Here is a 56,344-nt window from a genome sequence, read left to right as displayed (position 1 = left end):
AAAAAATTTCATGAAACCCCACCCACAAAAAATCCTCCCTCCGGAACGGGGGGAGGATAGTGAAGGTTGGCGGCGCTCAGCCGCCTACCGAAACTTGGAGGGGGCAGCCCCCTTCCAAAACCCTAGGGATTGTGCGCCAGAACCCGATCGCAGGCCGAATTCGTCCCCTCGCTCTTCCCGATCACGCGCCCGGCCACGGCCCCCGCCGCACCGGCCAGCAGGGACTCGCCCAAACTCCCCCCGGCCAGGGCCCCGACGCCAGCGCCGCCAGCGGCCCCGATCACCGTCCCCTTGTCCCGCCCCTTCTTCGCCTGGAGCAGACAATAACGCACATCGTCCCGATCCCGCGGCGCAGCGCGAGCCACCCGCGCCCGCTCCTTGCTGCTCAGCGAAGCCGCCATCACCGGCCCACTCACCATAGCCAACCCGCCCGCAGCCATCATCCATCCGGCCCATTTCATGACCCAATCTCCTCAAAAATCACACGGACAGACTACGCAGAACCCCAAACCCTTGTTCCCTCATTTCACTCCCGCAATAATTCGCAACGTCAGGGGAGCCGAGGCCTCTCCAATTCCTCCCCATGCGAAGCATGGGGAGGGGGACCGCTCGCGAAGCGAGTGGTGGAGGGGAAATACGCAGGTCGTGCCCCTTCCCCTCCATCACGCTTCCCACGGTCCATCTCCCCCAAAACCCCCTAAAACCCCCTGACCCGCGCCTCCCCACGCTTCCCCAACATCAACTCCGTCAACCCCCAGACCAGCGCATCCGCCCGATCCGGCGACCGCCCCGGCCCCACATAGCCGCCCCCCAGCATCAACCCGCACAACTGGTCCTCCAGTTCCGCAAAGCCGCCGCGATGCACGACCCGCCCGGCCTCATACAGGGCCGCCACCGGCTCCGCCCGCGCCACCTTGCCCCGGCTCGCATGCACCAGCCGCACCGGCAGCGCGGCCTCCGCCGCCCGCAACACGCTCCCGACCATGGCCCCGCCATTATTGGCCTCCGCCACCACCCGGTCCGCGCCATGCACCAGCGCCGTCGCCGCCACCGCCCGCGCCCAGCCCTCCGGCGTCGCGCCCTCCACGGTCGCATCGGCGATCACATAGGCCCGCCGGTCCTCCCCCAGGCCGACCACGACAATTCCGCAGGCATCCCCATGCGCCGAAGCAGGCGGATCGACCGCCACCACCACCCGCGTCAGCCCGCCGCGCACATGCGCCACCCGGCACCGCTCCAGCAGATCGCGGCTCCACAATGCGCCCTCGACCTCCTCAATCAGCTCGCCATCCAATTCCTGCCGCCCCAGCCGCGTGCCGCCATAGCTCCGCTCCATCGCCGCCAGAAAACCGTCCGCCAGATGCGCGACATTGTCCGCCGTCCGCCCCCGCGTCACGACCACGTCGCCGCCGTCCCGCGCCACCAGCCCCCGCACGAGGGGGACGGGCCGGGGCGTGGTCGTCGCCAGCACGCGCGGCGCGCCACCCAGCCGCATCCCCATCATCAGATTGTCCCACGCCGCCTGCCCGCCCGCCCATTTGGCGATCTCGTCAGCCCAGCCATGGCTGAACTGCGGCCCACGCAGGCTCTCCGTCTCCGCCGCGCCATAAAGAGTCGCGACCGCGCCATTGGGCCAGACCAGCTTGCGCAGCGCCGGCGCGAAGACCGGCCGGTTCCACCAGGGCGCGACGGCCAATAGGCCCGACGCTCCCTCCACCATCACGGCCCGCGCCTCGCCCAGCGTCGCGCCGACCAGCGCAATCCGCGCCTTGGGATCGCTCTCCGCGACCGAGCGCACCCACTCCGCCCCGGCCCGCGTCTTGCCGAACCCGCGCCCCGCCAGCATCAGCCAGATGCGCCAGTCCCCTTCGGGCGCCAGTTGCTCCGGCCGCGCCAGCCAGCGCCAGTCATGCGCCAGCGCATCGGCCGCCGCCGCGCCCAGCCCAGCCAGCACCCGCTCGCGCGCCGCCTCCGGCAGATGCGCCAGCCGCTCGAAATCCGAAAGAGCCATGCGCCCGCCTCCATTCATCGATTTTCCAAGGACGTCGATTTGGCCGATCCGGCCCACGCCCCTATATGCCCGCCATGAGTTCGATCCGCCCCGCCCGCGCCGCCGACGGCGCCCGCATGCTCGACATCTGGCGCAAGGCCGTCGACGCGACCCATGATTTCCTGACGCCGGCAGACCGCACCGCGATAGAGGCGGAGGTCGCCGCCTTCCTCCCCCAGGCGCCCGCCTGGCTCGCCACCGACCCGGACGATCAAGCCATCGGCTTCATGCTGATCGACGGCGCGCATATGGAGGCGCTGTTCATCGACCCCGCATGGCGCGGCAAGGGCGTCGGCCGCCAACTGGTCGACCACGCCCTGTCGCTCCACCCCACGCTCACCACCGACGTCAACGAACAGAATGCGCAGGCGATCGGCTTCTACGAAGCCATGCGCTTCGCCCGCACCGGCCGCTCCGACCAGGACGGCCAAGGCCGCCCCTACCCCCTGATCCACCTCCGCTACGCCCCCTGAAGAGATGACCTGAAATGGCCAATTGCGGTCATTAGTTTCCCGTCACCCCGGACTTGATCCGGGGTCCCGCTACCTTGGGCTGGGCGCGGACCCAGGAAAGCGGGACCCCGGGTCAAGCCCGGGGTGACGAAATGGGGTACGTCCGCGCCCCACCCAAAATCCCCTACCCCCCACTCCGCTTCCGCACCTCATCCAGCGCCGCCCGCAACCGCTCCACCGCATCCTCGCCATCGGGCCGCTCCACGCTCTCCAGCCGCTGCATCTCCTCCACCTCCTTCTCATGCGCTCGGAACAGCAGCGCCTGGATCATATGCGGATGCCCCCGCTTGATCTTCCGGCTCTTGACCGCCCCGTCGCCGTCCAGCACGATCTCCTCATCCTCCGTGCCGAACAGCGCCTGCCGCAGCATCAGCGCCCGCAACTCCTCATGCCCGATGCTCAGCGCCTGCTTCCACGCCCGCGCAAAGGCCGGGTCGCGCCGCTTCAGATAATAGACGGTCGACAAATTCCGCCCGACGACCCGCGCCGCCTCGCTGACGTTGCAGGTCTGCGCCAGCGTCTCCAGGAACTTCTGCCGCAGCGCCGGCGTCCAGCCATTCTTGCGCACCGCACGCATCTGCGGCGCGACGCCCAGCGCGCCCTGCGGCCCATTCTCCAGCGCCAGCACCCGATCGGGCGCGTCGGCCCGCCCGCCGAACCGGCTCCTCTTCCGCTCTCCGTCCGCCACAGCCAATCCCCCGCATGCAAAGCAAAAGGGCCGACCCCGCCAAGGACCAGCCCTTCACCGCCTCAACGGCGACTCACATTTTCCCAATGTCGACCTATGTGCCAGAACAGCGTGACGATGTCAACAAAAATGTTCCATATGGGTTAAAATACCCCCTCCGGTTCACCGCCCCACATCGTCCGCCCCGGCCACGCTGCGCGTATAGTCGATCCTGATCCTAACCCAGCTCCCGACCATCACCTTGCCGTTGACCCGCGGCGGCAGCACCAGAAATTGCCAGGCCGCCAGCCGAACCGCCTTGGCAAAGCCGGACCCCATCGGCGATTCCCCCAGCGCCTGGCAGTTCTCGACATGATAATGATCCACCGTCTTGCACGCCACCAGGCCCCAGCCGCTGCCGGGCGCATTGGCGGGCAGATAGCCGGCCAGTTCCGCATGGCTCGGCCGCCTGTACCATTCCGCATCGAACAACTGCACGCCGCCCGGCCCCTCGCCCGGCCCCGCCACCGCCGCGCTGGTGCCCTGCCCCGTCGCGCCGTCGGCCGCGCCCTTCTTCGCCATCCTGCCGATGTCGGCGGACGCCATCTGCTGGCTGTCCAGCACCAGGAAGGGCAGCGGCGAAGGCTGCTGCTCGGTCGGCTTCACCACGGGACGGTCGCGCTTGACCACCGGCTGCTGCACCTGCCGCTGCGCCGATTTCTCCTGCTTCTTCTTCTCGCTCTTTTCCGCCTTGCTGCGCGCCTTCTCCGCCTTGGGCGCGGGCGCCATCTCGAACGTCACCGGATTGCGCAGGTCCGGCAGCCGGATCACCGGCTCCGGCGCCAGCGTCAGCAACGCCAGCAGCAGCAACCCGTTGAACAGCAGCGCCAGCAGCAATCCGCCGCCGCGCTCGCGCCATTGGGAGGGAAAGGATAAGGTCAAATTCACTCGGATGCGCCGGGCCGGACTCATAAGGGGTCATGCCCAGACGCCGCCGCGCCGTCAACGCCGTGGCGTCAACAGACGTCCTCCTCCCGGACGACAGGACGGCTTTCCCGGGTCGCCCGCATCCGGCTCGCCTTGTCGTCGGGGTCGGACGTCAGCACCACATGGTCCTCATGCACCTCCAGCAGCACGCCGGCAAAGGGCATGCCCTCCAGGCTGCCCGTCACCCGGTAGCTGACCTGATCCCCAACCTTGAACGTCGCCGGATCGGTATTGAACTCAAAGGGGCAGGCGCCCTCTCCCATGCCAAGCATATGCGTCTCCTACAGGACGAAGCTAGCGCCGCGACCCCGCACCGATCAAGGCCCTGTCGCTTCCATCGCAAGGGGCCACGCGCCCGCCCATGGACTTGCGCCCCGCCTCTTCATCGGACCTGCCCCCCTCCATCCCCTCCACCCGCCGCAGCAGACGATCGTCCCGGTGATCCGACACCATTCTCTGGACCACCTGGGGCTAGAGTTTCCCGGTCTTGGTCACGGTGACGGGCTGGGTGCGTCACCGGGATTCATCAGCGTGATCGGGGGCTTGTTGCCAATGGCACCGTGCGGCCGATCCTCGTTGTAGTATCTGCGCCAATCCTCCAACTTTTCGCGGGCATCTGCAAGTGTCAAGAACCAGTGGGTGTTCAGACACTCCGCCCGGAAGCGCCCATTGAACGCTTCGATGTAGGCATTGTCCGTAGGCTTGCCGGGCCGTGAGAAGTCCAGCGTAACGCCGTTGGTGTAGGCCCACAGATCCAGGTCCCGGCTGATGAACTCGGAGCCCTGGTCGACCCGGATTGTCCTTGGGTAGCCGACGACGGCGCAGGTCGTCTCGAGCGTTTGGACGACATCCTCACCCCGGTAGCTGAACCTCGGATCCAGCACCGGCGAGAAACGCGAGAACGTGTCGACGACGGTCAGCACGCGGATCTTTCGACCCGTCGCCAACTGGTCATGGACGAAGTCCATGGCCCAAACATCATTCACGCGGGAGGCCGCGCAGCGGTCTTCCCTCAGCTTCGCCTTCACCCTGCGCTTGGGCGTCTTGTTGCGGAGCTGGAGGCCCAACTCGTTGTAAATCCTGTGTGTTCGCTTCATGTTGATCTCCCAGCCTTCGCGGCGAAGAAGAACGTGGACGCGGCGATACCCGTAGCGGACGCGGGTCTCGCAGATCTCACGGATGCGGGCTTCGATGCCGGCCTGCTCGCGGCGGCGGGATTTGTAGTGGTACGTCGAGGTGTCCATTTCCAGAACCCGGCAAGCCCGGCGGATCGACACACCCCAATCACTGCGAACCCCGTTCACCAGCTCGCGTTTACGAGCAGGCCTCACAGCTTTCGGCGGATGACGTCCTGCAGCATCTCCTTGTCCAAGGAGAGGTCCGCCACGAGCTTGCGCAGCTTCGAATTCTCGTCCTCGAGCTGCTTCAAGCGCCGCATGTCGGGCGGCAGCATGCCGTCGTATTTCTTCGTCCAGTTGAAGTAGGTCGCCTGGCTGATCCCCGCCTTGCGGCAGATGTCCGCGACGGGCACGCCGTCCGCGCCCTGCTTCAGAATGAACGCCTTCTGGGCGTCTGAAAATCTCGATGCCTTCATCGTCTTTCGCTCCTCCCAGCCAGGGAGATTACGGCGAAAAACTCTAACTCCAAGCGATCCAGTTTTCCGGGATCAGATCATAGGCAAAAGCACTGGCGGCCTGAAGGCAGTTCGGCTAGGGCCTCAACCCGATGCTCACAAAGCTCTACCAATGGACGCTGGCGAAAGCCGCCCACGCCCACGCCGAACGCTGGCTCTTCGCCATCAGCTTTATGGAAAGCAGCTTCTTCCCCATCCCGCCGCACCCGCTGCTGGGCCTGATGTGCCTCGCCCGCCCGGAACGCGCGATCCGCTTCGGGCTGATCTGCACCATCGCCTCTGTCCTGGGCGGGCTGTTCGGCTACGCCATCGGCCATTTCCTCTATGAAACGGTCGGCCAGCAGATATTGCACGCCCTCGGCCTCGCCGCCAAATTCCCCGTCGCCGCCTGCTATCTGCGCGATTACGGGGCGGAGATCATCCTGATCAAGGGCGCGACGCCCATCCCCTTCAAGCTGATCACGATCACGGCGGGCTTCATCGGCCTGTCGCTGTTCACCTTCCTCTGGACCAGCATCCTCAGCCGCGCCTTCCAGTTCATGCTGGTCGGCTTCCTGTTCTGGAAATTCGGCCGCCCGATCAAGGCGTTCATAGAGAAATATCTCGGCCTGCTCTCCGCCGCCTTCCTCGTGCTGCTGGTCGGCGGCTTCATCGCGGCCTCGGCCCTGTCGGGCGGCGGGGACAAGAGCGACAAGTGCAGCAACGCCACCATGGCCACGCTGCACTGACCGGCTACGCCATGAAGGACATATTGTCCCGCTTCCCGAATCTTGCCGCCCTGCTCGCCGGATTCCTCGCGGCAACGGGCTTCGAGCCGCTGAGACTCTGGCCGATCACCTTGGCCTGCTTCGCGCTCCTCATTCTCCTGATCGAACGCGCGCCCGACCGCCGCGGCGCTTTCCTGCGCGGCTGGCTGTTCGGCGTCGGCCATTTCACCCTGGGCCTCAACTGGATCGCCCACGCCTTCACCTTCCAGGACGCGATGCCCCACTGGTTCGGCTATGGCGCGGTGATCCTCCTGTCCCTCTACCTGGCCGTCTATCCCGGCCTGGCCACGCTGGCCGCCTGGTGGCTGAAAACCGCACGCTGGCGCCCGCAAAACACCGTGTTCCTGCGAAGGCAGGAACCCAGTCCCAACGTCAGAACTGGACTCCTGCCTGCGCAGGAGCATGGCGCACTCCCCCTCACCCTCCTCTTCGCCGCCACCTGGCTCGCCTCCGAATATCTCCGCGCCACCCTCTTCACCGGCTTCGCGTGGAACCCGCTGGGCGTCACCCTCCTCCCCACCGGCATGGCGATCGCATCCACCCTGATCGGCACCTACGGCCTCGGCGCGCTCGCCATCCTCGCATCCGGCGCGCTGCTCCTCGCCCTCCGCCGCCAGTTCCGCCCAGCCGCCGCCCTCACCGCCCCCCTCATCGCCCTGGCCCTGTGGGGCAACCTCTCCCCCGCCCCGCCCACCCCCTCAGGCGCGCCCAGAATCCGCGTGGTCCAACCCAATATCGGCCAGGACGAGAAATATTCCCCCGAACTGGAACAGGCCCATTTCCAGACCCTCGCCACCCTTTCCGGCACCCCGCGCCCGGCCACACGCCTGATCTTCTGGCCCGAAGCCGCCATCCCCGCCTATCTCGACCTGGAACCCGACTGGCGCGCCCGCCTCGCGGCCCTTCTCGGCCCCGGCGACCTTCTCATGACCGGCGCGACCAAAGTCTATTTCCAGCCGGTCGAAAAGGACGGCATCACGGAAAACGCCCTTTCCGGCGCGAACAACAGCCTGTTCATCGTGGACGCGAAGGCCCGATTGCGCGGCCGCTACGACAAGTCCCACCTCGTCCCCTATGGCGAATATCTGCCGATGCGGAACATTCTCCAGCCGCTCGGCCTGTCCCGCCTGGTCCCCGGCGCCGTCGATTTCTGGCCCGGCCCCGGCCCGCAAAGCCTGACCCTGCCCGCAACGCTCGGCCGCCCCCCGCTCAAGATGGGCGTGCAGATCTGCTATGAGATCATCTTCTCCGGCCAGGTGGTCGACGAAGCCAACCGCCCCGACTTCCTCTTCAACCCCTCCAACGACGCCTGGTTCGGCAGTTGGGGCCCGGTCCAGCATCTCGCCCAAGCCCGCCTCCGCGCCCTGGAAGAGGGGATTCCCATCATCCGCTCCACCCCCACCGGAGTCTCGGCAGTGATTGACGCGCGCGGCCAGATCCTCGGCCGCATCGCCCACCACCGCGCCGGTTTCCTCGACAGCGCGCTCCCCTCCCCCCTGCCGCCGACGCTCTTCTCCCGCCTCGGCAATTGGGCGTCCTTCGCCTTCATGGCTGCGCTCGTCCTGCTGGCCATTGCCACCCGCAGATCGACCCGCTAATAGCCACATAAACTTTTCTTTATGTCGCTTGCTCGAACAGCCTGCTAACGGGAGTCCCATGCGCAACAACTATCTCTTCACCTCGGAATCGGTTTCCGAAGGCCATCCCGACAAGGTCGCGGACCAGATTTCCGACGCCATCGTCGACCTGTTCCTGTCGAAAGACCCCGAAGCCCGCATCGCCTGCGAAACGCTGACCACGACCCAGCTTGTCGTCCTCGCCGGCGAAATCCGCTGCAAGGGCGTCTATGAGGACGGCGCCTGGGCCCCCGGCGCGCAGGAAGAGATCGAACGCACCGTCCGCGAAACGGTGAAGCGCATCGGCTATGAACAGGACGGCTTCCACTGGGAAAGCTTCCGCTTCGAAAACAACCTCCACGGCCAGTCCGCCCACATCGCGCAGGGCGTCGACGCGGCGGGCAACAAGGATGAAGGCGCGGGCGACCAGGGCATCATGTTCGGCTTCGCCTGCGACGAGACGCCCGACCTCATGCCCGCCACGCTGGACTATAGCCACAAGATACTGGCGAAGATGGCCGCCGACCGGCACAGCGGCCGCGCGCCCTTCCTGGAGCCGGACGCCAAGAGCCAGGTGACGCTCCGCTTCGAAAACGGCAAGCCCGCCGCCGCCACCGCCATCGTCGTCTCGACCCAGCACGCGCCGGGCTATGACGAGGGCGCGAAGGAAGCCGAACTCAAAAATTACGTGAAGGGCGTGGTCGCGGAAGTCATGCCCGCCAACCTGCTCAGCGACGAGACCGTCTATCACATCAACCCGACCGGCAGCTTCGAAATCGGCGGCCCGGACGGCGACGCAGGCCTCACCGGCCGCAAGATCATCGTCGACACCTATGGCGGCGCGTCGCCCCATGGCGGCGGCGCGTTCAGCGGCAAGGATCCGACCAAGGTCGACCGCTCGGCCGCCTATATCACCCGCTATCTCGCGAAGAACATCGTCGCCGCCGGTCTCGCGAAGCGCTGCACCATCCAGCTCGCCTACGCCATCGGCGTTTCCGAGCCGCTGTCGCTCTATGTCGACACGCACGGCACCGGCACGGTCGGCGACGACCGGATCGAACAGGCGATCAAGGGCATCAAGGAACTGGGCGGCCTCACCCCGCGCGGCATCCGCACCCATCTCGGCCTCAACAAGCCGATCTACCAGCCCTCCGCCGCCTACGGCCATTTCGGCCGCAAGCCGGAAGGGGACTTCTTCCCCTGGGAACGCACCGATCTGGTGGAGAAACTCAGGGCCGCGCTTTAGCCTTGGTTAGAAAATAAAGGTATATCAAGGGGTTGCTGGTCATTCGACGACCCCTTTTCCTTCATCCTCACCGTTCCTTAACCATGGCTCGTTTAGCGTAGCGTGGATCAAGGAGACATGGTTTGGCCTCTTCCCTTTCTTACGGCACCAACGGCGCCGAAGCCGCATGGGCCGCCCTCAACCGCAGCCAGGCGGTGATCGAATTCGCGCTGGACGGCACGATCCTGACCGCCAACGCCAATTTCCTGGGCCTGATGGGCTATCGCCTGGAAGAGATCGCCGGCAAGCACCACCGGATATTCTGCACGCCCGACCATGCCCAATCGCAGGATTATGCCGATTTCTGGCAGAAACTCGGTTCCGGCGCGTTCGACGCGGGCGCCTATGAACGCCGCGACCGCGACGGCCGCGAAATCTGGTTGCAGGCCACCTACAATCCCGTCTTCGCAGCCGACGGCACCCCGCGCAAGGTCGTGAAGATCGCCACCGACATCACCCGCCAGGTCCGGCAGGAGCGGGAGGCGCGCCACCGCCTGGCCGACAGCCACCGCCTCCAGCACGACCTGGAGCGGCAGAAGAACGCGCTGGAAAAGACGATGAACCAATTGGCCGACATCGTGTCGACCATCCGGGGCATCGCCGCCCAGACCAACATGCTCGCCCTCAACGCCCGGATAGAGGCCGCCCGCGCCGGGGAGGCCGGTCGCGGCTTCGCGGTGGTCGCGGGCGAGGTCAAGAAACTGGCCGACGACACCCGCTTCGCCACGGAACGCGCCGCGGCCATGATGCAGCAGAACAGCGGCATGGCCGAACGGCTGCCCGCTGCCTGACAGGCCCGCGCATGGCGGCAACATGACCAAAAGTTCATTGGCGCGCCGCCCGCGAAACGCCCATAAGCAGGCCGTCGGACCCGCACCCCTGTCGGGTCCGGCAACCCTCTTTCCAAAGGGGAATGCGATGACCGGGCCGTTATGACCTTTCGCCTTTGTCGCCCTTGCCCTCCCGGTCGGCGGCGCAGCCCCGCGCTGGCCGGGCCATGCAAGGACGCCAAGGGCCGCTTCGCCAAAGGCAAGTGACCTGACGGGTCCGCATCGGCCCTCACCCATCGCCCCCCAATGGAACAAGCCCGGCGCCCGCCCACGGCGCCGGGCCTCAGCCTCCTGTCCCCGGCGCCATCTCCTCAACACCGGGGACAGGAGGCGCCCCCACGACGCCGCGCCCCTTCTCGCCCGTCCCTCATTTTTCGATCTGGCAGGTGATTTCACTCGCCTCGAAAATGCTCTATCCGCCCGCGCATGACAGCGCATAAATCCGGCGATCCCACCACGCTCAACCGCCTCTACGGCCGCCAGTCCGGGCACAAGCTCCGCAAGGGGCAGCAGGAGCTGGTCGACGCCCTGCTCCCCGCCCTCTCCGTCCCGGAAGAGGGAGAGGTCACCGCCGCCGGCCTGTTCGGCTACGACCGCCCCCTGCATTTCGAGATCGGCTTCGGCGGCGGGGAGCATCTCGCCTATCGCGCCGACCTGTTGCCCGACCATGGCTTCATCGGCTGCGAGCCTTTCCTGAACGGCGTCGTCACCGCGCTCGGCCATGTCCGCGACCAGGCGCTGGGCAACGTCCGGCTCCACATGGGCGACGCGCTGTCGGTGCTCGCCCGCATCCCCGACGGCGCGCTCAGCTTCGTCTACCTGCTCCACCCCGATCCCTGGCCCAAGGCGCGCCATGCCAAGCGCCGCATGATGAACCCCGGCCCGGTCGCGATGATCGCGCGCAAGCTCAAGCCGGGCGGCGAATTCCGCTTCGGCACGGATCACCCGGTCTATCTGCGCTGGGCGCTGATGGTGATGAACGGCCATCCCGATTTCGAATGGCTGGCCAGCACCCCCCAGGATTTCCAGAACCGCCCCGGCGGCTGGCCGGAAACCCGCTACGAAGCCAAGGCCCGCAAGCTCGGCCATGAGGTCTGGTACTTTCGCTACCGGCGGCGTTAGGCTGCGACAGTCCGGCGGAATCGCCCGGCCATTCGGAAAATGTTTACGGCCCCGACAGGATCGGTCATTGCTGATCCTTCCACTGTCCAGCCGGAGGTTCAATATCCATGATGACGCTGTATGACGCCTTCGTGCCCGGCTGCCTCCAGATCCTGGAATCGGTCTCGCGGCTGCTGGCGAAGGCGAAGACTTATTGCGATCAGCACGCCCTTCCTCACGAACATTTGCTTCAGGCGAAACTCGCGCCCGACATGCTGGACTTCGCCTATCAGGTGAAAAGCTGCGCCGTGCATTCGATCGGGGCGATCCGCGGCGTCCAGAGCGGAAATTTCTCGCCCGACGAAACGATGCCGCCCGACAGTTTCGAAGGATTGGCCGCCCGGATGGCCGAAACCATCGACGCGCTCCGGGCGCTAGAGATTGCCGATGTGGAGGGCCTCAGCGAAAGGCAGATGACCTTCACCATCGGCGACAAGTTGCGCTGGAACCTGCTGGGCAAGGATTTCCTGCTGAGCTTTTCCCAGCCCAACTTCTATTTCCATGCCGCCACGGCCTATGACATCCTGCGGGCGAGCGGAGTGCCCCTGGGCAAGAGGGACTATCTCGGCGCCGTCAGGAAGCTGCCCTAAGGCTTGTTGAGATTCATCGAGAGTTGATGACGGCACTGGCGAGATAGATCATGGCTGAGAAGCTCTGATCGGTCTTGTCGGAACGCATGGCGATTCGTTTGAACTCCTTGAGTTTGCAGAAGAAGTTCTCGATGAGGTGACGCCATTTGTAGAGTTCTGCGTCGATCCGGCGCTTGCTGGCCCGTCCGGGATGCTGTGAGATCACGACCCTTGCGCCCCGCGCGTCGAGTTCAGCAATGATGGCGTTGGTGTCGAACGCCTTGTCGGCCATGAAGCCAGCGAAGGCGAGGTTCTCGATGAGGGGCGGGACACCTATGATGTCGCAGCGCTGACCCGGTAGCAGCACGAAGCGAACGAGATTGCCCAAGGCATCCGTGAGTGCGACGATCTTGGTGGTCATGCCGCCCTTCGACCGCCCTATGGCCTGGCTTTGAGTCCCCCTTTTGCGCCCTGGCCGTGGCGGTGGACCTTGACGATCGTGCCATCGACCATTGCAAACTCCATGTCTGGATCATCCGACGCGGCGTCGAAAAGCCGTTGGAAAACATCGGCTTTCACCCAATCCCGATAGCGCTTGAAGATCGTGTTCCACTTCCCGAATGCAGCCGGAAGATCACGCCATGGACTGCCCGTGCGCGCAATCCACAACACCGCCTCCAGAAATAGCCGATTGTCGTGGCCGCTCCGACCCGGATCGCTTGCCTTGCCAAGACAATATGGCGCCATCTTTGCCCACTGATCGTCCCGAAGGACAAGTCGTTCAGCTTCCATCACAAACTCCTTCAAGGAGCTTGAATCAGATCAAAGCCTAAAGGGGAATCCTGAATCTCAACAAGCCTTAGGGCTGTATCGACATCCGGCCGTGGCGGCCCCGCCGGTCAGGCGCTTCCCGGCCGGCCTCCCCCTCGGCGCGGCTCCCCGTTTCCGACTATCTCGCGAAAGAACAATGCCAGGCGGTCGCGCATGCCCTGGTCGAGCGACTGGGACAGGAACAGCCGCCTTTCCCAGGTGCCGACCTTGACGATGGGCACCAGCCGGTGCCCGCAATCCAGCCGCTGCACCGTGGAATGCAGCATGATGACCGCGCCCGCGCCCTGCGTGGCCAGTTCCACCGCGACCTCATGATGCTGCACCTCGCTGTGCAGCGTCGGCTGCATGATGCCGACCGAGGCCAGCATGCGCAGTTGGTCGCAGCTTCGCAGCGGCGGAATGTTCCAACTGATGAAGGGCAGCGACTGCAATCCCTGCGCCTGCGCCCGGTCGCGCAGCTCGCGCGTCGCGAACACGAAGGCCGGCTCAGCGAAGATCGGTTCGAACGCGCCCGGCGGATCGGATTGCGGGCGGGAGAATATCGCGCAGTCCAGCATGCCCCGCGCCACCTGGTCGTCGACGTCCGCGCCCGACTCGTTGTGCACGAAGTCGAGCGCGATGTCGCTATTCTCCATCAGGAATCGAGGCAGCGCCGGGCGCACATATTCGTTGAGCAGGAAGGTGCCGATGAAGATGCGCACCTTCTGCGGGGCCGCTCCCCGGAACAGCCGTCCCAGTTCATGCCCCTTCTGGGCGAAGGCCATGACTCCTTCCCGGAACCGTTCGCCTTCGGGCGTCAGGCTCATGCTGCGCCCCGCCCTGCGGTGGAACAGGGTGGCGCCGACCTGCTGTTCCAACGCCCGCATCTGCTCGCTGACGGCGGCTTGCGATATGCGCAGGTTTTCCGACGCCTGGCGGAAGGATTGCGCCCGGCCGACCGCCAGGAAGATTTCCAACTGGCGCGGCGTGAAACGGAACATGGCCGACCTCTCCCCCTGCTGCTGCCGCGCCTCTGGGGGCGCCGCATCAGGGTATAGGCTGTACCTTGTCACCGGACAAGGTCGAGCCCCATTGTCCTCCCGCCCCCTTGTGGCGACAGTGCATGGGACAAGCCGGGCCGACGGACGATCGGCCAGACCATGGAGGGGAGAATATGAACGGGAAACGACGTCTGGCGCACCGCGTGCCGAAGCTGACGCTGCTCGCCGGCCTCTGCCTGCCGGCGATGGCCGCCGCGCAGGACGATGCCGGATCGGGCGGCATCCAGGACATCGTCGTCACCGCGCAGAAGCGCGCCGAAAACGTCCAGGACATACCGATCGCGATCAACGCCCTGGGCGGGGAGGCGCTGGCCGAACGGCGCATCGCCGATCCGACCGACCTGGTCCGGCAATTCCCTAACCTCAGCTTCAAGCAAAGCTCGGCCGTCAATGCCGGCATTTCCATTCGCGGCGTCGGCACCCAGAATTTCCACCTTACCGCGCAGCAGGCGGTGGGCCAGTATCTGGACGAGGTGTCGCTGGTGACGCCCTTCTCCAGCACCTTCGGCCTGTTCGACCTGGAACGGGTGGAGATATTGCGCGGGCCGCAGAACACCCTGTTCGGCCGCAACACCACCGGCGGCGCAATCAACTATGTGTCGCGCCGGCCGGACGCTGGGGAGGGCTTCAACGGCTATGCCCGCATCAATGCCGGGCGCTTCGACCGCGTCGATGTGGAGGGGGCGATCGGCCTGCCGCTGACCGACACGCTCGCCATCCGCGTCGCGGGGCAGGTGCAGACCCGCGACGGCGTGTTCCGCGACGTTTCGACCGGGGCGAAGATCGGATCGACCAAGCGCTATTCCGGCCGCTTCGGCATCGGCTGGCAACCCGATGAGGACACCGAACTGCTGCTGTCGGGCCATGTCGGCTATAATCGCGGATCGCGCCTGCCGCGCAAGGCGGTCGGCCGCTTCCTGCCCGACGGCGTCACCCCCTGCCCCGCCAACGATCTGGGCGTGGAGCAGTTCGAACGCGTCAACAATTGCGTGTCGACCGGCAAGGGCGGCCTGACCTTCAATCCCTCGCTGTCGCGCTGGCGCGACGCCTATGACGCGGGCAGCAACCTGGCCGATGTCGATTTCGAGGGCGGATCGCTGCGCCTGCGCCATGATTTCGGCGGCTTCTCCCTGACCGCCATCTCCGCCTTCGACCGCACCAAGATTCTCTATGCGGAGGAAGGCGGCGGCCTGCCCTATGCCCAGTTCCAGGTGTTCCAGGACGCGGTCTACGACGTCTATTCGCAGGAGGTGCGGCTGGCGTCGGACACGGCCGGGCCGCTGAAATGGATCGTCGGGGCCTATTGGTCCCATGAAAAGGACAGCCTGGCCACCATCGTGCGCAACAATTTCGCCGGGCCGCCGACGCTGGCGGTGGTGCCGATGGTCGCCATCGACCAGAAGGCGGAGATCGCCTCCTTCTACGGCCAGATCGACTATGCGCTGACCGACCGGCTGGACGTCAGCGCCGGCCTGCGCTGGACCAATGACCGGCGGCAGGGCCTGCGCGACGTCATCACCGCCCTCGACAGCGTGACCGGCCTGCCCGGCGCGGCCCGCCTGCCCGCCGACTTCTTCTTCTCGCGCGGCTTCCTGACCGGCCTCGCCGCCAATTTCACGCTGCCCTGCGCGGCGGGCGTGGTCGGCTGCCGCGGCCCGCTCACCCCCTTGAAGCAGGACGTCAGCAAGCTGGCGGGCAAGATCTCCGCCCATTACGAACTGGCGACCGACGTCATGGCCTATCTCAGCTATTCGCGCGGCTTCAAATCGGGTTCCTTCGACATCCGCGCCCAGGGCGTGTTCAACGGCACCGGCAACACGCCGGTCCGCCCGGAAACGCTCGACGCCTATGAACTCGGCCTCAAGTCGCGCCTGTTCGACCGGCGGGTGCAGCTCAACGTCGCGGCGTTCCGCTACGACTGGAAGGATCTTCAGACCTTCGGCCAGGTGCCGGTGCTCGGCCCGGCCTTCATCAACCTGCCCAAGGCGCGGCTGACCGGCGTCGAGGCGGAGGCGAAGATCGCGCCCGGCGGCGGCTTCGAACTGGACCTGGCCGGCGCCTTCCTCGACACCGAGGTGATCGACGTCGGCGCGCTCACCCCGCAGACCGCGCTCAAGGGCGCGCCGCTCCAGCAATCGCCGCGCTGGTCGTTCAACGGCGCCGCCAGCCAGACCGTGGAACTGGGCGACAATCGCCTGACCGGCCGGATCAGCGGCCGCTATGTCGGCACGCAATATAATGAACTGACCAAGGCGCGCAGCGGCTATATCGATCCCAGCTTCTTCGTCGACGCCTCCATCGGCTTCGATTTCGGGCGGGACCGGCGGCACCAGATTTCCTTCTACGCGGACAATCTGACCTCGGAAAAGACCTGCCTGCGCAAGGAGCCGTTCGACGGCCTCAGCAACACCAACACCTGCGTGCCCAACGAAGGAACGGTCCTCTATGGCGTGACGCTCTCGACCCGCTGGTGACCGGACAGGAGGTTTGACGACATGAAGACATGCATGACCGGCGCGATGACGCGCCGGACGGCGCTCGCCGCCCTCGGTTCAGCGGTGGCGGCCCCCGCCGTCGCCCGCGGCGGGCGATCCGGCCCGCGCCGGCCCAACATCCTCTACATCATGGCAGACGACATGGGCCATGCCGACCTGGGCTGCTATGGCAGCCGCGACATCCGGACCCCGGCGATCGACGCCATCGCCGCGCGCGGCGTGAAGTTCGGCAACGCCTATGCCAATAGCTGCGTCTGCTCGCCCACCCGCATCGCCCTGCTGACCGGCCGTTACCAGGGGCGGTTCCGCATCGGGCTGGAGGAGCCGATCGCCTTCAACGGCGACGAACTGTCCCTGCCCCGCGGCACCCGGACCCTGCCCGGCCTGCTGCGCGATCTTGGCTACGCGACCTCGCTGGTCGGGAAATGGCATGTCGGGGAACTGCCGGCCTCCAGCCCGCTCGATCACGGCTATGACTATTTCTTCGGCATAGCGTCGGGCGGCACCGACTATTTCGCCCATGCGACCACCATCAACGGGCATGAGATGGGCAAGCTGTTCGAGAACCGAACGGAAATCCAGCGCCCCGGCTACCTGACGGACCTGCTCGGCGCGAAGGCGATCGATCGGATGCGGCTGGCGGCGCGGCAGGACCGCCCCTTCTTCATCAGCCTGCACTTCACCGCCCCCCATTGGCCCTGGCAGGGTCCGGGCGACGCCGCCCAGGGCAGCGCCACAGCCGATCCGCGCCAGATGGACGGCGGCAATGTCCGCGCCTATGCCGCGATGATGGAGGGCATGGACGCCAATGTCGGCCGCGTGCTGGCCGAACTGGCGGCGTTGGGGCTGGAGGAGGACACGATCGTCATCTTCACCAGCGACAATGGCGGAGAGCGCTTTTCCGACAGTTGGCCGCTGACCGGGATGAAGGGCGAATTGCTGGAGGGCGGCATCCGCGTGCCCCTGATCGTCAGTTGGCCCGCCCATCTGCCCAAGGGGCGGGACAGCGCGCAGGTGACCATGTCGATGGACGCCCTGCCCACGCTGCTGTCGGCGGCGGGCGGCGACCCCGGTCGGGTGGAGGGGCTGGACGGCATCGACCTCATGCCCTTCCTGCGCGACGTCGACAGCAGGACCGACCGCATGCTGTTCTGGCGCCACCGCGCCGGCGACCAGATCGCGGTGCGCAGCGGCCAATGGAAATATCTGCGGTCCTACGGGCGGGACTATCTGTTCGACCTGTCGCAGGACGAGCGCGAACGCGCCGACCGCAAGGAGGCCATGCCCGGCAAGGTCGCCGAACTCAAGGCCGCCCATGCCGGCTGGCTGGCGCAGATGCTGCCCTATCCGGAGCATAGCTATAGCGAGGACATGCTGGGCAAGTTCGCCGACCGCCCCAGGGAATGAAGCGCGTTCGCGGCGTTCAGCCCCCGCCCTGCTTCAATCGATAGTCCAGCTGCCGCCGGGACATGCCGAGCATGCGCGCCGCATCCGCGACATTGCCCCCGGCGCGGCGCAGCGCCTCCCCCACCAGCGCGGCCTCATAATCCGCCAGCAGCAGCGGCGCCCGTTCGATGTCGGGTATCAGCGGCGCGCCGGTGACCGCCAGCCTGCCGTCCGGCCGCACATGCGCCTGTTCGCGGCTGTCCGGCTCCAGCATGATCGACAGGGTGTCGACGTCGATCCGCCCGCCCGGTTCGGCCAGCAGCACGCCGCGCTCCAGCACATTTTCCAGCTCGCGCACATTGCCCGGCCAATGATAGGCGATCAGCGCGCGCATCGCCTGGTCCGACACGCCGCGCACCGGCTTGCCGTGCCGCCGGGCGAGCCGCTCCACCAGCGCCTCGACGAACAGCGGAATGTCGGCCGCCCGCTCGCGCAGCGGCGGGATGGCGACGGGAAAGGGGTTGAGCCGGTAGAAGAGGTCGGCGCGGAACGTCCTGGCCGCCACCGCCGATGTCAGGTCGACATTGGTCGCCGCGACGATGCGGACGTCGACATGCACCGGCCTGTCGCCGCCCAGCCGCTCCACCTCCCCGGTCTGGAGCACGCGCAGCAGCTTGACCTGCGCGGGCAAAGGCAGGTCGCCCACCTCGTCCAGGAACAGCGTGCCGCCGTCCGCCCGCTCGAACCGGCCCAGCCGCTGCCGCTGCGCGCCGGTATAGGCGCCCGGCTCGACGCCGAACAACTCGCTTTCGATCAGGTCATGGGGGATGGCGCCGCAATTGATCGCGACGAAGGGCCTGTCGCGGCGCGGCCCGTTGTCGTGCAGCCAATGGGCGAACACTTCCTTGCCGACGCCCGTCTCCCCGGTCAGCAGGACGGTGATGTTGCTGTCGGCGGCGCGGCGCAGCAGGTTCACCGACTTCAAGAAAGCGGGCGACTGGCCGATCAACGATCCGGTCTGCTTTTCCCGCCGCAGGGATGCGCGCAGCTCCCCGATCTCCTCCGCCATGGCGCGCAACTGCCCGGCTATGTCCTCCGGGCGCATGGCCTTCAGATAGGGGTCGTCCGCCGGTAGGTCGGACGCGATCTCGCCCACGATGGTGCAATGCGGGTCGCCCTTCGCCTTGCACATCGTCTCGCGGAAGATGACCGGCCGGCCCATGAAGGCGCTGACATAGCCGGAGGCATAGCCCAACTGGTTCCAGCAGGTGGCATGTTCGCCGATGCCGAAATGGGCGATCTGGCTTTCCGCCTCCCAGCTTTCGGTCCAGCGGAACTCGCCGTGGAAGCGCCCGGCGTCCAGGTCCAGCTCGCACTGGATGGTCTCCACCTGCACCAGCCCCTCCAGCTTGTGAAGCCGGGGGCCCAGCAGGAAGACCTCCTCATAATCGCGGTCGCCCACCATCTTGCGGGCGATCTCGGCGTCCTGCATGCCGGATTGATAGCCCATGCGCATCAGCAGCGCGCCGGCCCGGCCTTCGCCCAGCGTGCGCACCATTTCCGCCCGCAGCGCGCCCAGCGACCCGGCGTGCAGCAGCAGCATCCGCTGTTCGTCCAGCCAGACGGTCCCGGTGCCGGGGTCGAACCGCAATTTCGACCACAGGTCGATCCGGCCCGATCGGTCGTCGAGCGCCTTGCTCGCCATCTTCGCCCTTCTCCCCTCGCCGGTCCGGCCGTTTCGCCGCTTGCTGCCCGATCCTAGCGCAATATCCGGTCAGATGCGCCTGAAAAGCGGACTTCGAACCTGCTGCGCGTCGGCGGCGGAGAAGAATTTTTCGGTGTAGATGTCCTTTTCGAACAGCCGCCCCTGCATCAGCGCGGCAAGGCAGGCCTCGATCATCACCGGCGGACCGCAAAGATAGGCCTTGTGCCCGCGGAAATCATTGTCGAACGTCGCCCGTGCGGCTTCGTGGACATAGCCGCGAAAACCCGTCCAGCCGCTGTCCGCCGGCTCATCCGAAAGCGCGGGGATATAGCGGAAATTGGCATGAGCCGCGGCCAGCGCCTCGAACTCCTCATGATAATAAAGCTCCTCCCGGCTGCGCGCGCCATAGACCAGCGTGATCGGCAGCGTCTCGTTGCGGGCGATCAGGTCGAGGATCATCGACCGGGGCGAGGACAGGCCCGAACCGCCGGCCAGGAAAAGCAGGGGCGCCTTCGCCGAATGGCGCACGAAGAAGCGGCCATAGGGGCCGGACAGCTTCACCCGGTCGCCCTCCTTCAGATGCTCATGTATCCATGTCGTGCCGACGCCGCCGGGCACGATGCGGATATTGAGTTCGACGGCGTCGGGCGCATGGGGATCGCTGGCAAGGGAGAAGGCGCGAGTCAGAACCCCCTCCTCCCCCACCGTCAGGTTCACATATTGCCCCGCCTGGAACCGGATCGGTCGGTCCAGCGCGACATGGATGCCCCTGATGGTCGGGGTCAGCGGATCGATGCGGGTGACGACGCCCTCGAAATCCTCGACCGGGATTCCCAGCGCGTCGGGGTCTTCCTCTATATCCGCCTCTATGCTGGCGTCGCTTTCAAGGCGCGCGCAACAGGCCAGCGCCTTGCCCTCGTCGCGCTCGAAATCCATCAGCGCGAAGCTGGACGCCTCCCCATGGTCGATTTCCCCGTCCGTCACCTGGATCTTGCAGGTCGCGCACAGGCCATGACAACAGGCATGCGGCAACCAGATGCCTGCGCGCAGGCAGGCGTCGAGGATGGTTTGCCCCTCCGCCACTTCCACCTCGTCGCCGGTGGTCTCGATGGTCAGGGTATAGCTCATCAGATGCCGGCTCCGTTCAGGCCATCCAGGCCCGGCGTGCGGAATCGCAACGCATCCTTGTGCCTGAGGCCGTTGGCAGCGATGCCGGCCTGCATGTCGGGGACGAAGGCTTCGCCGTTGCGGGTCCAGACGGCGCTGTTCCAGTCGATCCCCGCCCAGTCGGGGTGCTGGCCGAAAATCTCCGCCATGGGTCCGGCGATGAAGTGCGCGAAGGGCAGGTCCGGCGGCAACGGCCAGGCATAGGGGCTGGAAAAGAGCAGATGCCCGTCCCAACCGGCATAGATGACGCAGGCGCCGTGGAAATTTTCGGCCTTGTCCGCCGGTTCGAATTCATAGGTGTCGATGGCTTTGACGGCCATGATGTCTCTCCTGGAATATTATCCCTTCCGTGAAGGCGGTGTGGCCGGCTGTCAGTCGTTGGCCTTTGCAAGGCCGCGCCACATGGCGAAATTCGCTTCGTCCCTGGACCCGTTGTGCAGGCCGTTGTCCCGCCCATGCTCGATGCGGAAGAAGGCGAGCGCCTCGGCGGCGGGATTGAAGCCCTCGGCCGTCGGGTCCGCGCCGGGGCGGAAGGCGTTGCCCTTGAAGACCTCGTGCCCGGCGATCTTCGACTGGATGAATTTTTCCGGCTCGTCCTCGAAAATGTCGCGGCAATGGTCGGAGCAGAAATGATATTGCTCGCCCTTGTATTCGGCATGGCGCTGGCACAGCGTCAGCGGGTCGCCCGGCTCGGTGAACATCATCGGAATCTGGCAGACCTGGCATTGCATCGGCACGGCCGTCGCCTCGAACGGCTTTCCTTCCGCTTCGCACTTCGCCCAATATTCATAGCGCGGACGGTAATAGCGGTCGAACGTGTCCGGATATTTGGCGGACAGCCAGTCCATGTCCTCCTTCGACGGCAGCCAGACATGGAAGTCGCTGGTGCCGCGCGCCTGGTAGAAATGGCACCATGCGATATGGGACAGGTGGTCGCGCTCCAGCCTGATCTGCTCGACGCAGGGCGGCATGACGATGCCGTAGCGGGCGAGATCGCGGAACAGCGCCCCGCAATTCTCCTCGAAATAGATTTCCCACGCCTCCGCCCAGCTCATCACCCGCTTGGGCAGCATGTAATCCTGCATCATCGCGACCAGCGTCAGCAGCCGCACGCCGCGCCAGGTCCATTTGTTCAGCCATTTCTGGACGATCGGGACATTGGCCGGGTCCTGCTCCAGCACGAACTTGATGACCTCCAGCCCCAGGGTCATGTGCCGCGCCTCGTCCGACTGGGCGGAAAAGCCGAAGGTCATCGCGCCCATGTCGCCATTATAGGCCGCGCCCGAAATGAAGGGTACGAAGACGAGGTTGGTCAGCACATATTCGAAGGCGAAGCCGATGGCGACGATGAATTCGAACGGGCCGCCGGTCGCCGCATCCTCGAAGAAGCTCTTGGGCACCTGAAGATAGGGCAGATAGTCGTGATGATGGCGGAACTCCGCCATGCCGCTATAATAGCGGTTATAGTTGCTGATGGCGTGGATCTGCGTCTGCGAATGGCGCATCTCGTCCAGCGACTGCATCATGCAGGCGACGCGCGGGCCGACGCCGCGGAATTGCCGTCCGATATGGGCGAAGCCCCGGTGCGACATATATTCCAGCGGGGCGAAGCCGTTGACGAACAGCTTGACCGTATTGATGTAGCGCGCATCGGACAGGGTGAGATGGCCGTTGCTCTGTGCGAAGGCGTCGACGATGGCGTAGAGCTTCCGCTCCTTTTCCGCCTGATATTTCCAATAGGCGTCCATGGTCAGGCGGAACGGGTCTTCCCACGCGTCCCAGTCGTGGATCCTGATCCCCTCGAACTGGTCCATGGGGAAGATGTCGTCGATCGGCTGATAGCTCGGTTCCCAGCCAAGGCCCCGCGTCATCAGCGCATAGCGTTCCTTGAGGCCGAGTTTCTTCTTCTTCGTGACGGGCATGTCCATGGCTCAGCGGTCCCAGCTCAGAGTGAATATGTCGTCGGTCTCGTCCACGCGGCCCGACAGGGAGATCATGTTGACGTGCAGTTCCTGAAGGTCGAAATCGCGGCCGATCAGCTCCTCGATCGTTTCGCGGCGCACGACCAGCGTGCCCGGCGCGGTGATGCGCACCATCGCCGGCTGCGGGTCCAGGCTGGCGGCGGGATTGTCCGCCATGATCGCGTCGATGACATGGCGGGTGTCGTCATTGGCCTGGAGCGCGAGGAAGACGGTGCTGCTCATGCGCGGACCCCCGCCCTGGCGGCGCGGGCGTCGAGCGCGGCGCACAGTTCGTCCATGACGGCGGCGGATCGGTCGCCCAGCCCCATTTCGGCCAGCGGGCAGAGCGCGGCGGCCGCCCGCGGCGTCCATTTGGCGATCCACCAGCCGATCAGCGCGGCATTGCCCGCATCGTCGGCGCAGGCGGCCTTGATCTGCGCGTCGACCCATTTGCGTGTCTCTGCCGCCCATTCGTTCTGGAACTGGGTCATCATCGCCACCGCCGCGCCGCCGCGCTGCGCCAGGTCGCCGTCGACGATCGTCTGGAAGACCAGGGGATAGAGCAGGCCGTCGAGCAGGAAATCCTGCGCCACGAACAGTTCGAACCAGTCCTGCTCGACGAACATATCCTCGACCAGGCGACGCAGCGACTGCCAGCGCACGTCGCGCAGCCACGCCTCCTTCGCCGCGTCCAACGCTTCGGGTTCGGCGAGCAGCAGGCCAAGGCGCGTGTCGAACTGCGCGATGCCCAGCTGGTCCATCGCATAATAGAGCGCCGGCTGGGTGATGCCCGTGCCATAGCCATAGGCGGCGATGAAGTCATTGTTCATCGAAGCGCCCCAGGCGACATGGCGCAGCGGCAGGATCAGGTCGAGCGCCAGGGCGCGGATGTCGTCGGGCAAAGCGTCGGCCAGCCCCCGCGTCTCGACGAAGTCGAAGGCGGCCTCTGCCGCCTCCTGCTGCCTGGCGCGGGCCAGGACGTAGCTGCCGTAATAATATTGGCGCGGATCGCGGAAGGCGTACCAGTCCGCCATCTTCAGCTTCGTGCGGCTCTCGTCGAAATAGTCGTGGGCCGGGTCCCAGAGCGGACGATAATGCTGGTTGCCCGTGGTCTGGAGGCCGATCGTGCCCTCCTGATAGCGGGACGCCGGCTTGTCGCCGCCGATATGGCGCGCGACATGGCCATAGGTCTGTCGCTGCGGCGCGATGGTGACGGTGCGCAGGTCCATCTGCATGGGGTCGGTCTCTCCTCTCTTGCCTATCGGGCTTCGCCGGCGATCACCCGCGCCAGCCGGACGTCGAAATCGTCCTGCTCCAGCGGCTGGCCGGTTACGTCGATCACGCGGTTGACGGCGCAGAATTCCTCGAACGCCGCGGTCGGCATCAGCAGTTCCACGAAGATTTCCGGCGCGCCGATGGCGAAGTCGAATTCGACCAGCCCGTTTTCGCGGCGGTTGCGGACGCGCACGAACTTCGCGTCCAATATGTCGGATTGCGGCTGTTCCGCCATCTTCCTCTCCCGGCTGTTGCCTTGTCCTTTTGGTTTAGCAAGGGCCATGCCAGTTCGACTTTCCCCGAAAATCCAGGGTTTTCGCGCAAGCCGCATCGACAATTTCGTCAATTGCGGTCCGCCGTCGACAATTTTGTCGAAACCGCGCCCGCCTTCCTCCCCCCCAGGAAAAAAGGACCGCCCGGACCGGCCTGCCTGGGCAGCGGATCCGGACGGTCATGGCAGGCCGGCGCGCGGGAACCGTCCCTTGCGCCCCGTATCCCGCAGCCCGAACCGCTGCGGGAACCCCCTTGTCCTCAGTTGCGCACGCGCAGGGTCAGGAACCATTCGCGCGGGCGGCTGAACACGCCGGAATAGATCGCCTCCGCATTGGTGTAGCCCGACACGACGGCGCGCCGATCGGCGATGTTGGTGACCCCGGCCTGAAGCTCGTAGCGTTCGCCGGGCGCGCGCCAGGTGACGGAACCGTTGAAGAAGCTGCCTGCCGGCGTGGCCAGCAAGGGCGTATTCGCCTCGTCATTGTAGGTCTTGCTGGCATAGGTCCAGTCGACCCGCGGCGTGAAGCTGCCGATGCCGCCCGTCTCGAAGGTGTAGGCGGTGCCCGCCTGCGCCTGCCATTTGGGCGTGTTCACGAACTTCTCCTTCCCCGTCAGCGGCACGCCGGGCAGGATGCTCTGATATTCCGCGTCCAGATAGCCAAGGCTGGCGTCCAGCGTCCAGTTGCGCGCCGGGGCCAGGTTCAGTTCGGCCTCCACGCCCCGGATGCGCCCGTCCCCGCCATTGGCGGTGACCGGGGACGATCCGTTCTGGAAGGTGAGCTGGATGCTGTTATATTCCGTGTTGAACGCCGCGACGTTCAGCCGGACGCGGCGGTCGAACAGTTCGGACTTGATGCCGATTTCGGTCGTATAGGCCTTTTCGGGGCCAAATGTCGGCGCGGGCAGCTTGACCGGCACGCCGTTGACGACGGTGAAATTGGGCAGCGTCAGGCGCGTGGTCCAGCCGCCGCCCTTGTACCCCGTGGCGTAGGAGGCATAGGCCATCACCCGCCGGTTGATATGATATTCCGCGCCGATCCGGTAGGAGACGTTTTCGAACGACATGCTGTTTTCGCCCAGCGGATAGACGCGGTAGATGTCGTTGGGATCGGGCAGGACGAGCGCGGGCGGCGCCTGCGTCAGGCGCAGGCCGAAGGCGTTTTCGTCCCGCTGCGTGCCCGTGAAGCGCTTGTCGTCGCGGGTATAGCGGATGCCGAGCGTCAGCCCCAGCCTGTCGGGAATGACATCGATATTGTTGTGCATGAAGGCGGCGTAGGATTTTGTGTCGTAACGGTCGTTCGACACGATCTGGATCATGCCGCCGATGAAGGGCACCCGGTCCGCATGACGGCCATATTCGTGGAAATAATAGCCGCCCAGCACGAATTTCCAGCGATTGTCCCAGATGTTGCCGACCAGTTGCACTTCCTGCGAAAGCTGGTTTTCCCAATCCGCGAAGGTGGGCGCCAGCGCGGAGAAGGGCGCCCCGCCGATGTCGGCGCCGAATTTGGACTTCAACCGGCGATAGGCGGTGATCGACTTGATCGTCAGCGCGTCGGTCAGGTCGTAATCGATCTGGCCGTTGATGCCGTAATTGTCGATCTTGTTGTAATTGGCGCCGCTGGCATAGCTGAGATCGGGATTGATGCTGCCGTCCGCGTTGCGGATCACATAGCGGTTGTCATAGGGCAGGTTCTGCCCCGCCTGGCTTTCCAGCGAAGGCTGGATGCCGGCCGGCGACCCGGCATTGCCGCGCGCGCCCTGGCACAGGTCGGTCACGCCGGCGGCGGGCACGCCCGCCAGCGCGGCGACCGGCGCGTAGAAGGCCGGATTGCCCGAGATGCAGGTGTTGTAGAGCGCGACATAGGCATTCTGGTTGACCGCCAGCAGCGAGAAGGGCGTCGCCTGCTCATCCACGTTCAGATAGTCGCCGATCAGCCGCATGGTCAGCCTGTCATTGGGCGTGAACAGGAATTTCAGGCGCACGGCGGTCTGGTTCATGTTGCCCGACCGACCCGGCCTGTCCTTCGCGGTCGTCGGGAACAGGATCGCGCCGTCCGTATTGCCGTTGGCCGGGCCGCCCGACGCGCCGCCGGTCGCCAGCAGCCAGATCGGGTTGTTGCCGGTATCGCCTTCATAGGGGATGCGCTTCTGCCAGCCGTCGCGATGCTTGGTGGAAAAGGCCAGGCCCATGTGCAGCACGCCCGGCGCCAGCGGCGCTTCCAGCGCGCCGCGCACGTCGATGCGGTCGTATCGGCCGGTCGTGACCTCGCCCTTCACCCTCCATTCGTCGCCCGGATCGGACGTGACGATGTTGAGCGCGCCGCCGATGGTGTTGCGCCCGAACAGCGTGCCCTGCGGTCCTTTGAGCACTTCGACGCGCTGAAGGTCCAGCAGGTCGACATTCGCGCCGATGTTGCGGGCGAGGTAGACATTGTCGACATAGACGCCCACGCCCGGTTCCAGGTTGAAGCCGAAATCATTCTGGCCGATGCCGCGGATATAGGTGAAGAGGGTCGAACTGGACCCGCCGAACGCGCCGGAGCTTTTCAGGGTGACGTTGGGCGCCTGCCCGGAAATGCTGGCGATGTCGGTCAGCCCCTTGGACTGGAGCGCTTCGGACGTGACGGCGGAAATGGCGATCGGCACCTGCTGCGCGCTTTCGGACCGCTTCTGCGCGGTGACGACGATGTCCTGGAGGCCGACATTTTCCTGCGGCGCGGCGGCGTCCTGCGCCATCGCGACCGATGTCGAAAGGACGAGCGCCACCGCCAGCGCGGACGCGCCGTTCGAAATTCCAGACTTCATGATTAAACTCCCCTTGTCCCTTATATCTCGGCCGCCTTTTCGCGGCCTGTCGTGTCGACGACCGTCAGGTCAGAACGTTCAGAAAGCTGTCGCGCGGCATATTGTCCTGCGAGAATGTGGCCTTGCCCAACTGGCTGGTGTCCCAGGTCAGCGTCGGCGTGTCGGGATAATGGACATAGCCGCCGGTGAAGACTTCATTGCGGTTGCCCGACGGATCGAAGAAATAGATGGTCGCGCCGCGCGTCACCCCATGGCGGTTCACCGACACGTCGACCGGGATCTCATATTTGCCGATCAGGTCGCCCGCGTGGAACAGGTCGTTCACCGAATCCAGCAGGAAGGAGACATGGTGGAACCGGCTGCCCTCCGGTTGCAGGATGAAGGCGATGTCATGCGGCTTGTTGGAGCAGGACAGGAAGACGGCGAGCCGGGTCTCGTCCCCCTGCGTGACCAGTTCCTCGCTGACGGTAAAGCCGAATATGCCGGTGAAGATGTCCCTGTTCTTGACGATGTCGGGACCGCCCAGCAGCACATGGTCCAGCCGCACGCAGCGGAAGCCGCGAATATAGCCTTCGTCGGGAATGGTGCCGGGGTTGCGGGTCGGCATGCCGTTGCCGATCTTCTCCTTGTCGGCATAGATGTGCATGACATGGCCCGACGGCAGGGTGAAGCGGATGCGCCGGCCGCTCTTGGGATAGACGCCCGCCTCCACATGTTCGACGGCAAGCCCGTAATCGGTCAGCGCCGCGGCGAAATGGTCGATCTCCGCATCCTCATAGGTGCGGAAGGCGAAATATTCGACGCCCGGCGCATCGGCCTTTTTCAGGACCAGCGAATACCAGTCATGCTCGTCCGCGACCTTGTAATAGAGCTTGTCGGGGTCGCCCTGATAGGTTTCGATGAGGCCCATCCGCTCGCCATAGTGGCGGCGGGCTTCGTCGATGTCGAACACCCTGACGCACACCTCGCCGACCCGGAGCAATCCACGAATCGCCATTCATTCTCTCCCAGAAATATCCTCGCGCAGCATGGCCGCCAGGGCGGCTGCGGCGATGTCCTCGTCTTCAACCTCGCTGCCGCCGGACACGCCGACCGCCCCGACCGGGCGGCCCTGCAATTCGGCGGGGCAGCCGCCCGGAACCTCCGTCAGGCGCGGGCGGCGCAGCAACCCGTCGCGCACCGGGCGCGGCGCCTGCTCCAGCAGCGCGCCGAAATCGCGCGTCGTCATCGCGAAGCTGGCAGCGGTATAGGCCTTGTCGATCGCCAGTTCGCCTGAACTAAGGAACGATCCCGGCATCCGCAGATAGCCCGCAAGATTGCCCGCCCCATCCACCACCGCGACATGCACGCGAACGCCGATCGCCTCCGCGCGGGCGCGGGCGGCCGACAGCATCCGCTCCACCGCCTGCGCCGCGGGGGCGCCGATGTCCGCGATCGCGCTCATGCGGCGCGGCCGACCGGCGCGACGCCAAGGGACGCGCGCGGCAGCGGCACGGCGCGGATGTCGCTCGACGGATAGGCGCGGCACGCCAGGACGATGCCGTCCCGCTCGTCCGCAGCACTCACCACGGCGCGGTTCATATGCCCGGTGGAACAGCGGCCCGCCTGTATCCGGATGCGGCAGACGCCGCAGCCGCCGCCGCGGCATCCCACGGCCAGCGCCTTGCGCCCGGACTCGATCATCGCCGCCAACAGGCTCTGGTCGGCGCGGCAGGGAAAGCGCGCGCCCGCAATCTCTATCTGAAACGACGCCGCTTGCGTCAGGCCTTCCACATCGCGATCGTCCATCCGATCTCTCTCCTGCCGTCATTCTGTTCTTTTCACCGATCATAATCATGGGGTGAATTACCGACAAATACCCTTTCCGCTTACCTGTGATACTCCACGCATATCACCTTGCGCCCGCCATCCGTCATCCGGCGCGCAGCGACGCTTCGGAAGCGCGCGCCTCGCTGGCGGGAACGCCGCCGATGCTCCACAGCGCGGGCGCGACCTGCATCACCGTGCCGCGTATCAGCGACCGTTCGCAGCCCAGATGGCGCTCGACAAGGTCGGTGAATCCCGCCGCCAGGGCCTGCAACTGGCCGGCCGGGCGGCCTTCCAGCGCGATGCAGGTGAACCAGGGCGCGGCCGTCCCTCCGTCGCTGACCAGCCGGCCGCCCGTCGCCCAGCGATGCGCCGGCACGTTCGTCGCGAAGGCGCGCACCCGCTCCAGGGGCGGCGGCGAGACCGTGGGATAAAGCGCCTGCACATAGAATAGCGAGGCCGCCTCCAGCAGCGCGGCCACCGCCTCGTCCGGATATTGGTCCGCCACCAGGTGGAATTGCACGATGGGCATGCCGCTTCTCCTTCCTTCAGGGCAGGCCGCGCCTGCGGCCCGCGTCCAGCATCATCGCAGCGCCCGCCATGGCGTCCGCCTCCGCATCGAGCAGCATCGCCACAGCCCAGGCGACCTGGCCCGGCGTGGTGAGCGCGCCAATGGCGGATTCGCCGCGCATCGCGTCCAGCTCGTCCGCTACCGAGCCGCCATTTTCAGACGCCCGCGCCGCCGCGACCTTGTGCAGCCGATCGGTATCGGCGGGGCCGGGGGCGACCAGATGGGCGGTGATCCCCTCCCCGCCATAGGCCCAGCTCATCTGCCGCACCACATTGGCGAGCGCCGCATTGGCGACCCCGGCGGTGGCGGCATAGGCGGTCGGCTCGAACCCGTAATGGCCGCCGATCGCGACGAGGCGGCTGTGGCGGCGCAGTCGGTCCTCCACCGCGCGCACCAGCCGGACGAAGCCGCCGACCTTGATGTTGCAGGCCTCCACCAGCGCGTCGGTGGGCGCGGCGCGAATGCCGCCCGCCACCGGCACGCCGGGCGCATGGACGACCATGGCGACCGGCCGGTCCAGCCGCGCCCGAAGCGCATCGACCGCATCGTCGGACGCGAAGTCGGCCACGACCGGCATCACCACGCCCGCGCCATGGCGATCGACCAGCGCCTCCAGCGGCTCGCGCGACCGCGCCACCGCGACGACATGCATCTTGCGCGCCACCAGCCCGGCGACGATCGCCTTGCCCAATGCGCCGCTCGCGCCGACGACCACGCAATGGGCGCCGAAATTCCTGCCCGGAACGGACATGCTCTTCACTCCGATCTGAAAACCGGGCGTCAGGCCGAAATCAGCCCGCGCTCCTTCGCCATTGTGAGGGCGGTATCCTCTATCATGTCCTCCTGCCCGCCGATCATCTTCAGGCGGCCCAGTTCGACCAGCAGGTCGCGGGCGGGCAGGCCATATTTGCGCTCGCAATCCTTGGCCGCGTAGAGGAAGGTGGAATAGACCCCGGCATAGCCCAGCGTCAGGCTGTCCCGGTCGGCGCGCGGCGGCTTCGCCATCATCGGCAGCACCCGCTCCTCCGCGACGTCCATCAGGCGGAAGGTGTCGACGCCCGTTTCCACCCCCATCCGCTCGCATACGGCGGCGAAGACCTCCAGCGGGCTGTTGCCGGCGCCTGCGCCGAAACCGGCGGCGGACCCGTCGATCCGGCTGGCTCCCGCCGCCACGGCGGCCAGCGAATTGGCGATCCCAAGGCCCAGATTGTGATGGCCGTGGAACCCGATCTCCGTTTCCGCCTGCAACGCCCCCCTCAACGCGCCGATCCGCGCCGTCACCTCTTCGGGCAGCATGTAGCCGGCGCTGTCGACGCAATAGACGGTCGTCGCGCCATAGCCTTCCATCAGCAGCGCCTGTTCGACCAGCGTTTCGACCGATGTCATGTGCGCCATCATCAGGAAGCCCACGGTGTCGAGCCCCAGCTTCCGGCCAAGGCCGATATGCTGTTCGGTCACGTCCGCCTCCGTGCAGTGGGACGCGACATGGACGCAGCCCGCGCCGCAATCCGCCGCCATGCGCAGTTCGTCCAGCGTGCCGATGCCCGGCACATGCAGCACCGACACGGTGGCGTTCTTCATGCGGGACGCGACGGCGGTGATATAGTCGCGGTCGCTATGCGCGCCGCGCCCATAGTTGAGCGACGAACCGCCCAGACCATCGCCATGCGTCACCTGCAACAGGGGCACGCCCGCCTCGTCCAGCCCGGTCGAGATGGCGATCATCTGGTCCAGGCTGATCTGGTGCCGCATCGAATGCATGCCGTCGCGCAGGCACATGTCATGCAGCTTGACCTTCCGGCCCTTGATCTGCGCCGTCGTCGTCATTGCACGCTCTCCATCATTTCCTGCGCGAACATCTCGCCCGTGCGCGCGGCGGCGGCGGTCATGATGTCCAGATTGCCCGCATATCGGGGCAGGAAGTCGCCCAGCCCCTCCACCTCCAGGAAGATGGAGACCTTGCGCCCCTCGAAGGTCGGCCCGTTCTTCAGCCGATAGCCCGGCACATAGCGCTGCACCTGCGCGATCATCTCGCGCACGGATGCGCTGATCGCCTCGCGGTCCGGCTCGTCGGCGGTCTCGCAATAGACGGTGTCGCGCATCATCAGCGGCGGTTCGGCGGGATTGATGACGACGATCGCCTTGCCCTTCGCCGCGCCGCCGACCTTCTCGATCGCGGCGGAGGTGGTGCGGGTGAACTCGTCGATATTCTTGCGCGTGCCGGGTCCGATCGACCTGGACGCCACGGTCGCGATGATCTCCGCATAGTCGACCGGCTGGACGCGGCTGACCGCGTTCACCATCGGGATCGTCGCCTGACCCGCGCAGGTCACCATGTTGACGTTGACCGCGCCGTCGCGCGCCTGCCGCGCCAAGTTGACCGCCGGCACGCAAAGCGGACCGATGGCCGCCGGCGTCAGGTCGATCATCAGCACGCCCAGCTCGTTCAGCTTGCGGCTGTTTTCGGCATGGACATAGGCCGACGTCGCGTCGAACGCGATCTTCACGCCGTCCCTGGCGACATGCGGCACCAGGCCGTCGACGCCCGCGTCGGTGGTCTTCAGCCCCAGCTCCCGCGCCCGCGCCAGCCCCTCGGACGTCGGATCGACGCCGACCATCCAGACCGGCTCCAGCCTGTCGGAACGCAGCAGCTTGTAGAGCAGGTCGGTGCCGATATTGCCCGGCCCGATGATGGCGCATTTCACTTTGGTCATCGACTTTGTCCCTGCTGCGCCTTTTCGCCGAACGTCACGCCGGCGACGGCATAATGGTCCAAGGGGGTTTCGTTCAGGATCACGCGCACCTGGTCGGGACGCACGTCCATGGTTTCGACCGTCGCCTGGGTAAGGGCGCGGATGAAGGCGCGTTTCCTTTCCATCGAACGGCCTTCGCCAATGACCACGGATATAATCGGCATCAGTCGATCCTCACATTGATGCTGCCCATCTCTTGAAAGCGGGCGCAGACGATGTCGCCTTTGGCGATCGGCATCGCCTCCGTCGCGGCGCCGGTCAGCACCACCGATCCGGCGGGCAATATCCGCCCCCGCTCATGCAGCCAGGCGACCAGCATCTGCACGGCGCGGGCGGGATGGCCCAGCACCGCGCCCGAACAGGCCAGCGCCGCCGCCTCGCCGTTGATTTCCAGCACGATGCCGATGGTCGCGGGGTCGACGTCGCCGGGCCGCCGCATCCGCCCGCCCATGACGAAGCGCGCGCTGGAGCCATTGTCCGCGACGACGCTCGGCAGGTCGAACCTGAACTTTTCGAACCGGCTGTCGAGTATCTCGATGGCGGGCTGGATGAAGTCCGTCGCGGCATGGACCTGATCGATGGAAACGTCCGGGCCGGACAGGTCGCGGGCCATGACATAGGCGATCTCTCCCTCGACGCGCGGATGGATCAGCCCGGCGGTCGGCACCGCGCTGCCCTCCGCATCGCATGTGTCGCGCATCAGCAGGCCGAAGCTCGGCACGTCGACGCCCATCTGGATCATCTTGGCCCGCGAGGTGAGACCGGCCTTGTAGCCGATCAGCGCCCGGCCCCGCGCCTGCCAGCGGCGCAGGCATTCGTCCTGCACGGCATAGCCGTCATCGACGGTCATGCCGGGATAATCGTCGGTCAGCTTCGCGATGGTGCGGCGGTTCGACTGGGCGCCGTCCACCCGGTTCGCCAGTTCGGCGATGGCTGCTGCATCAAGCATCGGCGGTCCTCCGGCCGAAGGTCAGGGAACAATCGCCGATCCCGCCGATGCGCATGGCGATATGGTCGCCCTCGCCCACCGGGAACATCGGCCCCAGCGCGCCGGACAGGATCACCTCCCCGGCCAGGAAGGGCATGTCGAGCCGGCCCAGCGTATTGGCGAGCCAGGCGACCGCATTGGCGGGCGATCCCTGCACGGCCGCGCCCACGCCCACGGCCACCTGCTCGCCATTGCGCTCCGCCCACATGCCGGCCAGCGCCAGATCCACGTCGCGCGGATCGATCTTCTCGCGGCCCAGCGCATAGACCCCGCAGGACGCGTTGTCGGCCACAGTGTCCTGGATGCGGATGTCCCAGTTCGTGATGCGGCTGTCGACGATTTCGAAACAGGCGCGGACATGGTCCGTCGCCGCCAGCACGTCCGCCGCCGTGACGCCGGGGCCTTTCAGGTCGCGTTTCAGGACGAAGGCGATTTCGGCCTCCGCCTTGGGCTGGATCAGCGCTTCGATGGGGACGGTCGCGCCATCGTCATAGGCCATGGCGCTGGTCAATATGCCGAAGTCCGGCTCGAACACGCCGATGGCGTTCTGCACGGCCCTGGACGTGACGCCGATCTTCTTGCCGACCACCGTCTCGCCCGCGGCGACGCGCCGCCCGACCATGCGGGCCTGGATGTGATAGGCATCGACGATGGTGATGCCCGGCACCCGGTCCCGCAGGTTGGGGACGGTCGCGCCGGCGACCAGCGCCTCGTAAAGCTCGTCGCCGTGCCGGGCGATGGCGGCCGCGTCCAGCATGGTCACAGCTTCACGCAGATGTTGCGCAGCTCGGTGTAGAATTCGAGGCTGTGGACCCCGCCTTCCCGGCCGATGCCGCTGTGCCCGGTGCCGCCGAAGGGCGTGCGCAGGTCGCGCAGGAACCAGCTGTTGACCCAGGTGATGCCCACGTCGACCTCCGCCGCGACGCGGTGCGCGCGCGACAGGTTTTGCGTGAAGATGGCGGCGGAAAGGCCATAGTCGGTCGCGTTGGCGACGGCGATGGCCTCCTCCTCGCTGTCGAAGGGGCGGATATGGCAGCAGGGACCGAAAATCTCCTCGTTCCAGACCGACGCCTCGTCCGCCAGGCCGGTCCAGATCGTCGGCTGCACCCAATGGCCGCCCGAAAGCTCGTCGGGCATGGTCGGCACGCCGCCGCCGGTCACGACCCTCGCCCCCTCCGCCACGGCCTTCGCATAATAGGACAGCACCTTCTCGCGATGCTCGGCGGAGATAAGCGGACCCAGCGTCGCGCCGGGCTTGAGCGCCTCCGCCTTTTCCTTGAGACCCGCGACCAGCGCCTCGAACAGCGGCCGCTCGACCAGCACCCGCTCGGTGCCCAGGCACACCTGCCCGCAATTGAGGAAGACGGATCGGCCCAGCGCCTCCAGCGTCACGTCGAGGTCGGCGTCGGCAAAGACGATCGCGCTGTTCTTGCCGCCCAATTCAAAGGACACGTCGCGCAGGCCGTGCGCCGCCGCCTGCATGATGGCGGTGCCGGTGCGCGTCTCGCCGGTGAAGGTGATCGCGTCGACGCCCGGATGCTGGGTCAGGTATCCGCCCGCGCTGTCCGGGCCGAAGCCGTGGACGACATTATAGACGCCCGCGGGCACGCCCGCATCGTTCATCACCTCGCCCAGCAGCGTCGCGGTGCCCGGCGTCTCCTCCGACGGCTTCACGATCACGCTGTTGCCGCAGGCCAGAGCCGGCGCGACCTTCCACGTCATCAGCAGCAGCGGCGCGTTCCACGGGCAGATGACGCCGATCACGCCCTTGGGCTTGCGAATCGCATAGTTGAGCGCGCCCCGCCCGTCCGGAGTCGGCGTCTGGAAGCTCTCGGTCGCGACATTCTTCACGACGTCGGCGAAAATCCGGAAATTGGCCGCGCCGCGCGGGATGAAGGCATGTTCCATCATCGACCGGGGCTGGCCGGTATCGGCCATTTCCGCCGCCACGAAATCGTCGAAGCGCCGGGTGATCCCGTCCGCGACGGCCCGCATCAGGTCGGACCGATCATCCACCGTCAGCCCTGCCCAGGGGCCTTTCTGCGCCGCCCGCGCAGCCTGCACCGCCAGGTCGATCTCGGCGCGGCCGCCCTCATGCACATGGCCGATCAGCGCTCCGTCGCTCGGCCGATATTTGGGAAAAGTCCTGCCGGACGTTCCCTGCGTGAAGGTTCCGCCGATGAAATGCCGGAAATGCGCCAACTGTCCTCTCCATGTCGTTGCCAGACCTTCTAACGAAGGATAGCCTTACCCAATAATACTGTTTTATGCTCTTTGAGATACCTGCAAGGCATATCTCGACAGCATCGGAAAGGCGCAAGACATGTTCGCGAACCGCATCGACATCCGCCACCTGCGCTATTTCGTGGAGACCGTGCGCCACGGCAGCATCCGGGGCGCATCCCAGGAACTCCATCTGTCCCAGCCGCCGCTGACCCGCCAGATCCAGTATCTGGAGGAAGTGCTGGGCGTGTCCCTGCTGGTGCGCAAGCGGCATGGCGTCGAACCCACCGCCGCCGGGCAGGCCCTCTATACGGAGGCGGTGAACATCCTGAACCTGGTGGAACAGGCCTGCGCCACGACGCAACTGATCGGCCAGGGCGCGCTCGGCCGGCTGGACGTGGGCGTGTTCGGGTCCGCCGTGCTCGACATCGTGCCGCGCATCGTGCTCGAATTTCGAAAGCGCTATCCCAATGTCGAGGTGGTCCTGCACAATATGGACCGCGACACGCAGGTTAAGGCGTTGCAGGAACGGCGGATCGCCATCGGCTTCAACCGATTCTTCCTCGAATATCCCGGACTGCAATGGGAAAGCGTGGTGCATGAACCGATGATCATCGCCATGCCGCGCCATCACCGGCTGGCGGGCCGCGCATCCATCGCCCTGTCGGACCTGGCGGGGGAACCGATGATCTTCTACCCCCGCGCCAGCCAGTCGGGCGGGTTCAGCAATTTCCTGCTGCGCGCCTTTCACGATCTCAACATCGAACCCAATGTCGTGCAGACGGTCGATGACGTGGTGACGGCCGTCGCCTTCGTGTCGAGCGGCGTGGGACTGGCGGCGGCGGTGGAATCGGCGCGCACGCTGCAATTGCCGGACGTGGTCTATGTGCCGCTGGCCGAAGATGACGGTCCGGCCGCGTTCGACCTGTGCATGATCTGCCGTTCCGGCGACGAATCGCCGCTGATCGAAGGTTTCCGCCAGGCGGTGAAGACGGTGACGGGGCCGCCGGCCGACCGCGGCCTTCGATAGCGGAAGCGGGCCTTCATCCGCCCCGCCGCCCCTTCCAATATTGCACCTGCGCGCGCGTCATGCCCAGCGCGGCGGCGGCGGCGCTGGCATTGCCCCCGCTGCGTTCCAGCGCGGCCGCGATCAGCCGGTCGGCGATCTCCTGCCGGCTGAGCCCGCTGTCGAGCAGCATCGCGCCGACATCCGCCTCCGCGCCCCCGCCGCCCCCGCGAAACCGGCGCGCGACGAAATCGCGGAACGGGTCGGGCACGAAGCCTTCGGTCCGGTTGCCCACGCCCAGCGTCAGATGGTGCAGGCCGATCGCCTCCCCCTCCCCGGCCAGGATGACGCCGCGCTCCACCAGATTCTCCATCTCGCGGATATTGCCCGGCCAGCCATAGTCGTGGAAGGCGCGGACGACCTCCGCCTCCAGGCGCAGCAGGCCGCGCCCGTGCCGCTGGCAGAGACGGGCGAGGAAATGATTGGCCAGCACCGGAATGTCCGCCCGCCGCTCCCGCAGCGGCGGGATATAGACGGGAAAGGGACTCAGCCGGTGGAACAGGTCGGCGCGGAAACGGCCCGCCTCCATCTCGGCGCGCAGGTCGGCATTGGTGGCGGCGATCAGGCGGACATCGGCGGTCAGCGTCCTCGTCCCGCCCACCCGCTCATAATCGCCGTCCTGCAACACGCGCAGCAGCTTGCCCTGCGCGGCGAGGGACAGCGTGCCGATCTCGTCCAGGAACAGCGTGCCGCCCGCCGCCCGCTCGAATCGGCCGGGGCGCGTGGCGATCGCGCCGGTGAAGGCGCCCTTCTCCACCCCGAACAGTTCCGCCTCCAGCAATGTCTCTGGAATGGCGGCGCAGTTGACCGCGACGATCGGCCTGTCGGCCCGCCGGCTGCGCTTGTGCAGCTCGCGCGCGAACACTTCCTTGCCGACGCCGCTTTCGCCCAGGAACAGCACCGGCGCCATGGTCGGCGCGACCTTGTCCACCAGGTGCAGCACCGTGTTGAAGCCGGACGACGCGCCCACGATGGCGCGGGCGCCGATATGCAGGTCGGCGTCGACCGGCGCCGCGCTGTCCGGCGGCGGCGGGCGGCGGCTGTAGGTGTCGGCGCGGAACCAGCGCAGTTCGTTGTCGGCGTCCGGCCACTCGTCCGCCGGCCGCCCGACCAGATAACAGCGGTCATGCCCCATCGCGATGCATTCCAGTTCGCGGAACACCATCGGCCGGCCGAAGAAGGTGGAGGCATAGCCCGAAGCATATCCCGCCTGCTGCCATCCCGCCGGATGCGCGCCGATGCCCATTTCCTGCACATGGGACGCGCATTCCGCCGAATTGTGCCAGACATATTCGCCATGGAAGCGCCCGGCCTCGAAATCCGCCTCGAACGCCAGTTCCTCGACCTGCACGGCCCCTTTCAGCGCATGGAATTGCGGCCCGGCGCGATAGATGTCCTCCAGGGTGCCGTTATGCCGCAATTCCTGCGCGAGCTGCGCATCCGCGACGCCGGTGCCATAGCCGATGCGCGACATCAGCATGCGCGCGCTTTCATAGCCGAGAGCGCGCACCAATTCCCGCCGCAACTGGCCAAGCACGATGTCGTCGACCAGCAGCATCCGCCGCTTGCCCAGGCGGATTTCCGCCCGCGCCGGGTCGAAGTGGAAGCTGTCGCGCAGATCGGCAAGGTCGCTCTCGCCCACCGGCGCGACCCCGCCATCGTGAAATGCCGTGCCCAGTCCCGACTTGCCGGATGCCGATCCGCCTGCCCGCGCCATGTCCTCTCCTGTTTAATATTCGACAGTCATAGGGGCAATGTCGGATGATTTTCAACAGCCCGATCATGCCCGCCCGCCGCGGGGGCGATGGGCGCCCTTTCCTTCCCGCCCCCTTTTCCCGGCGCGGGACCGGCATTTCGGCGGCCTCGGCCGCATCGGCAGGACCGCGCGGCGCGATCTGGCACGCCGCTTGCTGGTCGCCCCGCATCCGCCGCCACGGGTGCGGCGACCATGGGAAAAGGATGATCATGTCGGCAAGCAGCCTGTATCTGAAACGCGCCTGGTACGTCGCCGCCCTCTCCAGCGAAGTCGACGCGACGCAGCTTTTCCACCGCCGGATATTGGGCATGTCGGTCCTCATCTTCCGCGACGCGCGGGGCGAGGCGGTCGCCCTTCAGGACCGCTGCCCGCACCGCTTCGCCCCGCTTTCCATGGGCAGCCGGATGGGCGACGCCATCGCCTGCCCCTATCACGGGCTGCGGTTCGACGCCGGCGGCCATTGCGTCCACAACCCGCACGGTCGCGGCCAATTGCCCAGGGGACAGGTCGTGCGCGGCTTTCCGCTGATCGAACGCCACGGATTCATCTGGATCTGGATGGCGGAGGAGGCTGCCGATCCCGCCCTGCTTCCCGACTTCTCGCCGCTGGACAGGGGCCATGCCAACGGCGTCGGCCACACCTATATGAAGCTGCCGGTCGATTACCGCCTGATCCTGGACAATGTCATGGACCTCAGCCATGTCGACTATGTCCATGGCGAAATCATCACGACGCGGGGGCAATTGTCGCCGCTGATCCCGCAGGTGGAGGAGACGGAGAACAGCGTCTCCGCCAGTTGGGACTACAGCCAGACCCCGCCCATCGGCATCTTCGCCCCCTTCCTGCCCCGGCCGGAGGAGGCGGCCCGCCACAGCATCCGCGTCACCTGGACGGCGCCCGCCAATATCCAGTTGTCGATCGCGGCGGCGCAGGACGACGCGCCCTTCGAACAGGGCATCAGCCAATATGACCTGCACAGTTGCACGCCGGGCGACGAGAATGAGACCCATTATTTCTTCGCCACCCGCCGCAACCATGCGGAAGAGGATGGCGACTATAACGCGTTCAAGACGGCGGCCATGCACGCCGCCTTCGAGACGGAGGATGGCCCGATCATCGCCGCCGCCCAGCGGGAGATGGGGGGCGAGGATTTCTTCGACCTGAAACCCATGCTGCTGTCCAACGACCTGGCGGCGGTCAAGGTGCGCCGCCGCCTGCAACGTGCGGTGGAACTGGAGGGCGCGGTGGAACTGGAGGGCGCGATGGAACTGGAGGACGCGACGCCCGGCCGGACGGATCGCGCCGCCCGGCGGTGACGCTGGGCAACCGGCGCGCCTCAGTCCTTCGGGCGTATCGTCAGGGATTGGCAGAGCGTGCCGAACGCCCCGCCTTCATCGTGCAGGATGCTGTGCGTCAGGCCGATGCCCGTCGGCCCGGCGGAAACGCTGGTGTCGAAACCGATCCATTCGCCCACCGGCGACCGCAGGAAATGGGCGGTCAGGTCCAGATTGGGGAAGGCCGCCTCCTGCGGGGAGGCAAGCGGCGCCAGCCCGTTGGCGATGTCGGCCAGGCCCATGAACCGCGCCGCCGCCGACACCTGCCGCCCTTCCAGCAGCGCCAGCGGCGAACGCGCCCAGCACCGGGCGCGGCCCGGCCATTGCCCTTCCCGCCTCACCTCCACGCTGGCGATGAAGCCGCCCGGCCAGAGGAGGGACAGGTCGCATGCGGGCACGGCCTGGGGCGGCGGCAGGGAAGGAAAATTGACCGCCGCCATGCCGCCGCTGTCATAGGCCTGGGCCAGCCAGGCGCGCAGGACGATGGCGGGACGGCCGCCATGGCTGATCCGGGCCTCCACCAGTTCGATGGTCCGGCCGGGCCGCAGCACGGCGACGTCGATGCCGACCGGCTCGATCGGCATGGTGCCCCATATGTCGCAGGACAGGCGCGCCACCTGCAATCGGTCGGCGCGCCGCGCGGCATGATCGGCCTCCACCGCATGGACCAGCAGGCCGATGGCGGGCGCCACATGCTGTTCGGCGACGTTCCACGCGCCCCCGGCATGGGGCGTGGGCATGAACCGCCCGTCGTCCATCGGCAGGAAATAGGCCTGTCCCCCTCCGTCTTCAGCCGCCACGGCCCGGTTTCCCCTTCCCGGTAGCGCGCATCCCGCATTTCCCCGAACTGCCCGTCACCGTCACCTCGAATCTCCCAAGGACACGCATAGCGGGGAATCCCCTGACGGGCGATATGCGGCGCGGCGCCGATGGCCGACATTCTGACGTAATGGTTGTAAAATTAAACCAATTCCGCCAAGCTCCGGCCGGTCAACGAACATGATCGCCGGACAGGCGGGGAGAGATTGGATGCATGAACCCAGGGCGATCTTCATCACCGGGGGCGGATCGGGGATCGGCAGGGCGGTGGCGCTGCGCTTCGCGGCGGAAGACTGGCTGGTGGGCATTGCCGACATCGACGAAGCCGGCATGGTGGAAACGGCGGCCCAATTGCCCCAAGGGCATACTTCGCTCCATCTCCTCGATGTGCGCGACAGGGATAAATGGGACCGCAGCCTGGCCGAATTCGCGAAGTTCAGCGGCGGCCGACTGGACGTCATGTTCAACAATGCCGGCATCGGACTGGGCGGGCCGTTCCAGCATGCCGCGAAGCATGAAATCGATGCGCTGATCGACATCAACCTGCGCGGGATGATGTACGGCGCGCATGCCGCCCACCCCTATCTCGCCGCCACGGCGGGAAGCTGCCTGCTCAACATGGCGAGCGCGTCGGCGCTTTACGGATCGGCCGGCCTGGCGGTCTATTCGGCGACGAAATACGGCATTCGCGGCCTTTCCGAGGCGCTGGACGTGGAATGGGGGCCTTCGGGCATCAAGGTCCGCTGCCTCTTTCCCAGCTTTGTCGACACGCCGATGCTGGCCGGCACGCCCGGTTCCAGCGAAGACAGCAAGCGGGACCGCGTGCTGAAATCCGGGGCGAAGCTCACTCCCGTGGAGGAGGTCGCCCAGCATGCGTGGCAGGCGGTGCACGGCTCCCGCCTGCATGTCCTGGTCGGAAAAGCGGCGCGAAGCCTGGCGTTCAAGGCCCGGTGGAGACCCCATAAGCTGCGGACGGTCGTTCGCGGCTAGAGCCGCCAGTTCATCTGGATGCCGTAGGTCGCGGGCTGCCCGGCCAGCCTGCGGACCACGTCGAACAGCTTGGCGACGTTGGTCCAGTAATAGCTGTTGGTCACGTTGCGCCCGAAAGCGCTGACCTGCCACCTGCCGTCGCTGCTGCCGAAGCCGGCGCGCAGGTCGAGCACCCCATAGTCCTTCATGTAGAGCAGCGGTTCGTTGCCGAAGCCCGCATTGGTGCTGGTCCGGTAGCTGTAGTTGACGCCGAGATTGGCATCCAGCCGCGATGAAACCGGAAACCTGTAATTGCCGTCCAGATTGACCTGCCATTTGGGCGTATAGGGAAAATCATTGCCGATGAAATTCTTGCGCGTGCCGATGATCGTGTAGTTGATGAAGTCGGACGTGACCTTCGAGTCCAGGTAGGTCGCCGCGGCGGTCAGCGACAGGCCGTTGGTCGGATAGACCGTGACCTGCCCCTCAAAGCCGCGAACGCGGGACTTGGGCACGTTGACCAGAGCGATCAGCGGCCCCATCAGCGTGATGATGCGCCCCTGAAGCTGCTTGTCCGAATAGTCATAGTTGAAGGCCGCGCCGGTCACGTCGACCAGCCGCCCGAAAAGCGACGCCTTGAACCCCGCCTCCAGCGCGACCACGCTTTCCTGCTTCACCGGAACATATTGGTCGACGCTGGTGCCCGAAAGGACGGGCACGCTGCCCGCCTTGTAGCCCCGGCTGGCATTCGCATAGAGCAGGACGCGCTCGGCCGGCTTCACGTCGACGCCCACCCGCCAGGACAGGCTATCCTCGTTGAAGGTTCCGCCGATATGCTCCGCATAGGCCAGGTTGTTGTCGAGCGCGGAGCAGCCGTTCAGCGGAATGGGCGGGATCAGCGGCCGTCCCACCATGGCGAGCACGCCGTTGAACAGGCGGGTCGAGGCATCGGCCGAATGCTGGTTGCCCGGCCGCGAACAGCCTTCATAGCGGAGGTCCGCCTTGGTATAGCGGGCGCCGGCGTGCAGCGTGACCAGGCGGCCGATGTCATAGTCGACATTGCCGAACGCCGCATAGGTGTTGAAGTCCTGATAGCCATAGGGCGCGGCGGCGACGTCGTTGGTCAGGGGCGTGAAATAGCTGTTCTGGGTCGAATAAGGCATGGACCAGAACGCATCTTCCCGCGTCCTGTCATAGGCGTAGTTCAGGCCCAGGATGACCGTCGCTGGCCCGAAATTGCCGGTCAGCCGCTCCTCGGTGGAGAAGGAGGTGATCCGCCCGCGCACGGTCTGGTCGCCGTTCGACAGCGACGTGCCGTCCAGGTCGATCCGCTGGTGCATGCGCATGCGGGAATAGGAATTGAGCGAGACCAGCGTGATGTCGTCGGTCAGTTCGTAATCCCCGCGCAGCACCGCCTGGTAGAAGCTGTTGTCCTTCCGGAACGGCGTATCGGCGTTCCAGTCGGCGGCGCGGGGCGTCTCAGGCGATCGGGGATAGTTGGTGACGAGCGGTATCGTGGCGGCAAAGGGCGCGAACAGCGGAATGACCGTCAGCAACTGCCCGGCCTGGGTGTCGCCATCGTCGATGAAACCGTTGAGATTGAGCGAGAGCCTGAGGCGGTCGGACGCCTGCCAGTCCAGAAGGAACCGGCCCTGGAGCATGCGCTGGCGGCCCAGGCTGTCGTTGCGGGTATAGCTTTGCTGCCATCCGTCGCCCCGCACCCCGCGAACCGCCAGGCGGGCGTTGAGGCCCGGCGCAAGCGGGCCGGTGACATAGCCCTGCGCGTCCAGCGTGTTGAAGCGCGCGAAGCTCGCCGTCACGCCCGCGCCCAGCTCATCCCTGGGCTTCGCGGCAATATAGTTGATCGCGCCGCCCGTGGCGTTCTGGCCGAACAGGGTTCCCTGCGGCCCCTTGAGCACCTCCACCCGCTCCAGGTCGAAGGCGGCGCCGGTCGTCATCACGGAAAAGGGCAAGGGCGCCTCGTCGACATAGACGCTGACGGTCGGGCGCGCACCCACCGCCGTGTCGTAGAAGCCCACGCCGCGCAGCGAATAGACCGGCACGCCGCTGCCGCTCTGCACGAAATTGAGGCCGGGCGTGACCTTCGCCAGATCCTGGACGTCGTTGATCCCCCGCGCCGCAAGCTGCTCCCCGGTCAGCGCCGTCACCGACATCGGCACGGTGCTGAGGCTCTGGGCGCGCTTCTGCGCCGTCACGACGATGTCGGCCGGGCTGGCGGCCGGTTCCGCCGATGCCGGCGCCTCCCCGGCTGGTCCGGACGGCGACTGACCATGAGCGGCAACCGGCACGACCACCGCCGCGCCGGCAAGACAAAGCACAGCCTTCCATTTCATCATCATCAATCCCCCTCCCGGGAAGGCCCATTCGACCGATGGGCTCTGCTTGAGATTGGAAAGGCCTGTCCCCGACAAGCGTCGAAAACAGATCCACCCCGCCGCGACGATTGCGAGGGCTTCGGGCCGGAGCTTTTGGTGTCGCATCGTTCCAAGCGGATCGGTTCCCGCCTTTCCCGCGCGATGCTCCAGCCGCCTTCCACCGAAGCGGCGCGACCGAACCCCATCGGTTCGATCATACCGATTCGCCCCTATATGTGTATCTACACATTTATGCCTGTCAATCGCTATCGGCAAGGAAGGCGGAACGGCACCGACCCGGCCGAAAAAGAAACCCCGCCGGAGCAAGCTCCACGGCGGGGCCAAGGTTCAGGGAGGCGTCACTCCAAGGGGAAGAGTGACGAACCCCGATCTAGGAACTGCGACCAGCGATTCAAGGGCTTGCGATTCAGGGCTTGCGATTCAGGGGCTTGCGATTCAGGGGCTGGCGTTCCGCCAACCGCGCCCGTCCTTCCTCGCCAAAGGCAAAGGAGCCCCGCCTCTTGCGAAGAAGGGCGGGGCTTCAGTTGGGTCGCACGCAGGCTCGCGCCTGCGGGCGGCAATAGGGCATAGTTCCGCCGGCAAGTCGATGATGATAATCCAGATCTGGATCAATGGGATGGCGGGTCTTCCGGACAGGAAAAGGCAACGGCGCGCCGGGCCTCGCCCGCCGCGCCGTCATCGCCGCGTTTCCCGCGCCCGTCCCCCCGGACGGACCCGGACCGCCCGTTCAGTTCGCCTTGCTCAGGTCCACCTTCTCGACCCATTCGGGATAGAAGGTCGGCTCCCGGTTCGACCATCCGACCGCCGTCGCCGCCGCCTCGCTGATCGACTGGAGCAGCGCCCGGCGCTTTTCGGGGTGCAGATGCGGCAGGCTGGCCGCCGCGCAGAAGGCGCCCGGCAGCCACGGCCGCGATCCCGCCCCCAACAGCCGCTCATAGAGGAAGCGATAGGCCGAGAAGCTGCACAGCCGGTCCTGCCCCAGGTCGAAGGCGGACACCGTCACCAGCGGCGCCATGAACGGCTCCATCTGGTCCAGGCCGCTGTCGTCGGGCACCCGCGCCTTGATCTCGTCCAGCCGCCCGTAGACCCGCGCCTGCGCCCGGATGCTGGCTTCCTCCACCATGTCGCGCGACCACAGCTTCATGGCGTCGCGCCGATGGAGTCCGATGTCCAGCGATCTTCGGATGTAACGCTGCGTAGCGGCCGGGAAACTGGCGAATTCTCGCAATTCCGCCAGGGTGATCGCCCCGTCCGCAGGTCTTGCACTCGTGCCCATGTCTTTGCCCTCCGACTTCAAGTCGTAAGCAGAACATGCGCCCCCTATGGTTACTGCAAGCTTAAGCGCCGGTTCTGCCGACAAGCATAGGGAATCATTTTTCTTTGTGCGGCGCAACATGTAATTTTCATGAATGCGTCCAACGGAGGGACAGCGCGCCGGAGAGAGCGTTCGGTCCAAAGCGCACCGTGCTCCTGCGAAGGCAGGAGCCCAGTTCCGCCCTCTATGGACCATCGCACCGCCCGGACCCGGCTCCTGCCTTCGCAGGAGCACGGTCGCTCAATGGCGGGGCCGCCCCGGCCCCAATCCCCTAATCCGCGCGCCGCTCCAGCACCGCGCCGATCATGCTGCGCCACACCGCCACGTCGCCCGCCTGCGCCATTTGCGCATCGGGTTCGCGCAGCGTGTGCAGGATCGCATAGGCATCGTCGACATGGTCCTGCCAACTGGCGTCGACTGCGCTCGCCGCATGCGGATCGCTGCCCTCGCCGTTCAGGCTGAGCTGGCGCCCCGCCAGCACGCGGGCGATGCGCTCGATCGCGGGAGTGGCGGAAGTCGGCATATGAAGTGGCTCCTCTCACCTGCGGAGGGCAACGTCGCGGCTGCCCTCCAACCGATCATATCACGATTTCCCCCAGCGTCTATCGCCCGTCCTTTCCGCCCTTGCCTTCGGGATGGCCCTTGCCTCCCGATCCCTGTTCGCCTTCCGGGAAACCGGATGACGGAACCGGATCGCCATTGTCGCCCGGCGCGGTAGCGGACGGCGGGTCGGACGCATCCATGCTGTCCATCAATCCCTCGTCCAGCTTCTCCTCGGTCGTCACGGCATGGTCCTGCGCGTCGGTGGACCGTTTGTCGCCCGCTTCCTCGCGGCTGTTGGGCCGAATATCGGTCTTGTCGTTCATCATGCTCTCCTTTTGAACGCATCAGCGCCTCGCGCCATGAAACGGACGGCGGCGGGGGCGGGTTCCGCCCGCTCCCCCTATCGACCAACGCATGGAACCCTTCGACCAGCTTCGCCGTCCAGGGGCGACAGCGCCCCCGCCTTGGCCTAGACTTCCGCCCATGAGCATGAAAAACGAGGACGGCGAGCCGGGCGTGCCGCCGACGGTCGCACTCTATTCGATACTGGGTTTCTGGTTCTTCTACGCGGTGCTGGTGACGCTGCGCGCCTCCGTCATGGGGTTCGAGGCGCAGGGGACCATGGCCGCCCGCCGCGCCGTGGTGACGGTGATCGGCATCGTCGTCACCTGGGTTCTTTATCTCTGCCTGCGCCGCTTCGACCGCCAGCCGCTCGCGACGCGCATCATCGCCGCCTTCACCCTCGCCGCGCCCTTCGCGCTGGCGACGGCGGCGGCCAATTTCTATGTCTTCAACATCTACGACCCGGCCTCGCTCTTTCCCGATTCCGATTATCAGAAATATGCCAGCGAACAGGGTTTCGCCCTGATGCAGATCGTGGAGGACGCGATCAGCCGCTATTTCTTCCTCGCCGCCTGGGCGGGCCTCTACCTCGCCCTTTCCTACGCCAGCGAGGCGCATCGGGTGGAACGCCGCGCCGACCGGCTGGAACGCGCCGCCCAGCAGGCCGAACTGCGCTCCCTGCGCTATCAGGTGAACCCGCATTTCCTGTTCAACACGCTGAATTCGCTCTCCTCCCTGGTCATGAAGGACCGGCGCGACGAGGCGGAACAGATGATCCTCTCCCTCTCCAACTTCTACCGCACCAGCCTTACCGGCGACCCGCTGGAGGATGTCTCGCTGGAGGAGGAGGTGCATCTCCAGAAACTCTATCTGGACATCGAGGCGGTCCGCTTCCCGGATCGCCTGTCGACCAGCATCCGGATTCCCGACCGGCTGCTCAATGCCTGCGTACCCGGCCTGATCCTGCAACCTCTGGTCGAAAACGCGATCAAATACGGCGTGTCGCGCACCTCCAGCCCGGTCGCCATCGCCATCGAAGCGCGGGAGGAGGAAGGCATGCTCCACATCAGCGTCACCGACAATGGCGACAAGCCGCCCCGCGAGGCCGACGCGGGCAGCGGCATCGGCCTCGCCAATGTGCGCGACCGCCTGACCGCCCGCTTCGGCGAACAGGGCCGCCTGGACTACGGCCCGCGCCCCGGCGGCGGCTTCGCGGTGGACCTCACCCTCCCCATCATCCGCAGGAGCTAGGGTGTGCGGAGATTTCGTCCGGGACGGGCTGCAAATGGCGGCTTTTTGCGCTTCCGGTGCTCACGTACTGAAGTACGCTGCGTCGAAACGAGTCACGCGCCTCGTTTCGAGGTTCTCAAAATCCACCATTTTCGCCTCGCCCCGAACGAAATCTCCGCACATCCTGGCGCGATCCGTGAAAGGTTGAACCCATGACCATCCGAACGCTGATCGTCGACGATGAACCCCTGGCCGTGGAACGCCTGCAAATGCTCTGCGCCCGCGAACCGCGCATCGCTCTGGTCGGCACCGCCAGCGACGGAGAAGCGGCGCTGCGCCTGATCGAGGGGCTGGAGCCGGACCTGGTGATGCTCGACATCGCCATGCCCCTGCTGGACGGCATAGGCGTGGCGCGGGCGACCTCGCGCATGGGCATATGCCCGGCGGTGATCTTCGTCACCGCGTTCGAGGGCTTCGCGGTGGAGGCCTTCGACCTCGCCGCCGTGGATTATCTGCTAAAGCCGGTCGCCCATGAACGGCTGTCCCGCGCCATCGACCGGGTCGAACAGGCGCTGGGCAACCGCGCCGCCCCCTCCCCCGCCACCAGCGCGGAGGAGGAGCCGGAATGGGCGCAGGAATTCTGGGTGCCCCACCGCTCCGAACTGATCCGCATCGGCGCCGCCCAGATCGACCGGATAGAGGCGGAGCGGGACTATATGCGGCTGCATGTCGGGGCCAACAGCTATCTGCTGCACCAGACGATCAGCTCGCTGGAAAACCGGCTGGACCCGCAGCAATTCGTCCGCCTGCACCGTTCCCACATCGTCCGCCGCGACCATATCGCCCGGCTGCGCCACGACGGCAGCGGCGTCTGGTCCGCCTGCCTGGCCGACGACACGGAAATCCGCATCGGCCGCACCTACCTCGCCAACGCCCGCGCCCTGGCGGGCCGCTGACCCTTATTAATCCTCCCCATCGAGGATGGGGAGGGGGACCGCCGCCGAAGGCGGTGGTGGAGGGGAAATGCGCAACGTCACCCCATCACACTCCGCTCCCAAAACAAAAAGGCCCGGCAACCGCCGGGCCTTCCTTGAAAACGCACCCTAGGCCTAAAACCTCAATTCCCCAAGCGGACCTCATCCTTGCCCCTGTCGGCAAAGCGCTCGCCACTCCCGGCCTTGGCGATCGCCAGTTCCACCGCGCCGCGCACATGGTCGGCGGCAACCGTCTGGCATTTCCTGATCTCGGCAGAGGTCGCGCCACGCTCACACACCCTCCACGCAGCCCGCCAGATGCGCCCCTTCAGGACATTCTGCCCCTTCGCGCTCGACAGATCGAGATCGTTATAGCGAACCTCGGTAGTCCTGCCGTTCGATTCGAATTCCACAGCCGAAGCCGTACCGGCAACGCCCAGCAAAGCGGCGACAGCGATCATTTTCGCGGCGATCATGACAAAGTCTCCTCAACTATCTTCTGTCCGCTCGCGGCGGACCTCAGCGAAGATATGAGCGGCAAATCACCTCCGTCTTCGCAGCCTCAGCTTTACTCCTGGCCCAAAGACATGGCTTCACACGTTCGACCGGCGCCCCTCCCGCTCGGCCAACGACGCCCCCGTCGACCAAATGCGGTCCAGCCCGGACGAACGACAATTTTACGTCAAGAAAACAAGCGTTCCCTAACGTAAAATTACAGACATCCCATAAGTAGCGCACATAAAAAAGCACCCCCGGCGCAAGGGAATGGCCGGGGGTGCATCCAGGAAGCTGTCGGGCTCTCCGGGATCTCTTTTCAAACTGTCGTCAGCGAACCGCCGAACCGGATTCGGTGATCGCCGCCTCGCCCTGCATCATAGCGCCGCCGCGAAGGGACCGTTTCCCCATTCGATGATCCGCCGACCCGCCGCGCCCGGCAGCATCCCCGGACGACGAACCGACGACCGGCATCCACGAACGACATCAGCGCCCCTGCCCGGCCAACTGCGCCCGCAAATTGGCGAGCGTCCGGGCGTCCACCACCGGCCGCTCCGGCGCCTGCCGCCCCTCGCGCAGCTTCCTGCGGTCCCTCTCCGGCGGCTCCACCACCCGCACCCTCACGGGCGCATGGCCAACAGCCCTGATCCCCAGTTGCTCCGCTGCCCCGCGCGACAGGTCGATGATCCGCCCCCGCCCGGCAAAGGGGCCGCGGTCGTTCACCCGCACCAGGATCGTGCGCCCCGTCTCCAGCGCCGTCACCTCGACATAGCTCGGCAGCGGCAGCGTCACATGCGCCGCCGTCACCGCCTTGGGCCGGAACCGCTCGCCATTGGCGGTCCGGTTGCCGCTCTCCCCGCCATACCAGCTCGCATAGCCCAGATAGTCATAGCCGGGATCGGCGGCGGGCACATAGGTCACGCCCCTGACGCTATAGGGCTTGCCCACCCGCACCGGCACGTCGCTCACCGGCCGATATTCGACGCCCCCGCCGCACCCCGCCAGCGCCACTACGGCGGCCAGCGCCCCGCACCGCATCCGAACCGAAATCCCGCTCATCCCCGCCCTTTAACCCAGCCCGGCGCGGGAGCAAAGCCGCCGCCTTTTCCTTTCGCCGCACAGTCCCTATCTTGCGCCGGACCGGCCCTTGCCTCCCAAGAACAAATCTGGAACAACACGCCCCCATGAGTCTCACGCAAATTTCTCGGCAGAGGTCTACCGAATGCTGACCACCATAAGCGTCCGCGGCGCACGCGAGCATAATCTCAAGGGCGTCGACGTCGACCTGCCGCGCGACAGCCTGATCGTCATCACCGGCCTTTCCGGCTCCGGCAAGTCCTCCCTCGCCTTCGACACCATCTATGCCGAGGGTCAGCGCCGCTATGTCGAATCCCTCTCCGCCTATGCGCGCCAGTTCCTGGAGATGATGCAGAAGCCGGACGTAGAGCATATCGACGGCCTCTCCCCCGCCATCTCCATCGAGCAGAAGACGACCAGCCGCAACCCGCGCTCCACGGTCGCCACCGTGACGGAGATCTACGACTATATGCGCCTCCTCTGGGCGCGCGTCGGCATCCCCTACAGCCCCGCCACCGGCCTCCCCATCAGCGCCCAGACGGTCAGCCAGATGGTCGACCGCGTCATGCAGCTGCCCGAAGGAACGCGCTTCTACCTCCTCGCCCCCGTCGTGCGCGGCCGCAAGGGCGAATATCGCAAGGAACTGGCGGAGTGGCAGAAGGCCGGCTTCACCCGCGTCCGCATCAACGGCGAACTCTACGCCATCGAGGACGCCCCTGCCCTCGACAAGAAATACAAGCATGACATCGAAGTGGTGGTCGACCGCCTGGCCGTCAGCGACGACATGGCCACCCGCCTCGCCGACAGCTTCGAACAGGCGCTGAAACTCGCCGACGGCCTCGCCTATGTCGACCTCGCCGACACCAGCGTGGCGGAGGCGCTGGGGGCCGCCCCCACCTCCGTTCGCCCTGAGCCTGTCGAAGCCGCCGACCTCACCTCCACCAAAAAGGGCATGAAGAACGCCGGCATCCCCGAAAACCGCATCGTCTTCAGCGAGAAGTTCGCCTGCCCCGTCAGCGGCTTCACCATAGCGGAGATCGAACCGCGCCTCTTCTCCTTCAACGCCCCCCAGGGCGCCTGCCCCGCCTGCGACGGCCTGGGCGAACGGCAGGAGTTCGACCCCGAACTCGTCGTCCCCAACGAAGCCCTCAGCCTCAAGAAGGGCGCCGTCGTCCCCTGGGCCAAGTCCAACCCGCCCAGCCCCTATTACATGCAGGTTCTCGGCTCCCTCGCCAGGGAGTTCGGCTTCTCCCTCGACACTCCCTGGGCCGACCTGCCGGGGGAGGTGAAGCTGATCATCCTCCACGGCACCGCCGGCAAGCCCGTCACCCTGCGCTTCGTCGACGGCAAGAAAAGCTATGAGGTCAAAAAGCCCTTCGAAGGCGTGATCGGCAACCTCAACCGCCGCCTCCTCCAGACCGAATCCGCCTGGATGCGGGAGGAACTCAGCAAATACCAGACCGCCATGCCGTGCGAGACCTGCCACGGCGCCCGCCTCAAGCCCGAAGCGCTGGCGGTGAAGATCGCGGGCGAAGACATCTCCATGTCCACCCGCCGCTCGGTGGTGGACGCACTGGGCTTCTTCTCCACCCTCCCCACCCGCCTCAACGACCAGCAGAACCAGATCGCCCGCGCCATCCTCAAGGAAATCGTGGAGCGCCTCGGCTTCCTCAACAATGTCGGCCTCGACTATCTGAACCTGGACCGCACCAGCGGCACCCTGTCCGGCGGCGAGTCCCAGCGCATCCGCCTCGCCTCGCAGATCGGCAGCGGCCTGTCGGGCGTCCTCTACGTCCTCGACGAACCCTCCATCGGCCTGCACCAGCGCGACAATGACCGCCTGCTCATCACGCTGAAACGCCTGCGCGACCTCGGCAACACCGTCATCGTCGTGGAACATGACGAAGACGCGATCCGCACCGCCGACTATATCGTCGACATGGGGCCGGGCGCGGGCGTCCACGGCGGCCAGATCGTCGCGCAGGGCACCCTCAACGAACTGCTCGCGCACAAGGACAGCCTGACCGCCGACTATCTGAACGGCGCCCGCCGCATCGAAGTCCCGCCCCGCCGCCGCAAGGGATCGGGCAAGAAACTCACCGTCCACAACGCCCGCGCCAACAACCTGCAAAACGTCACCGCCAGCATCCCGCTCGGCACCTTCACCTGCATCACCGGCGTGTCGGGTTCGGGCAAGTCCAGCTTCACCATCGACACCCTCTACGCGGCCTCGGCCCGCGCCCTCAACGGCGCCCGCATCGTCGCCGGACCGCACGACAAGGTGACGGGCCTCGAACATTGCGACAAGGTGATCGACATCGACCAGTCGCCCATCGGCCGCACCCCCCGCTCCAACCCGGCGACCTATACCGGCGCCTTCACCAACATCCGCGACTGGTTCGCGGGCCTCCCCGAAGCGCAGGCGCGCGGCTACAAGCCCGGCCGCTTTTCGTTCAACGTCAAGGGCGGCCGCTGCGAAGCCTGCCAGGGCGACGGCGTGCTCAAGATAGAGATGCACTTCCTCCCCGACGTCTACGTCACCTGCGACGTCTGCCACGGCGCCCGCTACAATCGCGAGACGCTGGAGGTGAAGTTCAAGGGCAAGTCCATCGCCGACGTCCTCGACATGACGGTCGAGGATGCGGTGGAATTCTTCAAGGCCGTCCCTCCCATCCGCGACAAGATGGCGATGCTGGCCGAAGTGGGCCTGGGCTATGTCAAGGTCGGCCAGCAGGCGACGACGCTATCGGGCGGCGAAGCCCAACGCGTCAAACTCGCCAAGGAATTGTCGCGTCGAGCCACCGGCAACACGCTCTATATCTTGGACGAACCCACCACCGGCCTCCATTTCGAGGACGTCCGCAAACTGCTCGAAGTCCTCCACGCCCTCGTCGAACAGGGCAACAGCGTGGTCGTGATCGAACATAATCTGGACGTCATCAAGACCGCCGACTGGATCATCGACATGGGACCAGAGGGCGGCGTCAAAGGCGGCGAAGTGGTGGCCGAAGGCACCCCGGAAAAGGTCGCGAAGAACGCCCGGAGCTTTACCGGGCGTTATCTCGCGCCGTTGTTGGGATTGGAGGCTGTGGCGGCGGAGTGATCGGCCCCAATTAGCAGCGTGTGGTTATTCGCAACCACACGCTGCTTCACATTTAATCCAGCAAAATGCTAAATGTCATTTACCCTTTTTCTCATCCTGCGACAGCACCGAGGCGGCTAGTCGCTTTGCCTCTGCGGCGGTAGGCTTCTTAGCACCCGAAAGCACTTTGGAAGCCAATGATGAGACTGAGGGAGACGACTGCTTCTTCGCCATCGCTCGAAACTCCGTTTGCGCTTAAAATTGGGTCGTGATAGGCCAACGACGTGACGAGGAAGCCCGTCACGCCGGAACGTTATGTTAATCTGGTAATGGCTATATAGCACCACAAGGTGCCACTAGCCGCCACTCTGACTAGCATCTCATTCCTCCTTTCCGAGGACAGAACCGCCTTGGATCGATTGCCGCTGCAGGCACAGGTTCAAGTCTGGAGAGGCTGGCACCTCTCCCGCGTCTGGGGTGCCCTTGGGCACCCCATTCTCTTTTGAGGCGCTCAAAACGGCACCTCGGAATCTAGATCATCATCCCAGGCAGGAGAGGAGCCAAAGGAATTGCCGAAATCGGCTTGTGGGCTTGTGTCGGCATCCGTAGCGGCCTCAGATTGAGGCCGCACTGCAGAATACACGCCTTTGCGGCTGGGAACCGAAAAGATCAGTTCCTTTTGCGCCATTCGCCAAAGTTTATTTTGCAGGAATTTTCGAGTTTGAACGACTTGAAATCGACGGAACAGTTCAATCAATACAGCATCCAAATCGACCTCTACTCCGCCGGATTTGATTACGGTATAAATCTGCTGCTCAAGATCATCCACCTTAACGCCTGACAGCTCTTTCATCAATTCGGTCGGAAGATCACTCAGATCTCCGTAAGATGCCGGAATTGGCTTGGTGATCCTTCGGAATTCTTCCACTTCACTAACAAGCGCGTTCAGAAATCCGAGGCGGCGATCATAAGTCGCCACCATCGCGCTATCACCTTTCGTCTCGGCACCCTTACGCCATCGCTCCATTAGGCGTAGGTATTCCTTTGCTGAATCCAAGTGATCTGACATATCAATCCCGCAACCGAGAGGCGTCACCGCCTTTGATCATCGCCTCGATTCCTCAATGATATCGGGCAATGAAGGTATGAGAGGATCAGCGGGCCGCGTCAACCCTCTCAATTCGTCGCACTACTATTTTCTTTGCGATTATCTTTGCAATTACTCATCCCTACCTTCAACTCTAGCGATATCATTGCAGATGAGGGCTCATGCAGGCGGTTGCACAGAAGGATTGCTGGATCAGGTCCGCACCCCCTGCGCTCTGACCGAAGACCTCGATCTAAGCTAAGGGATGACCCATTCGCCACGAAACCGCAGGCGATTATGGCGTCGAAGACCTCCCGCCCTGAACCCCATCAAGCTCGAAGAAGTCGGGCGCAAATTTCGCCGAATTCGGTATCACCGACGGCGCTATGCCCCGCACTTAGGCCTCCGCTGCTCAAGGCCATCAAGGACGCTGGGGCAACTGGTAAGCCTGCTTATCCAAATCGGATCAATCTTATCCCTCACCGATTGGCACACTCCCCGATCGCTGATATTCTCCGACCCATGACCAAACTCACCCCCATCGAGTCCGAGTTCGCGACGACCGAAGAGGCGGAGGCCTATGACGCGTGGTTCCGCGCGCAGATAGAGGCATCCTTGGCTGACCCCCGACCGTCCATCCCGCACGATCAGGTCATGGCGGAGCTACGCGCGATCATCGCGGCCAAGAAATTCAGCCAAGCATAATGCCGCACATCATCTGGCGTCCGAAGGCGCGCGAGGAGGCGCGCCAAATCATCGACTATATTTCCGATCGCAATCCGTCCGCAGCCGCACGGCTCGCTGAACTGATCGAATATGCTGCCGAACGACTGGCCGATCATCCCTATATGCACCGGGACGGGCGCGTTCCCGAAACGCGCGAAGCGATTATCACCCCCAACTATATGCTCGTCTATCGCGTCGGCACCGAAGTCATAGAGATACTGGCCATCAAACACACCCGCCAGCAATATCCCTGACTCCCACACATTCGTTCCCATTTTGTTCTGTCCTACAATCCCTTACCTTTGATACCCTCCCGGCAAACCCTCCCATAAAAAGGAGCCTTGCCATGACGTGCCAATTCCCTCCCCTCCCCACCCCCGCGCAGCAGATCCGCGCCGACGGCTGGAGCCCCGCTCGCCAGCGCGCCTTCCTTGAAACCCTCGCCGCCACCGGCATCATTCTCTCCGCCTGCGAAGCCACCCACATCAGCCCGCGCTCGGCCTATGCCCTGCGCATCCGCCGCGACGGCGCGGCCTTTCGCCTGGGCTGGGACGCCGCCATCCTCATCGCCCGCTCCCGCCTCGCCGACGATCTGCTCGCCCGCGCCCTCACCGGCCATGAGGAGGTGATCCGCAAGGACATGGACGCAGGCGAAATCACCCGCCACCGCCACGACAACCGCCTCGCCATGTCGATGCTCTCCCGCCTCGACCGCATGGCCGACAGCCCGCCGCAGGGCAGCGACGCCGCCCTCGCCCGCGTGGTGGCGCAGGATTTCGCCGCCTATCTCGACATGCTCTGTCCGGAGGATCAGGCGCAGCCCGACCGCCCCGACGCCCCGTCCCCGCCCCAGCCCATGGCCGCAGATGCGGACCACGCCGCCTGCCCCGACCCCGCCTCCCCCGAAGACGCGCCCGCCATCGAACAGGCCGCCACTGCCTTGTCGCCCGGCGCCTCCGCCGCGCTGTTCGTCGCCGCGCGCCTAGCGCTGGGCGAGGGCGGCAAGGCCCCGCTCTACCCCCTCGATGGACGGTGTGAACTTCGGCCCATTCCCGCCGCTCCGCCGGTCGACCGCGCCAGCTTCCCGCCGGAGGAAGCCGCCGCCCGGCTGCGCGGCATCTGGTGGGATGAGGAAAGGGACGGCTGGCGCACCGACTATCCCGCGCCGCCCGGCTTCGACGGCGACGAAAGCGACGCCCTCTACGACATCGACGCCTATGAGCGCGACCTGACGACGGCGGAGGAACAGGCGCTGGCCCTGCGCGTGGAGGCGGAGCGCCGCCCCTATGAACATGCCGCCGCCCGCGCCCGCGACGCCTTTTTCGGCTTCGCCGCCCTGGCGGGAGCAGCATGATCGCACCCGCCGATTTGCTATTCCGCCCCCATGCCCCTATATGGGGAAGGCTATAGTCGCAAATCGACGGTCTTTCGGCGCTTTGCGGCACCAAACTTCCTTCTTTCCCTGCCCCTCTAGCGCAAGGCCCGTCCACACGGGACGCGCCCACGTAAAGAAGGAAATACCCCATGAGCATCATCGGAACCGTCAAATTCTTCAACGCCGACAAGGGCTATGGCTTCATCGCCCCCGATGACGGCAGCCCGGACGCTTTCGTCCACATCTCCGCGGTGGAGCGCGGCGGTCTCGCCACCCTGCGCGAAAAGGACCGCGTCTCCTATGATCTGGAGCAGGACAAGCGCGGCAAGATGGCGGCGGTGAATATCCAGCACGCGCAATGATGCGCCGCTGACAGGCCGGGCGCCGCCCACGCGGCGC

Annotated in this window: 56 protein-coding genes (1 of these 56 cut by a window edge); 19 read left to right on the top strand and 37 right to left on the bottom strand. The window is 65.9% G+C overall.

Annotation, left to right across the window (positions count from 1 at the left end; translation table 11 throughout):
* The 3 genes from L286_RS43465 to L286_RS43455 all read right to left on the bottom strand — a co-directional run.
* A protein-coding gene (locus L286_RS43465; RefSeq protein ID WP_021223939.1) for a phage portal protein crosses the window boundary here: on the bottom strand, positions 1-12 show its beginning. 1,119 nt of this gene lie to the left of the window's left edge; the window shows 12 of its 1,131 coding nt (coding positions 1-12); the start codon lies at positions 10-12; its stop codon lies off the left edge, out of view.
* Positions 13-122: 110 nt separating this feature from the next.
* Entirely contained in the window at positions 123-461 is a 339-nt protein-coding gene (locus L286_RS43460) for a hypothetical protein (RefSeq protein WP_021223938.1), read from the bottom strand.
* Between the two features lie 236 nt (positions 462-697).
* Entirely contained in the window at positions 698-2,011 is a 1,314-nt protein-coding gene (locus L286_RS43455; RefSeq protein WP_020817813.1) for a DNA-packaging protein, read from the bottom strand.
* A 65-nt stretch (positions 2,012-2,076) separates the two neighbouring features.
* Between L286_RS43455 and L286_RS43450 the strand changes: the two genes are divergently transcribed.
* On the top strand, positions 2,077-2,523 hold the full coding sequence (locus L286_RS43450) for an acetyltransferase (protein ID WP_013039645.1): 447 nt from the start codon (positions 2,077-2,079) through the stop codon (positions 2,521-2,523).
* 163 nt (positions 2,524-2,686) lie between these two features.
* On the opposite strand, the gene L286_RS43445 is transcribed toward L286_RS43450, so the two are convergent.
* From L286_RS43445 to L286_RS43430, 4 genes are all read right to left on the bottom strand, one after another.
* Positions 2,687-3,250, bottom strand: a complete 564-nt coding sequence (locus L286_RS43445; RefSeq protein WP_020817814.1) for a hypothetical protein — start codon at positions 3,248-3,250, stop codon at positions 2,687-2,689.
* A 162-nt stretch (positions 3,251-3,412) separates the two neighbouring features.
* On the bottom strand, positions 3,413-4,201 hold the full coding sequence (locus L286_RS43440) for a hypothetical protein (protein WP_020817815.1): 789 nt from the start codon (positions 4,199-4,201) through the stop codon (positions 3,413-3,415).
* A gap of 44 nt (positions 4,202-4,245) precedes the next feature.
* Complete coding sequence (locus L286_RS43435; RefSeq protein WP_007684113.1) at positions 4,246-4,488, bottom strand: hypothetical protein; 243 nt, start codon at positions 4,486-4,488, stop codon at positions 4,246-4,248.
* 219 nt (positions 4,489-4,707) lie between these two features.
* A protein-coding gene (locus L286_RS43430; protein ID WP_115288554.1) for an IS3 family transposase occupies positions 4,708-5,810 on the bottom strand; the annotation gives its coding sequence in 2 pieces (ribosomal slippage) (positions 4,708-5,549 and positions 5,549-5,810; 1,104 coding nt in all).
* A gap of 131 nt (positions 5,811-5,941) precedes the next feature.
* Here L286_RS43430 and L286_RS43420 point away from each other — a divergent pair.
* The 6 genes from L286_RS43420 (at position 5,942) to L286_RS43395 (ending at position 12,098) form a co-directional block, all read left to right on the top strand.
* Positions 5,942-6,577 carry a YqaA family protein gene (locus L286_RS43420; RefSeq protein ID WP_020817819.1) on the top strand — a complete coding sequence of 212 codons (636 nt, stop codon included), beginning with the start codon at positions 5,942-5,944 and terminating at the stop codon, positions 6,575-6,577.
* 11 nt (positions 6,578-6,588) lie between these two features.
* Positions 6,589-8,214, top strand: a complete 1,626-nt coding sequence (lnt, locus tag L286_RS43415; RefSeq protein ID WP_021223935.1) for an apolipoprotein N-acyltransferase — start codon at positions 6,589-6,591, stop codon at positions 8,212-8,214.
* Between the two features lie 58 nt (positions 8,215-8,272).
* Positions 8,273-9,478, top strand: a complete 1,206-nt coding sequence (metK, locus tag L286_RS43410; RefSeq protein WP_007684819.1) for a methionine adenosyltransferase — start codon at positions 8,273-8,275, stop codon at positions 9,476-9,478.
* A gap of 122 nt (positions 9,479-9,600) precedes the next feature.
* Positions 9,601-10,308, top strand: coding sequence for a methyl-accepting chemotaxis protein (locus L286_RS49630; protein WP_020818461.1), 708 nt, complete (start codon positions 9,601-9,603; stop codon positions 10,306-10,308).
* A 465-nt stretch (positions 10,309-10,773) separates the two neighbouring features.
* On the top strand, positions 10,774-11,469 hold the full coding sequence (gene trmB, locus L286_RS43400; RefSeq protein ID WP_020818460.1) for a tRNA (guanine(46)-N(7))-methyltransferase TrmB: 696 nt from the start codon (positions 10,774-10,776) through the stop codon (positions 11,467-11,469).
* 107 nt (positions 11,470-11,576) lie between these two features.
* On the top strand, positions 11,577-12,098 hold the full coding sequence (locus L286_RS43395) for a DUF1993 domain-containing protein (RefSeq protein WP_020818459.1): 522 nt from the start codon (positions 11,577-11,579) through the stop codon (positions 12,096-12,098).
* A 13-nt stretch (positions 12,099-12,111) separates the two neighbouring features.
* Here L286_RS43395 and L286_RS48115 read toward each other — a convergent pair.
* Together L286_RS48115 and L286_RS43380 are read right to left on the bottom strand one after the other, a co-directional pair.
* Positions 12,112-12,869 (bottom strand): IS5 family transposase gene (locus tag L286_RS48115; protein ID WP_115288555.1). Its coding sequence is split into 2 segments (ribosomal slippage): positions 12,112-12,533 and positions 12,533-12,869, totalling 759 coding nucleotides; the frame shifts between segments, so codons are not numbered across the junction.
* Between the two features lie 107 nt (positions 12,870-12,976).
* Positions 12,977-13,888, bottom strand: coding sequence for a LysR family transcriptional regulator (locus L286_RS43380; protein WP_007684811.1), 912 nt, complete (start codon positions 13,886-13,888; stop codon positions 12,977-12,979).
* Between the two features lie 173 nt (positions 13,889-14,061).
* On the opposite strand from L286_RS43380, the gene L286_RS43375 reads away from it, so the two are divergent.
* Together L286_RS43375 and L286_RS43370 are read left to right on the top strand one after the other, a co-directional pair.
* Complete coding sequence (locus L286_RS43375; RefSeq protein ID WP_020818458.1) at positions 14,062-16,422, top strand: TonB-dependent receptor; 2,361 nt, start codon at positions 14,062-14,064, stop codon at positions 16,420-16,422.
* Between the two features lie 21 nt (positions 16,423-16,443).
* Positions 16,444-17,850: a sulfatase family protein gene (locus L286_RS43370; protein ID WP_021223933.1), complete on the top strand. Its 1,407-nt coding sequence runs from the start codon at positions 16,444-16,446 to the stop codon at positions 17,848-17,850.
* A 16-nt stretch (positions 17,851-17,866) separates the two neighbouring features.
* Here the strand turns inward: L286_RS43370 and L286_RS43365 are convergent, their stop codons facing one another.
* The 19 genes from L286_RS43365 to L286_RS43275 form a co-directional block, all read right to left on the bottom strand.
* Positions 17,867-19,534: a sigma 54-interacting transcriptional regulator gene (locus tag L286_RS43365; protein WP_021223932.1), complete on the bottom strand. Its 1,668-nt coding sequence runs from the start codon at positions 19,532-19,534 to the stop codon at positions 17,867-17,869.
* A gap of 69 nt (positions 19,535-19,603) precedes the next feature.
* Positions 19,604-20,662, bottom strand: a complete 1,059-nt coding sequence (locus L286_RS43360; RefSeq protein WP_020818455.1) for an NADH:ubiquinone reductase (Na(+)-transporting) subunit F — start codon at positions 20,660-20,662, stop codon at positions 19,604-19,606.
* Complete coding sequence (locus L286_RS43355) at positions 20,662-21,021, bottom strand: phenol hydroxylase subunit P4 (protein WP_007684802.1); 360 nt, start codon at positions 21,019-21,021, stop codon at positions 20,662-20,664. Before L286_RS43355 ends, L286_RS43360 begins: the two co-directional genes overlap by 1 nt.
* Before the next feature lie 51 nt (positions 21,022-21,072).
* Positions 21,073-22,629, bottom strand: coding sequence for a YHS domain-containing protein (locus tag L286_RS43350; protein WP_021223931.1), 1,557 nt, complete (start codon positions 22,627-22,629; stop codon positions 21,073-21,075).
* A gap of 3 nt (positions 22,630-22,632) precedes the next feature.
* A complete protein-coding gene (locus L286_RS43345; RefSeq protein WP_007684796.1) occupies positions 22,633-22,905 on the bottom strand; it encodes an MmoB/DmpM family protein in 273 nt (90 codons plus the stop codon).
* On the bottom strand, positions 22,902-23,897 hold the full coding sequence (locus L286_RS43340; RefSeq protein WP_020818453.1) for a phenol hydroxylase: 996 nt from the start codon (positions 23,895-23,897) through the stop codon (positions 22,902-22,904). The genes L286_RS43345 and L286_RS43340 overlap by 4 nt, the downstream gene beginning before the upstream one ends.
* 23 nt (positions 23,898-23,920) lie before the next feature.
* The gene (locus L286_RS43335) at positions 23,921-24,172 is read right to left on the bottom strand and encodes a phenol hydroxylase subunit (protein ID WP_007684793.1); all 252 of its coding nucleotides are present in this window, start codon (positions 24,170-24,172) and stop codon (positions 23,921-23,923) included.
* A 296-nt stretch (positions 24,173-24,468) separates the two neighbouring features.
* Entirely contained in the window at positions 24,469-27,018 is a 2,550-nt protein-coding gene (locus tag L286_RS43330) for a TonB-dependent receptor (protein WP_007684791.1), read from the bottom strand.
* A gap of 64 nt (positions 27,019-27,082) precedes the next feature.
* Positions 27,083-28,015, bottom strand: coding sequence for a catechol 2,3-dioxygenase (locus L286_RS43325; RefSeq protein WP_007684789.1), 933 nt, complete (start codon positions 28,013-28,015; stop codon positions 27,083-27,085).
* Positions 28,016-28,462, bottom strand: coding sequence for a GlcG/HbpS family heme-binding protein (locus L286_RS43320; protein ID WP_007684785.1), 447 nt, complete (start codon positions 28,460-28,462; stop codon positions 28,016-28,018). It lies immediately after the preceding gene.
* Entirely contained in the window at positions 28,459-28,806 is a 348-nt protein-coding gene (locus L286_RS43315; protein ID WP_007684784.1) for a 2Fe-2S iron-sulfur cluster-binding protein, read from the bottom strand. Before L286_RS43315 ends, L286_RS43320 begins: the two co-directional genes overlap by 4 nt.
* Positions 28,807-28,930: 124 nt before the next feature.
* Positions 28,931-29,356, bottom strand: coding sequence for a tautomerase family protein (locus L286_RS43310; protein ID WP_007684782.1), 426 nt, complete (start codon positions 29,354-29,356; stop codon positions 28,931-28,933).
* A gap of 16 nt (positions 29,357-29,372) precedes the next feature.
* Positions 29,373-30,146, bottom strand: coding sequence for an SDR family oxidoreductase (locus tag L286_RS43305; protein ID WP_020818451.1), 774 nt, complete (start codon positions 30,144-30,146; stop codon positions 29,373-29,375).
* A gap of 29 nt (positions 30,147-30,175) precedes the next feature.
* Positions 30,176-31,222: a 4-hydroxy-2-oxovalerate aldolase gene (gene dmpG / locus L286_RS43300; protein ID WP_020818450.1), complete on the bottom strand. Its 1,047-nt coding sequence runs from the start codon at positions 31,220-31,222 to the stop codon at positions 30,176-30,178.
* The gene (locus tag L286_RS43295; RefSeq protein WP_020818449.1) at positions 31,219-32,109 is read right to left on the bottom strand and encodes an acetaldehyde dehydrogenase (acetylating); all 891 of its coding nucleotides are present in this window, start codon (positions 32,107-32,109) and stop codon (positions 31,219-31,221) included. Before L286_RS43295 ends, dmpG begins: the two co-directional genes overlap by 4 nt.
* Positions 32,106-32,312 carry a tautomerase family protein gene (locus L286_RS43290; RefSeq protein ID WP_007684774.1) on the bottom strand — a complete coding sequence of 69 codons (207 nt, stop codon included), beginning with the start codon at positions 32,310-32,312 and terminating at the stop codon, positions 32,106-32,108. Before L286_RS43290 ends, L286_RS43295 begins: the two co-directional genes overlap by 4 nt.
* Positions 32,312-33,097, bottom strand: coding sequence for a 2-keto-4-pentenoate hydratase (locus L286_RS43285; RefSeq protein ID WP_020818448.1), 786 nt, complete (start codon positions 33,095-33,097; stop codon positions 32,312-32,314). The genes L286_RS43290 and L286_RS43285 overlap by 1 nt, the downstream gene beginning before the upstream one ends.
* Positions 33,090-33,899, bottom strand: a complete 810-nt coding sequence (locus tag L286_RS43280) for a fumarylacetoacetate hydrolase family protein (RefSeq protein WP_020818447.1) — start codon at positions 33,897-33,899, stop codon at positions 33,090-33,092. The genes L286_RS43285 and L286_RS43280 overlap by 8 nt, the downstream gene beginning before the upstream one ends.
* Positions 33,896-35,338 (bottom strand): 2-hydroxymuconic semialdehyde dehydrogenase, encoded by a 1,443-nt coding sequence (locus L286_RS43275; RefSeq protein WP_020818446.1) that lies wholly within the window; start codon positions 35,336-35,338, stop codon positions 33,896-33,898. The genes L286_RS43280 and L286_RS43275 overlap by 4 nt, the downstream gene beginning before the upstream one ends.
* Positions 35,339-35,459: 121 nt before the next feature.
* On the opposite strand from L286_RS43275, the gene L286_RS43270 reads away from it, so the two are divergent.
* Positions 35,460-36,389 (top strand): LysR family transcriptional regulator, encoded by a 930-nt coding sequence (locus L286_RS43270; RefSeq protein ID WP_013039618.1) that lies wholly within the window; start codon positions 35,460-35,462, stop codon positions 36,387-36,389.
* 13 nt (positions 36,390-36,402) lie between these two features.
* On the opposite strand, the gene L286_RS43265 is transcribed toward L286_RS43270, so the two are convergent.
* Positions 36,403-38,142, bottom strand: coding sequence for a sigma-54-dependent Fis family transcriptional regulator (locus tag L286_RS43265; protein WP_020818445.1), 1,740 nt, complete (start codon positions 38,140-38,142; stop codon positions 36,403-36,405).
* Positions 38,143-38,390: 248 nt separating this feature from the next.
* Here L286_RS43265 and L286_RS43260 point away from each other — a divergent pair, with 248 nt between their 5' ends.
* Positions 38,391-39,497, top strand: coding sequence for an aromatic ring-hydroxylating dioxygenase subunit alpha (locus L286_RS43260; protein WP_025160913.1), 1,107 nt, complete (start codon positions 38,391-38,393; stop codon positions 39,495-39,497).
* Positions 39,498-39,517: 20 nt separating this feature from the next.
* Here L286_RS43260 and L286_RS43255 read toward each other — a convergent pair whose 3' ends face one another.
* Positions 39,518-40,315 (bottom strand): thioesterase family protein, encoded by a 798-nt coding sequence (locus L286_RS43255; protein WP_013039615.1) that lies wholly within the window; start codon positions 40,313-40,315, stop codon positions 39,518-39,520.
* 229 nt (positions 40,316-40,544) lie between these two features.
* Between L286_RS43255 and L286_RS43250 the strand changes: the two genes are divergently transcribed.
* Positions 40,545-41,324: an SDR family oxidoreductase gene (locus L286_RS43250; protein ID WP_007684761.1), complete on the top strand. Its 780-nt coding sequence runs from the start codon at positions 40,545-40,547 to the stop codon at positions 41,322-41,324.
* On the opposite strand, the gene L286_RS43245 is transcribed toward L286_RS43250, so the two are convergent.
* From L286_RS43245 to L286_RS43230, 4 genes are all read right to left on the bottom strand, one after another.
* Entirely contained in the window at positions 41,321-43,663 is a 2,343-nt protein-coding gene (locus L286_RS43245; protein ID WP_021223927.1) for a TonB-dependent receptor, read from the bottom strand. The genes L286_RS43250 and L286_RS43245 overlap by 4 nt on opposite strands.
* 763 nt (positions 43,664-44,426) lie before the next feature.
* Positions 44,427-44,975: a hypothetical protein gene (locus L286_RS43240; RefSeq protein WP_007684757.1), complete on the bottom strand. Its 549-nt coding sequence runs from the start codon at positions 44,973-44,975 to the stop codon at positions 44,427-44,429.
* Between the two features lie 310 nt (positions 44,976-45,285).
* A complete protein-coding gene (locus tag L286_RS43235) occupies positions 45,286-45,537 on the bottom strand; it encodes a hypothetical protein (RefSeq protein WP_007684754.1) in 252 nt (83 codons plus the stop codon).
* A 79-nt stretch (positions 45,538-45,616) separates the two neighbouring features.
* Complete coding sequence (locus tag L286_RS43230; protein WP_013039612.1) at positions 45,617-45,883, bottom strand: hypothetical protein; 267 nt, start codon at positions 45,881-45,883, stop codon at positions 45,617-45,619.
* Between the two features lie 157 nt (positions 45,884-46,040).
* Between L286_RS43230 and L286_RS43225 the strand changes: the two genes are divergently transcribed.
* Positions 46,041-47,150 carry a sensor histidine kinase gene (locus L286_RS43225; RefSeq protein ID WP_007684750.1) on the top strand — a complete coding sequence of 370 codons (1,110 nt, stop codon included), beginning with the start codon at positions 46,041-46,043 and terminating at the stop codon, positions 47,148-47,150.
* A 191-nt stretch (positions 47,151-47,341) separates the two neighbouring features.
* Positions 47,342-48,085 (top strand): LytR/AlgR family response regulator transcription factor, encoded by a 744-nt coding sequence (locus L286_RS43220; protein ID WP_013039610.1) that lies wholly within the window; start codon positions 47,342-47,344, stop codon positions 48,083-48,085.
* A 161-nt stretch (positions 48,086-48,246) separates the two neighbouring features.
* Here L286_RS43220 and L286_RS43215 read toward each other — a convergent pair whose 3' ends face one another.
* Complete coding sequence (locus L286_RS43215; protein WP_020818441.1) at positions 48,247-48,579, bottom strand: UrcA family protein; 333 nt, start codon at positions 48,577-48,579, stop codon at positions 48,247-48,249.
* Between the two features lie 505 nt (positions 48,580-49,084).
* Positions 49,085-49,657, bottom strand: a complete 573-nt coding sequence (locus L286_RS43210; RefSeq protein WP_020818439.1) for a septal ring lytic transglycosylase RlpA family protein — start codon at positions 49,655-49,657, stop codon at positions 49,085-49,087.
* A gap of 163 nt (positions 49,658-49,820) precedes the next feature.
* On the opposite strand from L286_RS43210, the gene uvrA reads away from it, so the two are divergent.
* On the top strand, positions 49,821-52,778 hold the full coding sequence (gene uvrA / locus L286_RS43205; RefSeq protein WP_020818438.1) for an excinuclease ABC subunit UvrA: 2,958 nt from the start codon (positions 49,821-49,823) through the stop codon (positions 52,776-52,778).
* Positions 52,779-53,268: 490 nt separating this feature from the next.
* Here uvrA and L286_RS48680 read toward each other — a convergent pair whose 3' ends face one another.
* Positions 53,269-53,784, bottom strand: a complete 516-nt coding sequence (locus L286_RS48680; RefSeq protein WP_037444360.1) for a hypothetical protein — start codon at positions 53,782-53,784, stop codon at positions 53,269-53,271.
* Between the two features lie 582 nt (positions 53,785-54,366).
* Between L286_RS48680 and relB the strand changes: the two genes are divergently transcribed.
* The 4 genes from relB to L286_RS43185 all read left to right on the top strand — a co-directional run bounded on the left by relB (position 54,367) and on the right by L286_RS43185 (position 56,307).
* A complete protein-coding gene (gene relB / locus L286_RS43200) occupies positions 54,367-54,549 on the top strand; it encodes a type II toxin-antitoxin system RelB family antitoxin (protein WP_021223925.1) in 183 nt (60 codons plus the stop codon).
* Positions 54,549-54,824 carry a type II toxin-antitoxin system RelE/ParE family toxin gene (locus L286_RS43195; RefSeq protein ID WP_020818435.1) on the top strand — a complete coding sequence of 92 codons (276 nt, stop codon included), beginning with the start codon at positions 54,549-54,551 and terminating at the stop codon, positions 54,822-54,824. The genes relB and L286_RS43195 overlap by 1 nt, the downstream gene beginning before the upstream one ends.
* Positions 54,825-54,916: 92 nt before the next feature.
* A complete protein-coding gene (locus L286_RS43190; RefSeq protein ID WP_020818434.1) occupies positions 54,917-55,924 on the top strand; it encodes a hypothetical protein in 1,008 nt (335 codons plus the stop codon).
* Between the two features lie 170 nt (positions 55,925-56,094).
* Complete coding sequence (locus tag L286_RS43185) at positions 56,095-56,307, top strand: cold-shock protein (protein ID WP_007684722.1); 213 nt, start codon at positions 56,095-56,097, stop codon at positions 56,305-56,307.
* Positions 56,308-56,344 lie beyond the last annotated feature (37 nt).

The sequence above is a fragment of the Sphingobium sp. HDIP04 genome (genome assembly GCF_000445085.1).
Classification (GTDB): Bacteria; Pseudomonadota; Alphaproteobacteria; order Sphingomonadales; family Sphingomonadaceae; genus Sphingobium; species Sphingobium indicum.
Note: the sequence above shows the minus strand (reverse complement) of the source record. Positions and strands in the feature narration are given on the sequence as shown.

Bases quoted from the DNA above. Each gene is read 5' to 3' on its own strand.
- L286_RS43350 (WP_021223931.1), bottom strand. From the start codon at position 22,629: ATGGACATGCCCGTCACGAAGAAGAAGAAACTCGGCCTCAAGGAACGC.
- L286_RS43185 (WP_007684722.1), top strand. From the start codon at position 56,095: ATGAGCATCATCGGAACCGTCAAATTCTTCAACGCCGACAAGGGCTAT.
- L286_RS43245 (WP_021223927.1), bottom strand. From the start codon at position 43,663: ATGATGATGAAATGGAAGGCTGTGCTTTGTCTTGCCGGCGCGGCGGTG.
- L286_RS43295 (WP_020818449.1), bottom strand. From the start codon at position 32,109: ATGACCAAAGTGAAATGCGCCATCATCGGGCCGGGCAATATCGGCACC.
- L286_RS48680 (WP_037444360.1), bottom strand. From the start codon at position 53,784: ATGGAGCGATGGCGTAAGGGTGCCGAGACGAAAGGTGATAGCGCGATG.
- L286_RS43450 (WP_013039645.1), top strand. From the start codon at position 2,077: ATGCCCGCCATGAGTTCGATCCGCCCCGCCCGCGCCGCCGACGGCGCC.
- L286_RS43375 (WP_020818458.1), top strand. From the start codon at position 14,062: ATGAACGGGAAACGACGTCTGGCGCACCGCGTGCCGAAGCTGACGCTG.
- L286_RS43290 (WP_007684774.1), bottom strand. From the start codon at position 32,312: ATGCCGATTATATCCGTGGTCATTGGCGAAGGCCGTTCGATGGAAAGG.
- L286_RS43310 (WP_007684782.1), bottom strand. From the start codon at position 29,356: ATGCCCATCGTGCAATTCCACCTGGTGGCGGACCAATATCCGGACGAG.
- L286_RS43305 (WP_020818451.1), bottom strand. From the start codon at position 30,146: ATGTCCGTTCCGGGCAGGAATTTCGGCGCCCATTGCGTGGTCGTCGGC.
- L286_RS43455 (WP_020817813.1), bottom strand. From the start codon at position 2,011: ATGGCTCTTTCGGATTTCGAGCGGCTGGCGCATCTGCCGGAGGCGGCG.
- L286_RS43210 (WP_020818439.1), bottom strand. From the start codon at position 49,657: ATGAGCGGGATTTCGGTTCGGATGCGGTGCGGGGCGCTGGCCGCCGTA.
- L286_RS43365 (WP_021223932.1), bottom strand. From the start codon at position 19,534: ATGGCGAGCAAGGCGCTCGACGACCGATCGGGCCGGATCGACCTGTGG.
- L286_RS43190 (WP_020818434.1), top strand. From the start codon at position 54,917: ATGACGTGCCAATTCCCTCCCCTCCCCACCCCCGCGCAGCAGATCCGC.
- L286_RS43370 (WP_021223933.1), top strand. From the start codon at position 16,444: ATGAAGACATGCATGACCGGCGCGATGACGCGCCGGACGGCGCTCGCC.
- L286_RS43240 (WP_007684757.1), bottom strand. From the start codon at position 44,975: ATGGGCACGAGTGCAAGACCTGCGGACGGGGCGATCACCCTGGCGGAA.
- L286_RS43335 (WP_007684793.1), bottom strand. From the start codon at position 24,172: ATGGCGGAACAGCCGCAATCCGACATATTGGACGCGAAGTTCGTGCGC.
- L286_RS43250 (WP_007684761.1), top strand. From the start codon at position 40,545: ATGCATGAACCCAGGGCGATCTTCATCACCGGGGGCGGATCGGGGATC.
- L286_RS43395 (WP_020818459.1), top strand. From the start codon at position 11,577: ATGATGACGCTGTATGACGCCTTCGTGCCCGGCTGCCTCCAGATCCTG.
- L286_RS43435 (WP_007684113.1), bottom strand. From the start codon at position 4,488: ATGCTTGGCATGGGAGAGGGCGCCTGCCCCTTTGAGTTCAATACCGAT.
- L286_RS43320 (WP_007684785.1), bottom strand. From the start codon at position 28,462: ATGAGCGCGATCGCGGACATCGGCGCCCCCGCGGCGCAGGCGGTGGAG.
- L286_RS43260 (WP_025160913.1), top strand. From the start codon at position 38,391: ATGTCGGCAAGCAGCCTGTATCTGAAACGCGCCTGGTACGTCGCCGCC.
- relB (WP_021223925.1), top strand. From the start codon at position 54,367: ATGACCAAACTCACCCCCATCGAGTCCGAGTTCGCGACGACCGAAGAG.
- L286_RS43330 (WP_007684791.1), bottom strand. From the start codon at position 27,018: ATGAAGTCTGGAATTTCGAACGGCGCGTCCGCGCTGGCGGTGGCGCTC.
- L286_RS43195 (WP_020818435.1), top strand. From the start codon at position 54,549: ATGCCGCACATCATCTGGCGTCCGAAGGCGCGCGAGGAGGCGCGCCAA.
- L286_RS43460 (WP_021223938.1), bottom strand. From the start codon at position 461: ATGAAATGGGCCGGATGGATGATGGCTGCGGGCGGGTTGGCTATGGTG.
- L286_RS43225 (WP_007684750.1), top strand. From the start codon at position 46,041: ATGAGCATGAAAAACGAGGACGGCGAGCCGGGCGTGCCGCCGACGGTC.
- L286_RS43325 (WP_007684789.1), bottom strand. From the start codon at position 28,015: ATGGCGATTCGTGGATTGCTCCGGGTCGGCGAGGTGTGCGTCAGGGTG.
- L286_RS43440 (WP_020817815.1), bottom strand. From the start codon at position 4,201: ATGAGTCCGGCCCGGCGCATCCGAGTGAATTTGACCTTATCCTTTCCC.
- trmB (WP_020818460.1), top strand. From the start codon at position 10,774: ATGACAGCGCATAAATCCGGCGATCCCACCACGCTCAACCGCCTCTAC.
- L286_RS43345 (WP_007684796.1), bottom strand. From the start codon at position 22,905: ATGAGCAGCACCGTCTTCCTCGCGCTCCAGGCCAATGACGACACCCGC.
- L286_RS43215 (WP_020818441.1), bottom strand. From the start codon at position 48,579: ATGATCGCCGCGAAAATGATCGCTGTCGCCGCTTTGCTGGGCGTTGCC.
- L286_RS43230 (WP_013039612.1), bottom strand. From the start codon at position 45,883: ATGATGAACGACAAGACCGATATTCGGCCCAACAGCCGCGAGGAAGCG.
- L286_RS43360 (WP_020818455.1), bottom strand. From the start codon at position 20,662: ATGAGCTATACCCTGACCATCGAGACCACCGGCGACGAGGTGGAAGTG.
- L286_RS43285 (WP_020818448.1), bottom strand. From the start codon at position 33,097: ATGCTTGATGCAGCAGCCATCGCCGAACTGGCGAACCGGGTGGACGGC.
- L286_RS43420 (WP_020817819.1), top strand. From the start codon at position 5,942: ATGCTCACAAAGCTCTACCAATGGACGCTGGCGAAAGCCGCCCACGCC.
- lnt (WP_021223935.1), top strand. From the start codon at position 6,589: ATGAAGGACATATTGTCCCGCTTCCCGAATCTTGCCGCCCTGCTCGCC.
- uvrA (WP_020818438.1), top strand. From the start codon at position 49,821: ATGCTGACCACCATAAGCGTCCGCGGCGCACGCGAGCATAATCTCAAG.
- L286_RS43380 (WP_007684811.1), bottom strand. From the start codon at position 13,888: ATGTTCCGTTTCACGCCGCGCCAGTTGGAAATCTTCCTGGCGGTCGGC.
- L286_RS43270 (WP_013039618.1), top strand. From the start codon at position 35,460: ATGTTCGCGAACCGCATCGACATCCGCCACCTGCGCTATTTCGTGGAG.
- L286_RS43235 (WP_007684754.1), bottom strand. From the start codon at position 45,537: ATGCCGACTTCCGCCACTCCCGCGATCGAGCGCATCGCCCGCGTGCTG.
- L286_RS43355 (WP_007684802.1), bottom strand. From the start codon at position 21,021: ATGGCCGTCAAAGCCATCGACACCTATGAATTCGAACCGGCGGACAAG.
- L286_RS43220 (WP_013039610.1), top strand. From the start codon at position 47,342: ATGACCATCCGAACGCTGATCGTCGACGATGAACCCCTGGCCGTGGAA.
- L286_RS43340 (WP_020818453.1), bottom strand. From the start codon at position 23,897: ATGCAGATGGACCTGCGCACCGTCACCATCGCGCCGCAGCGACAGACC.
- metK (WP_007684819.1), top strand. From the start codon at position 8,273: ATGCGCAACAACTATCTCTTCACCTCGGAATCGGTTTCCGAAGGCCAT.
- L286_RS43265 (WP_020818445.1), bottom strand. From the start codon at position 38,142: ATGGCGCGGGCAGGCGGATCGGCATCCGGCAAGTCGGGACTGGGCACG.
- dmpG (WP_020818450.1), bottom strand. From the start codon at position 31,222: ATGACGACGACGGCGCAGATCAAGGGCCGGAAGGTCAAGCTGCATGAC.
- L286_RS43315 (WP_007684784.1), bottom strand. From the start codon at position 28,806: ATGGACGATCGCGATGTGGAAGGCCTGACGCAAGCGGCGTCGTTTCAG.